This is a genomic window from Pseudoalteromonas sp. SWXJZ94C (assembly GCF_015864385.1).
Lineage (GTDB): Bacteria > Pseudomonadota > Gammaproteobacteria > Enterobacterales > Alteromonadaceae > Pseudoalteromonas.
In genome coordinates this window covers 1-57,671 of record NZ_JADYXF010000002.1, presented here as the reverse complement: position 1 = coordinate 57,671, position 57,671 = coordinate 1, and the positions used below count along the sequence as shown (strand labels likewise).

Annotated in this window: 47 protein-coding genes, 5 tRNA genes and 1 pseudogene; 19 read left to right on the top strand and 34 right to left on the bottom strand. The window is 38.5% G+C overall.

Going from position 1 to position 57,671, the window contains the following annotated elements; translation table 11 throughout:
• Window positions 1-40: 40 nt before the first annotated feature.
• The 9 genes from I6F65_RS01080 to pspA form a co-directional block, all read right to left on the bottom strand.
• Window positions 41-1,126 carry a hypothetical protein gene (locus tag I6F65_RS01080; protein WP_024612410.1) on the bottom strand — a complete coding sequence of 362 codons (1,086 nt, stop codon included), beginning with the start codon at window positions 1,124-1,126 and terminating at the stop codon, window positions 41-43.
• 253 nt (window positions 1,127-1,379) lie between these two features.
• Entirely contained in the window at window positions 1,380-1,724 is a 345-nt protein-coding gene (locus I6F65_RS01075) for a 4a-hydroxytetrahydrobiopterin dehydratase (RefSeq protein ID WP_024612411.1), read from the bottom strand.
• Between the two features lie 36 nt (window positions 1,725-1,760).
• Window positions 1,761-2,558: a phenylalanine 4-monooxygenase gene (gene phhA / locus I6F65_RS01070; protein WP_197111094.1), complete on the bottom strand. Its 798-nt coding sequence runs from the start codon at window positions 2,556-2,558 to the stop codon at window positions 1,761-1,763.
• 237 nt (window positions 2,559-2,795) lie between these two features.
• Window positions 2,796-3,977, bottom strand: a complete 1,182-nt coding sequence (gene megL, locus I6F65_RS01065; RefSeq protein WP_197111092.1) for a methionine gamma-lyase — start codon at window positions 3,975-3,977, stop codon at window positions 2,796-2,798.
• Window positions 3,978-4,171: 194 nt separating this feature from the next.
• The gene (locus I6F65_RS01060; RefSeq protein WP_197111090.1) at window positions 4,172-5,197 is read right to left on the bottom strand and encodes a TIGR01620 family protein; all 1,026 of its coding nucleotides are present in this window, start codon (window positions 5,195-5,197) and stop codon (window positions 4,172-4,174) included.
• Window positions 5,194-6,612: a YcjX family protein gene (locus I6F65_RS01055; RefSeq protein WP_197111088.1), complete on the bottom strand. Its 1,419-nt coding sequence runs from the start codon at window positions 6,610-6,612 to the stop codon at window positions 5,194-5,196. Before I6F65_RS01055 ends, I6F65_RS01060 begins: the two co-directional genes overlap by 4 nt.
• A 63-nt stretch (window positions 6,613-6,675) precedes the next feature.
• Complete coding sequence (gene pspC, locus I6F65_RS01050; RefSeq protein ID WP_024612320.1) at window positions 6,676-7,074, bottom strand: envelope stress response membrane protein PspC; 399 nt, start codon at window positions 7,072-7,074, stop codon at window positions 6,676-6,678.
• Window positions 7,071-7,304, bottom strand: coding sequence for an envelope stress response membrane protein PspB (gene pspB, locus I6F65_RS01045; RefSeq protein WP_024612319.1), 234 nt, complete (start codon window positions 7,302-7,304; stop codon window positions 7,071-7,073). The genes pspC and pspB overlap by 4 nt, the downstream gene beginning before the upstream one ends.
• Window positions 7,305-7,377: 73 nt before the next feature.
• Entirely contained in the window at window positions 7,378-8,037 is a 660-nt protein-coding gene (pspA, locus tag I6F65_RS01040) for a phage shock protein PspA (RefSeq protein WP_024612318.1), read from the bottom strand.
• Between the two features lie 186 nt (window positions 8,038-8,223).
• On the opposite strand from pspA, the gene pspF reads away from it, so the two are divergent.
• The 7 genes from pspF (at window position 8,224) to I6F65_RS01005 (ending at window position 15,221) form a co-directional block, all read left to right on the top strand.
• Window positions 8,224-9,288: a phage shock protein operon transcriptional activator gene (gene pspF / locus I6F65_RS01035; RefSeq protein ID WP_024612317.1), complete on the top strand. Its 1,065-nt coding sequence runs from the start codon at window positions 8,224-8,226 to the stop codon at window positions 9,286-9,288.
• A gap of 15 nt (window positions 9,289-9,303) precedes the next feature.
• Window positions 9,304-10,911, top strand: a complete 1,608-nt coding sequence (locus tag I6F65_RS01030) for an ABC transporter substrate-binding protein (protein WP_166109013.1) — start codon at window positions 9,304-9,306, stop codon at window positions 10,909-10,911.
• Complete coding sequence (locus tag I6F65_RS01025) at window positions 10,911-11,945, top strand: ABC transporter permease subunit (protein ID WP_024612315.1); 1,035 nt, start codon at window positions 10,911-10,913, stop codon at window positions 11,943-11,945. The genes I6F65_RS01030 and I6F65_RS01025 overlap by 1 nt, the downstream gene beginning before the upstream one ends.
• Window positions 11,932-12,825, top strand: a complete 894-nt coding sequence (locus tag I6F65_RS01020) for an ABC transporter permease subunit (protein WP_024612314.1) — start codon at window positions 11,932-11,934, stop codon at window positions 12,823-12,825. Before I6F65_RS01025 ends, I6F65_RS01020 begins: the two co-directional genes overlap by 14 nt.
• Complete coding sequence (locus I6F65_RS01015) at window positions 12,826-13,818, top strand: oligopeptide/dipeptide ABC transporter ATP-binding protein (protein ID WP_024612313.1); 993 nt, start codon at window positions 12,826-12,828, stop codon at window positions 13,816-13,818. It begins immediately after the preceding gene.
• Window positions 13,818-14,579 carry an ABC transporter ATP-binding protein gene (locus tag I6F65_RS01010; protein ID WP_024612312.1) on the top strand — a complete coding sequence of 254 codons (762 nt, stop codon included), beginning with the start codon at window positions 13,818-13,820 and terminating at the stop codon, window positions 14,577-14,579. Before I6F65_RS01015 ends, I6F65_RS01010 begins: the two co-directional genes overlap by 1 nt.
• Before the next feature lie 156 nt (window positions 14,580-14,735).
• Window positions 14,736-15,221 (top strand): VOC family protein, encoded by a 486-nt coding sequence (locus tag I6F65_RS01005; RefSeq protein WP_166109011.1) that lies wholly within the window; start codon window positions 14,736-14,738, stop codon window positions 15,219-15,221.
• A gap of 67 nt (window positions 15,222-15,288) precedes the next feature.
• On the opposite strand, the gene I6F65_RS01000 is transcribed toward I6F65_RS01005, so the two are convergent.
• From I6F65_RS01000 to I6F65_RS00950, 11 genes are all read right to left on the bottom strand, one after another.
• On the bottom strand, window positions 15,289-17,190 hold the full coding sequence (locus I6F65_RS01000; RefSeq protein WP_197111086.1) for a SurA N-terminal domain-containing protein: 1,902 nt from the start codon (window positions 17,188-17,190) through the stop codon (window positions 15,289-15,291).
• Window positions 17,191-17,361: 171 nt separating this feature from the next.
• Window positions 17,362-17,652: an HU family DNA-binding protein gene (locus I6F65_RS00995; protein ID WP_157849304.1), complete on the bottom strand. Its 291-nt coding sequence runs from the start codon at window positions 17,650-17,652 to the stop codon at window positions 17,362-17,364.
• A 192-nt stretch (window positions 17,653-17,844) separates the two neighbouring features.
• Window positions 17,845-20,205, bottom strand: a complete 2,361-nt coding sequence (lon, locus tag I6F65_RS00990) for an endopeptidase La (RefSeq protein ID WP_024612309.1) — start codon at window positions 20,203-20,205, stop codon at window positions 17,845-17,847.
• A gap of 151 nt (window positions 20,206-20,356) precedes the next feature.
• Window positions 20,357-21,640 carry an ATP-dependent protease ATP-binding subunit ClpX gene (clpX, locus tag I6F65_RS00985; RefSeq protein WP_024612308.1) on the bottom strand — a complete coding sequence of 428 codons (1,284 nt, stop codon included), beginning with the start codon at window positions 21,638-21,640 and terminating at the stop codon, window positions 20,357-20,359.
• A 132-nt stretch (window positions 21,641-21,772) separates the two neighbouring features.
• Window positions 21,773-22,390: an ATP-dependent Clp endopeptidase proteolytic subunit ClpP gene (clpP, locus tag I6F65_RS00980; protein WP_024612307.1), complete on the bottom strand. Its 618-nt coding sequence runs from the start codon at window positions 22,388-22,390 to the stop codon at window positions 21,773-21,775.
• A 164-nt stretch (window positions 22,391-22,554) separates the two neighbouring features.
• Entirely contained in the window at window positions 22,555-23,859 is a 1,305-nt protein-coding gene (gene tig / locus I6F65_RS00975) for a trigger factor (protein WP_024612306.1), read from the bottom strand.
• Window positions 23,860-24,243: 384 nt separating this feature from the next.
• Window positions 24,244-24,320 (bottom strand) — tRNA-Pro (locus I6F65_RS00970).
• 53 nt (window positions 24,321-24,373) lie between these two features.
• Window positions 24,374-24,450, bottom strand: a tRNA-Pro gene (locus I6F65_RS00965).
• Between the two features lie 18 nt (window positions 24,451-24,468).
• Window positions 24,469-24,544, bottom strand: a tRNA-His gene (locus I6F65_RS00960).
• 23 nt (window positions 24,545-24,567) lie between these two features.
• Window positions 24,568-24,644, bottom strand: a tRNA-Arg gene (locus I6F65_RS00955).
• A gap of 53 nt (window positions 24,645-24,697) precedes the next feature.
• A tRNA-Pro gene (locus I6F65_RS00950) sits at window positions 24,698-24,774 on the bottom strand.
• A gap of 354 nt (window positions 24,775-25,128) precedes the next feature.
• Between I6F65_RS00950 and folD the strand changes: the two genes are divergently transcribed.
• Entirely contained in the window at window positions 25,129-25,983 is an 855-nt protein-coding gene (folD, locus tag I6F65_RS00945) for a bifunctional methylenetetrahydrofolate dehydrogenase/methenyltetrahydrofolate cyclohydrolase FolD (protein ID WP_197111084.1), read from the top strand.
• 72 nt (window positions 25,984-26,055) lie between these two features.
• Here folD and cysS read toward each other — a convergent pair whose 3' ends face one another.
• Window positions 26,056-27,435, bottom strand: a complete 1,380-nt coding sequence (gene cysS, locus I6F65_RS00940) for a cysteine--tRNA ligase (protein ID WP_197111082.1) — start codon at window positions 27,433-27,435, stop codon at window positions 26,056-26,058.
• 155 nt (window positions 27,436-27,590) lie between these two features.
• Here cysS and I6F65_RS00935 point away from each other — a divergent pair, with 155 nt between their 5' ends.
• Both I6F65_RS00935 and I6F65_RS00930 read left to right on the top strand, forming a co-directional pair.
• On the top strand, window positions 27,591-28,082 hold the full coding sequence (locus I6F65_RS00935; protein WP_024612303.1) for a peptidylprolyl isomerase: 492 nt from the start codon (window positions 27,591-27,593) through the stop codon (window positions 28,080-28,082).
• 76 nt (window positions 28,083-28,158) lie between these two features.
• Window positions 28,159-28,896 (top strand): UDP-2,3-diacylglucosamine diphosphatase, encoded by a 738-nt coding sequence (locus I6F65_RS00930; protein ID WP_197111080.1) that lies wholly within the window; start codon window positions 28,159-28,161, stop codon window positions 28,894-28,896.
• 141 nt (window positions 28,897-29,037) lie between these two features.
• On the opposite strand, the gene miaE is transcribed toward I6F65_RS00930, so the two are convergent.
• Window positions 29,038-29,805, bottom strand: a complete 768-nt coding sequence (gene miaE, locus I6F65_RS00925; protein ID WP_024612300.1) for a tRNA isopentenyl-2-thiomethyl-A-37 hydroxylase MiaE — start codon at window positions 29,803-29,805, stop codon at window positions 29,038-29,040.
• Between the two features lie 205 nt (window positions 29,806-30,010).
• Between miaE and I6F65_RS00920 the strand changes: the two genes are divergently transcribed.
• Window positions 30,011-30,610 carry a Yip1 family protein gene (locus tag I6F65_RS00920; RefSeq protein WP_166109005.1) on the top strand — a complete coding sequence of 200 codons (600 nt, stop codon included), beginning with the start codon at window positions 30,011-30,013 and terminating at the stop codon, window positions 30,608-30,610.
• Between the two features lie 279 nt (window positions 30,611-30,889).
• On the opposite strand, the gene purF is transcribed toward I6F65_RS00920, so the two are convergent.
• The 11 genes from purF to fadI form a co-directional block, all read right to left on the bottom strand.
• Entirely contained in the window at window positions 30,890-32,416 is a 1,527-nt protein-coding gene (purF, locus tag I6F65_RS00915) for an amidophosphoribosyltransferase (RefSeq protein ID WP_166109004.1), read from the bottom strand.
• Between the two features lie 18 nt (window positions 32,417-32,434).
• Window positions 32,435-32,929: a CvpA family protein gene (locus I6F65_RS00910; RefSeq protein ID WP_007376853.1), complete on the bottom strand. Its 495-nt coding sequence runs from the start codon at window positions 32,927-32,929 to the stop codon at window positions 32,435-32,437.
• A gap of 198 nt (window positions 32,930-33,127) precedes the next feature.
• Window positions 33,128-33,769 (bottom strand): SPOR domain-containing protein, encoded by a 642-nt coding sequence (locus I6F65_RS00905; RefSeq protein WP_166109003.1) that lies wholly within the window; start codon window positions 33,767-33,769, stop codon window positions 33,128-33,130.
• A gap of 11 nt (window positions 33,770-33,780) precedes the next feature.
• Entirely contained in the window at window positions 33,781-35,046 is a 1,266-nt protein-coding gene (folC, locus tag I6F65_RS00900; RefSeq protein WP_197111078.1) for a bifunctional tetrahydrofolate synthase/dihydrofolate synthase, read from the bottom strand.
• A 25-nt stretch (window positions 35,047-35,071) separates the two neighbouring features.
• On the bottom strand, window positions 35,072-35,947 hold the full coding sequence (gene accD / locus I6F65_RS00895; RefSeq protein ID WP_024612296.1) for an acetyl-CoA carboxylase, carboxyltransferase subunit beta: 876 nt from the start codon (window positions 35,945-35,947) through the stop codon (window positions 35,072-35,074).
• A 155-nt stretch (window positions 35,948-36,102) separates the two neighbouring features.
• Window positions 36,103-36,897, bottom strand: a complete 795-nt coding sequence (truA, locus tag I6F65_RS00890) for a tRNA pseudouridine(38-40) synthase TruA (protein WP_024612295.1) — start codon at window positions 36,895-36,897, stop codon at window positions 36,103-36,105.
• A 311-nt stretch (window positions 36,898-37,208) separates the two neighbouring features.
• Window positions 37,209-41,906: a FimV/HubP family polar landmark protein gene (locus tag I6F65_RS00885; protein ID WP_197111076.1), complete on the bottom strand. Its 4,698-nt coding sequence runs from the start codon at window positions 41,904-41,906 to the stop codon at window positions 37,209-37,211.
• A 341-nt stretch (window positions 41,907-42,247) separates the two neighbouring features.
• Window positions 42,248-43,264: an aspartate-semialdehyde dehydrogenase gene (locus I6F65_RS00880; protein ID WP_024612293.1), complete on the bottom strand. Its 1,017-nt coding sequence runs from the start codon at window positions 43,262-43,264 to the stop codon at window positions 42,248-42,250.
• A 47-nt stretch (window positions 43,265-43,311) separates the two neighbouring features.
• Complete coding sequence (locus tag I6F65_RS00875) at window positions 43,312-44,433, bottom strand: 4-phosphoerythronate dehydrogenase (protein ID WP_197111191.1); 1,122 nt, start codon at window positions 44,431-44,433, stop codon at window positions 43,312-43,314.
• A 223-nt stretch (window positions 44,434-44,656) separates the two neighbouring features.
• Window positions 44,657-46,930, bottom strand: coding sequence for a fatty acid oxidation complex subunit alpha FadJ (fadJ, locus tag I6F65_RS00870; protein WP_166108999.1), 2,274 nt, complete (start codon window positions 46,928-46,930; stop codon window positions 44,657-44,659).
• Window positions 46,930-48,240, bottom strand: a complete 1,311-nt coding sequence (gene fadI / locus I6F65_RS00865; protein WP_008138643.1) for an acetyl-CoA C-acyltransferase FadI — start codon at window positions 48,238-48,240, stop codon at window positions 46,930-46,932. The genes fadJ and fadI overlap by 1 nt, the downstream gene beginning before the upstream one ends.
• Window positions 48,241-48,568: 328 nt before the next feature.
• On the opposite strand from fadI, the gene I6F65_RS00860 reads away from it, so the two are divergent.
• Genes I6F65_RS00860 through I6F65_RS00825 form a run of 8 tightly spaced genes read left to right on the top strand, consistent with a single transcriptional unit; the run spans window position 48,569 to window position 56,833 of the window.
• Window positions 48,569-49,525 (top strand): MoxR family ATPase, encoded by a 957-nt coding sequence (locus tag I6F65_RS00860; RefSeq protein WP_024612290.1) that lies wholly within the window; start codon window positions 48,569-48,571, stop codon window positions 49,523-49,525.
• A gap of 3 nt (window positions 49,526-49,528) precedes the next feature.
• Window positions 49,529-50,473, top strand: a complete 945-nt coding sequence (locus I6F65_RS00855) for a DUF58 domain-containing protein (protein ID WP_024612289.1) — start codon at window positions 49,529-49,531, stop codon at window positions 50,471-50,473.
• 2 nt (window positions 50,474-50,475) lie between these two features.
• Window positions 50,476-50,910 carry a DUF4381 family protein gene (locus I6F65_RS00850; protein ID WP_166108998.1) on the top strand — a complete coding sequence of 145 codons (435 nt, stop codon included), beginning with the start codon at window positions 50,476-50,478 and terminating at the stop codon, window positions 50,908-50,910.
• The gene (locus I6F65_RS00845; RefSeq protein WP_024612287.1) at window positions 50,903-51,889 is read left to right on the top strand and encodes a VWA domain-containing protein; all 987 of its coding nucleotides are present in this window, start codon (window positions 50,903-50,905) and stop codon (window positions 51,887-51,889) included. The genes I6F65_RS00850 and I6F65_RS00845 overlap by 8 nt, the downstream gene beginning before the upstream one ends.
• Window positions 51,889-53,811: a VWA domain-containing protein gene (locus I6F65_RS00840; protein ID WP_166108997.1), complete on the top strand. Its 1,923-nt coding sequence runs from the start codon at window positions 51,889-51,891 to the stop codon at window positions 53,809-53,811. Before I6F65_RS00845 ends, I6F65_RS00840 begins: the two co-directional genes overlap by 1 nt.
• Entirely contained in the window at window positions 53,805-55,463 is a 1,659-nt protein-coding gene (locus tag I6F65_RS00835) for a BatD family protein (protein WP_166108996.1), read from the top strand. The genes I6F65_RS00840 and I6F65_RS00835 overlap by 7 nt, the downstream gene beginning before the upstream one ends.
• A 60-nt stretch (window positions 55,464-55,523) precedes the next feature.
• A complete protein-coding gene (locus tag I6F65_RS00830; protein WP_033024481.1) occupies window positions 55,524-56,081 on the top strand; it encodes a sigma-70 family RNA polymerase sigma factor in 558 nt (185 codons plus the stop codon).
• Window positions 56,081-56,833, top strand: coding sequence for a DUF3379 family protein (locus I6F65_RS00825; RefSeq protein WP_197111074.1), 753 nt, complete (start codon window positions 56,081-56,083; stop codon window positions 56,831-56,833). The genes I6F65_RS00830 and I6F65_RS00825 overlap by 1 nt, the downstream gene beginning before the upstream one ends.
• A 62-nt stretch (window positions 56,834-56,895) precedes the next feature.
• On the opposite strand, the pseudogene I6F65_RS00820 reads toward I6F65_RS00825, so the two are convergent.
• Window positions 56,896-57,552, bottom strand: a pseudogene (locus I6F65_RS00820) (gamma-glutamyltransferase); the annotation flags it as partial.
• Window positions 57,553-57,671 lie beyond the last annotated feature (119 nt).

Here is a 57,671-nt window from a genome sequence, read left to right as displayed (position 1 = left end):
GCCTTTGGTTTAGGGCTTTTTTGTTTATGGCAATAAACTCTCAATCAAGTAGCATTATTTTTGTCTTAATAAATAACGTATTAACTGGATCTTCTATCTTAAAGTCATACATGTAGTCTGTTTCTTTATTAAATCTTTTTAAGTAATAATTAGCTAATGGATCATAGCGATTCTCATGCAGCCAACTGTAAAACTTCCCTAACTCATAACTTAGCTTTCGACTGAGATCTGACTTGGGTTCAAGAAGCCCATCATTATCCAAATCTATAATATTCATTAATTGAAGGTTTATTTTTATTTCATCAATTAATGGCTCTAGTGACTTTCTATAATTGGTAGCTTTAATTTCTAGATTTGTCTCTAAAGGTTCTGCTTCGTAAACCATAATTAAATTATCAATAACATCATTATAATAATCATTGTTTAACCTTATCTCAGACTCGTTTTTTAAAATATATAACTGTTCTAAATTGGATGATTTAGTCTCTATAGGTTGCCTAGTTAAATTCAGCTTAAAATCGTTAAATAATTTTGTTATTGCTTGAGATAAAACATCTAGATAGTCATACCTCTTAAGAAGAAAGCAAAACAGCTCGTTAGAGTTAAGAACCATAACTAAATCACTCTCACCCACTTTATTACTATATAAATTAACAGTAAGTTCACCATTCTCCATGTGGTTATCGTAAGGCCAACTAGCAAATCTTTTACAATCTGTATGATTTAAGTTTACTGGATGCGCGCCAAATGAGGCTCTTATCGATTTGAAATAACTGTTATCATCCTCGTCAAATAAACGATTTGTGAAACATTCTTTTTCACCAGAGAAAGGTAAAGTCTTTGGGTTTATAAACACTCGGTGTAGTTGGGTTATTGATTCTGAAACAAGATCTATCGCAGAAATTAAAGAAAACATCTGCATAACACGCATATCAATATTTTCCTCTAATCCTGGAGGATATTGTAAATACCTAATCGATACAGTGATCCAATCCATACAAGAACAAATTATATTCCATTGATTTTTATCATTTTTGTTATTATAAGACTTATAAACAAAACTTGAATTGGAATTTACTAGATCTCTAAAGTCAGAAATCTTGTCATCCTTGATCACCTTTATCATTAAATTTTCACTCTGAAGCTCGTTATTAACTCTAAAATATCACTAAAAATATAAACGTATAAAGAAAAAAGGAATGTTTTAATCTAGGTCGAAAGAAAGTATTGGTGGTAAAAAAAGCACCGAGGTAAATAAGTTCATTAAAGATTCGTTGGGTTTCGTTTCACTCTACCCAACCTACGCTAATAACCACTCCAAAACCAAAAAAGCACTTATAAAAATAAGTGCCTTTGTTGGTTTGCTCAATTAGGGTGGTTTACAGCGCGTTAAATACGTCGTCTGTTTTAGCTGCGCAAATAAAATCGTTTTTGTGTAGGCCTTTAATTGAATGGCTCCACCATGTAACTGTTACTTTGCCCCACTCGGTTAATAAACCAGGGTGATGACCTTCGTCCTCAGCCATGTCGCCGACTTTGTTAGTAAACGCGATAGCTTGTTTAAAGTTTTTAAATTTATAAACACGCTCAAGCTGCATAATGCCGTCGCGTACTTCTGGAACCCAGTCTGGGATTTTAGTAATTAATTGCGCTAACTCTTCGTCAGATACTTTTGGCGCATCTACGTGGCAGGCTTCGCATTTTTGTGCACTTAATGAAGTCATTCTAAATCCTTACTTTTAGCTTTTTAGCATTAATGTTTAACTGGCTAATTTTTCTTTTGGTGGAAATTTTGGGTCGTGCAAGCCAAGCTCTTTAGCTCGCTCAACCAAAGTCATAACATCCATTTGCGATATATCAAACAAGTCATGAATCGAATTTATGGTGTAGTACTGCGGTTGCATAATATCAATACGGTACGGAGTACGCAGTACATCAAGCACATTCATTGGGCTAATTTCTGGTGTATTTGAGTACACGTATTGGGTCTCCCCTGGGCTTGATAAAATACCGCCGCCGTAAATACGCAAGCCATCTTCGGTTTGCATTAAACCAAACTCAACTGTAAACCAGTAAACGCGTGCAAGGTATACACGGTCTTTCTTTTGCGCTGCGTAAGCTAACTGCCCGTATTTATGCGTAAACTCAGCAAAGTCTGGGTTACTTAACATTGCACAGTGACCAAATATTTCATGAAAAATATCTGGCTCTTGCAGGTAGTCAAATTCTTCACGGCTTCGAATAAACGTTGCAATAGGAAACTGCTTATTAGCAAGTAATCTAAAAAACTCATCAAAGTCGATAAGCGCTGGAACAGGGGTTACTTGCCAACCGGTAGTCGCTAGCAACACCTCGTTCAACTCGCTTAATTCCGGAATGCGATCGTGTGGCAGGTTAATTACTTTTAAACCTTCCATGTACTCGTTACACGCTTTACCTTCTATACATTTAAGTTGACGTGCTACGAGTTCAGACCAAATTTTATTTTCTTCATCACTCCAATGTATAACCCCATTTTCGTCTGGTGTTTTGGAGGTGTATTTACTTGCTTTAGCCATAAGTACCTTCTTGGGGTTAACCTTAAATCGGTGTAAGTGTGATACTTAAAATCAATCAAATATCGAATGACCCCATACTATGCAAAAGTGAAGAGAAGTTTAATAGGTAGGCTAACATCTATAATTGGCACGATCACAACATTCGTAAATATAAATTTACACCAGTGACCACAATAAAATACAGACCTTTAAATAAAGGTCTGCAGAAGCAAAAACACTGTACACATTTAAATACAGCTATTGAATTTGAGTGAAAGCATGGTCTAAATCATCAATAATATCGTTAACATTTTCAAGCCCAACTGATAGACGGATCAAGCCATCACTTATTCCTGCTGCAGCTCGCTCTTCGGGAGTATAAGGTGAGTGAGTCATTGAAGCTGGATGCTGAATAAGAGTTTCAGCATCACCTAAACTTACTGCTAAAGTACAAAGTTTCATACTATCAATAAACTGCGCACCATCTTGCAACGTGCCTTTTATTTCAAATGCAATAACACCACCAGCGGCTTTCATTTGATTACCAATAAACTTATGACCAGGATGCGATTTAAGCCCTGGATAATATACGGTGCTCACTTGTGGGTGCGCTTCTAGATATTCGGCAATAATTTGTGCGCTTTGACAATGGCGCTCTACTCGAACCGCAAGGGTTTTTAAACCTCGGTTAATTAACCATGCGTCATGTGGGCTAATAGTTGCGCCAATATCTTTTAATACGGTCATTTTAATAAGCGCTATATGCTCAAGCGAACCACATACAATACCCGCGACTACATCGCCATGCCCGTTCAAGTACTTAGTTGCACTGTGTACTATTATATCAATGCCGTATTTTTTAGGCGATTGCAGTAAAGGCGTTAAAAAGGTGTTGTCGACCACGCTAATTAAGTTGTACTGTTTTGCTACACTGCCAATAAGTGCTAAATCGATTACCGCCATGGTGGGGTTAATGGGTGTTTCTACAAATATCATTTTTGAATTAGGTTTAATTGCTGCGCGTAATTCGGCCTCGTTAGTCATATCAACAAAAGTGACTTCGATTCCCCAGCGCGGCAACATATGCGAGAAAAACGCGAAGGTACAACCATATAAAGCACTTGAAGCAACAAGGTGATCTCCTTGCGATAAAAAGCTTAATACCGACGCAGACACTGCCCCCATTCCGGTTGCGGTTGCAGCTGCGGCTTCACACGTTTCTAGCTGAGCAACTTTTTGCTCAAGCTCGGTAGTTGTAGGGTTTCCTAAACGCGTATAAATATAGCCAGGCTCGTCGCCTGCAAAACGCGCAGCACCTTGTGCAGCATTTTCAAAATGAAAGGTAGAGGTTTGATACAAAGGAGAAGTGAGTGCGCCGTGCGGGTCGTTTGCTTTTTGTGGTCCGTGAATACACTGGGTATTTATATGATGCTTGCTCATTGTAGGCTCATTTTTTGATTATTATGTTTTATCGATTTCATAATCAAAACGTATGGGCTTACAAACAGCAAGCATGCCGGATGCTCAGATGGCTATTTGTGCAAAGTTTATGCATTTAACTGTACACAAATATTGCCAAGTCATTGTGAGCTTTAACTTATTTAAAGTAGTTTTAAAACGCTTATTAAAAATACTTACTCTGGCGTTGCTGGCTTTTTACGACTAATAATTTTACTCGCAATGCTTTGTACCGTCTCTTTTAATAAACTGCGCTTATTTTCAAGCCTTGGTAATGGTCGGCTAAGCTCCATTGCTTTATAGCCAATTCGCGCGGTAAAAATACCTGCACTTATACCTTGAGCCGCGCGACCCGACAGTTTACCAAGTAATTCTGCACTGAGCGCTGTGGCAGCTAAATCCGACACTAACTCTGCACTGCCTACAAACATTACTTGTTTTATAAGCATGCGGTACAGCTTTATACGGCTCGCATAACCAAAACCAATGCCATAAATTTTACCTATTTGCTCAATAAGTTTTGTACCGCGCCACAGCACAGCCATCATATCGACCAGTGCAAGTGGACTAAGTGCCACCAGCAACGCAGACTCAGTTGCAAAGCGATTAATTAGCTTTTTAGCTTTAGTGTCTTGCGTTATTAATAAACTATTGGCGTATAGCGTCATTATTTCTTTGTCGCTGTGATGCGTAGCGACTTGGCTTTTAAAGGTTTCAAAGTTATCAAGTTCTTGGTGTTTATTCAGCTTCTCTAACCAAGGTAATGCACCACCTACTTGCTCACTATTTAAAAGTCTATCAGCTTCAACTCTATGTAACTGATTACGCTTTAAACTGCGCAGCATTCGATACTCTCGCCATAACAAGCGCCCTATTAGTAATACACCGCTTACAACGGCGGTTAAATAAACACTCCCTAAAATAACTGATTGCTCAAAAGCGAACACTAACGAAAACGCAAATTCTAAAAGTACCAGTATAAAAAAACTAATAGCAAAAATACCTTTAAGCGTTTGCCATTTTGATTTTTTATAGACAGGCTCTAAATCAATTTCTGGCTCAAGTGCTTCATTTTCAAGGTCTTCGTAATCACTTTGCCCGTGCTGAATAACTTTTGCACTTGATAAAACAGGCTCATCTTGTTCAATACTTTGTGCGTTAATTCGACGCCCTGCTTGAAATTGTTGGTTTAACTCACTCATGTTAATTTGTCTCCTAGCAGGTACTGCATTACATGGTCTAATCGAATATGTTTTAGTTGTTTATCAGGATTTGCCATAGGGGAGAACGATAAAAACTCAAACCCCTGTGCAGGCCACTCACTTTTATTGAGCATTCTCGCTGGTGGCTGTGGCGGTAAATAAGTAAGCCATTCAAGTTCGTTTAAAGGCTTTCCGTAAATACAGTCAAGCGTTTGACCTTTGTCGGTAATTTGGCGCGATTGTGTCGCTGCGATTGACGACATAGCCATGGTTTCTATTTTTACACCATCAAACTTTAAATGATTACTTTGCTCATGCACGAGTGAATCGAGCAGTAACGCTAAGTCTTTATGGTGTTTAGCACTTATATGGTCTGATTTGTTAGCCGCAAATAATATTTTATCAATATTGGGTTTAAACAAGCGTTTAAAAAAGCCCGACTCTCCATAACTAAAATGAGCGAGTAACTGATTTATTACACTGCTTTGCTCTTGCAGGGTTTCATGCCCTTCGTTTAATGCGCTAAGTACATCTACAAGTACTATTTGGCGATCGAAATGCTTAAAGTGCTCATTATAAAATGGTTTTACGACTTCTTTTATATAGGCATCAAAACGCTTTATTAAATGCGCTAAGTTTGAGCCCGATACAACGTCGTTATTTATATGATCCCCCGATACCGGAAAAAACAATAACAACGGCGCACCTTGTAAGTCGCCAGGCATTAACATGCGACCAGGTTGTAACATGGCTAATTTGGTGTCTTTTTTAAGCCCTACCAACATACTTTGATAAAGCTGTGCAATATGGGCAAGTGCACTTTCATCTACAGGTGCATTTAAATCGAGTTGCTCAACGGCAGCTAAAAAATCACTCGATGTATTTACACGCGACGCTTGTGTTAATAATGGATATTGTTGGGCGCACCACTGCTCGTAACTTTGCTCAAGCATAGGTAAATCAAGCAGCCACTCACCGGGGTAATCAATAATATCTAAATAAAGCGTTGATTGCGGTGAAAAGTGCCCGCGCAGCCCTGCGTTACTTTGATATTTAATTGCCAAGCGTAATGTATTAATTCGCTCAGTTGATGCAGGCCAACTCGGTTCGCCATCGCTTGGTAATAAAGCATTGAGTGCTCGAGGGTAATCAAACGTAGGTACTTTTAGCGCCTCTTGCGGCACTACTTTTGTGGCAATGTGGCGATGCTCACGCATTACATCAAAAAAAGGTAAGTTTTTATCATCAGCTTGGGTTGTTAGGTGCTTAACAAGCGCAGTAATAAACGCTGTTTTACCGCTACCACTTAAGCCTGTTACGGCCAGTTTTACATGTTGGTCTAAACTGCGATGAAGGGCTTTTTGTGCTTTGCCTTTAATGCTTTTAAAGGTCTTTTTTGCAAATGATTGGCTCATAAAGTGTCTTGCACCCTATCTGCCGTAATTTATCACGCTACAAACAAGGTGCTTATAAATCCTTTAAAGTTTATTAATTTCACGGCTTACCGTAAATTCGCTCGAAGTAACATGGCGTTCCATATCTTGTAAGCGAACATCTACACGCGTTAAGCGCTCTTTTAAATCTTGCAATGCGCGGCGTGGTGGCTCGCCTTTTTGCCAGACTTTAAATTTTACTTCTAACGGATCGTCATGTTTAGTTGAATTTGTATTCGCTGTAGCAGGTTCTTTTTTATCTAAAATAAACCACGCTACAATATACGCTACCACAAATAATGGACCACCTGTTAGCAGTACCGCACTAACAAATATAATGCGAACTAACCATAACTCCATATTAAAGTAGTCACTTAATCCCGCACATACGCCGGCAATTTTACCACGCTGTGGGTCTCTTAATAATTCGCGTTTGGTACTCATACTTTGCGTCTCCATTGTGGTGACTCTTGATCAAGCAATGCTTCTAACGTTTCTACCCTATCAGCCATTTTTTCAGCTTTGTGTGCAAGTTCAAGTAACTGGCGATGTTCGTGTTCACTTAACCCTTGGCTTACTTGTTTTTTGCTACGGTAGTGTAAAATTAACCACAGTGGGGCAACAAAAATCATAAACAAGATAAATGGTGCAACTAGTATCTCTGGGTCAAACATAATCCTCTCCTGACAATCCGTTTTGATGTTTTTAAGCTGGGGCACATGGGGCCCCATATATTTTTATATGTAATTATTTATTAGCCAGCTTCTTTTTAAGTTTGGCTAGTTCATCATCTATCTTTTCATTTTTTTGTAAATCAGCAATTTCGTCTGCTAACGTTTGTTTACCTAAATCGTAAGACTCAATTTGAGATTCTAGTCCATCAATTTTAGTTTCGTAGCGTTCAAAACGATTAAGAGCATCTTCTACCTTTGAGCTATCAAGCGCTTTTTTCACTTCAAGGCGCGACTCAGCCGAACGTTGACGCAGTATAATCGCTTTTTGACGTGATTTAGCATCAGCTAACTTATCTTGAAGTGTTGTAACTTCTTGTTGTAGCTTTTCAATATGAGAATCTACATTTTCAAGCTCACTTTGTACTGCGGCTACTGCATCTGCCGACTTTTGCTTTTCAAGTAGCGCTGAGCGCGCTAAATCGTCGCGGTCTTTACTTAAAGCCAGTTCGGCTTTATCTTGCCAATCACTTACCTGTGCTTTAAGTGTTTCTACACGGCGTACAATTTCTTTTTTCTCTGCCAATGTTTTAGCTGACGTAGAACGTACCTCAACAAGCGTATCTTCCATTTCTTGAATTATCAGACGAACCATTTTTTCTGGGTCTTCTGCTTTATCTAAAATGGCGTTGATATTAGAATTAACAATATCTGCAAAACGTGAAAAAATTCCCATAACATTTACCTCTGTAATTTAAACTTAGTTAGTCTGCTCTAACTAGTATCAATATGCTTGCCAACTTTTCAAAAGTTAAAATACACTTTATTTTCATTACGTTAAACTATATAGACAAATTACTTTAGTTATCTATGATTATGAAATACACTAACTGTTAGTAAAAATGACCAAGAGTTAGGAAATATGAGCCAATATCGCCAGCAAGATAATTTACTCGGCCAATCAGATAGCTTTTTGTCTGTATTAGATCAGGTATCGCAACTCGCTAATTTAGATAAACCGGTACTTATTATTGGTGAACGCGGCACAGGTAAAGAATTAATAGCAGCACGCTTACACTTTTTATCCAAACGTTGGGAGCAAAACTACGTAAAGCTTAACTGTGCAGCGCTTAACGAAAACCTACTCGAAAGTGAATTATTTGGTCATGAAAGTGGTGCTTTTACAGGTGCAAGTAAACGCCATGAAGGTCGTTTTGAGCGCGCTAATAGCGGTACTTTATTTTTAGATGAGCTGGCTAACACATCACCAATGGTACAAGAAAAACTGCTGCGCGTTATAGAATACGGCGAATTTGAACGTGTTGGCGGCAAACAAACAGTAAAAGTAGATACTCGTTTAGTGTGTGCTACAAACGAAGACTTACCCTATTTAGCTGAGCAAGGCGAGTTTAGAAGTGATTTACTCGACCGTTTAGCATTTGATGTAATTACCCTTCCGCCACTGCGAGAGCGCCAAGACGATATTATGCTGCTTGCTGAGCAATTTGCGATGAATATGGCACGTGATTTAGAGTGGGAATTATTTAGTGGTTTTACTCGAAGTGCTACCGAAACACTCCTTAGTTACAATTGGCCTGGTAATATACGAGAACTTAAAAACGTAGTTGAACGTAGCTTATATCGTCACGGCAGTGAACATATTCCCGTTCACCAGATTATTTTAGACCCATTCGATAGCCCATTTAGACCAAAGCCACGTGTAAAAGCCGTTGCAGCTTCACCAATAATTGCACCAGAGCCTGTAATTACAGCGACTCCTGTTGTACAACAAAACATTGAGCTTGCTGCTAATATTCAATTTCCATGCAGCTTAAAAGAACGCTCAAACGACTTTGAAATAAACATGATTAATAAAGCACTCGAACATAGCCAATTTAATCAAAAGAAAACTGCAGAAGTACTTGGTTTAACGTATCATCAATTACGTGGTTATCTAAAAAAATACAATTTGTTGGATCAACAATAGTTAGAGGTTATGCGGGTGCATAAATTATTACTTTCTTTGCTAGCAGCCACTTTAGTTGGCTGTATAGATAGCAAAGAAGAAATCATAGAAGAAAAAAATCAAGGCTTAGTTTATTGCGCTGAAGCTAACCCTGTGTCGTTTAATCCGCAAGTAACAACCACGGGTTCGACTATCGATATTATTGCCAACCAATTATACGACCGACTAATTAGTATTGACCCCGTTACGGCTGAATTTCAAAGTGAATTAGCTACCGATTGGAAAATCAGTAAAGATGGTAAATCGGTAACCTTTACCCTGCGTAAAGGTGTTAAATTTCATACAACAGCTTATTTTACTCCTTCGCGTGACTTTAACGCCGATGACGTTATTTTTACGTTTAGCCGACTATTCGATGTGTATAATCCTTATCACTTTGTAGGTGATGCAAATTATCCTTATTTTCAAAGTGTGGGAATTGATCAGCTAATCCGAAAAATTGTTCGCGTGTCTGACTATCAAGTACGCTTTGAATTATTTAGCGCAGAAAGCAGTTTTTTAGCCAACATGGCAACTGACTTTGCGGTTGTGCTTTCAGAAGAATACGCAACAAAGCTAAAAGAGAACGACCAAACTAACCTATTTGATCAGTACCCTGTTGGCACAGGACCATATATTTATAAAGAATATCGCCGCGACCACTTAGTACGCTTTTACAGAAATCCGCTGTACTGGAAGCACGATGTAGCACTTGAGCAACTCGTTTACGATATAACGCCTAATGGCACTGCTCGTATTGCTAAAATGCTGACTAAAGAATGCGATGTAACAGCCCATCCTAGCAGCGCGCAATTGAGTATTTTGGCTCAGCGTGATGATATAAATATCGAAAAAGAAACAAATTTAAATGTTGGCTATTGGGCATTTAATACAGAGCGAGCTCCATTTGACGACCTCAGAGTACGCCAAGCACTCGCGCATGCCATAGATATAGATAAAATAATGCAAGCGGTGTATTACGGTAACGGTACGCGTGCACAATCAATTTTACCACCAACATCGTGGGCTTTTGAACCACAAGAAAACATTCCAACCTTTGACCCTGAGCTTGCCAAAAAACTATTAATAGAAGCTGGGTTACCAAATGGCTTTGACATGAATATTTGGGCAATGCCAGTAAGCCGTATTTATAATCCCAATGCTCGAAAAATGGCTGAGCTAATGCAAAGTGATTTACGCAAAGTGGGTGTTAACGTAAGTATTGTAGAATACGAGTGGAATACGTTTATTCAACGTATTGGTGAGCATCGCCACGACAGCGTATTACTTGGTTGGGCTGCTGATACACCAGATCCTGATAACTTTTTTAGCCCACTGCTTAGTTGCTCAGCAACCTTTAGCGGAAAAAACCCAGCAAACTGGTGCGACCCTGAATTTGATTTACTCCTTACCCAAGCCCTCGATACGACAGATTTAAATATGCGTAAAAAATACTACGAGCAGGCGCAAAGTCTTATTATTGATAAGCTGCCATTATTACCTATTGCTCATGGTTTGCGTTTTCAGGCAAGCAGTTCTGATGTAGAAGGCATAACACTTGGACCATTTGGTGCTATTTCACTAGCTAATGCGAGGAAGAAGTAATGATCTTAGATTATATTTTTCGTCGCCTTGGTTTATTTTTTTTTATGATACTACTGCTGAGTATCTTTACTTTTTCACTTGCCTATTTATTCCCAGGTGATCCACTCAGTAATTTAAGCGGCATACCAAGTAGTAACTTTACCCAGCACAGCGAACTCGAAGATAAGTACTTATATAATAGTAATTACTTTATGCAATATATCGCCTTTTTAGGACGTATTTTTCAAGGTGATTGGGGCGTTTCTTTTGCATCAGGGCAAAACGTATTTTCTCATATTGTTGATTTATTACCTGCTACATTAGAGCTCAGTATTTATGCACTTTTTGTATCGGTTGTGGTAGGTGTACCTGTTGGTATTTTAGCTTCTGTTTATTATAAACGTTGGCCCGACAAACTAATTAACTCGACTGCTATTGTTGGTTATTCAATGCCCGTTTTTTGGTTAGCGCTATTACTTATTATGGTGTTTTCGTTAAAATTAGGTTGGTTTCCTATGTCAGGAAGAATGGGATTACTTTACGAGATTCCATCTGCTACTGGTTTTATTTTAATTGATATTGCCTTAGCCAATTTCCCCTATCAGGGTTTTGCTTTTTTAGATGCATTGCGCCATTTAACTCTGCCCACCATTGTGCTTGCTATGTATCCAACCACAGTATTAATTCGCTTTACGCGTGAATCAATGCTTAAAGTAATGGATCAAAACTTTATAAAAACAGCTAGAGCAAAAGGTCTTAATCGCAGACAGCTAATAATGCACCACGCGCTGCGAAATGCTTTACTGCCGGTAATTAAACAAATTGGTTTGCAATTTAGTACGCTCATAACACTTGCTATGATAACCGAAGTTATTTTTTCGTGGCCAGGTATTGGTCGCTGGTTAATTGACAGTATTTATCAACGCGATTTCCCCGCGATTCAAGGCGGATTAATGGCGGTTTCGCTCTTTGTTATTTTAGCCACCATCATAACTGAGCTTACTTATACTCTATTCGACCCAATTTCACGGAACCAAACCCATGGCAAAGTTTAATTTATTTTCTGAAGAGTCGAATACATCGCCACTTGCGCGATTTTGGCGTAAATTTAAAAATAATCATCCAGCATTAGTTGGTCTATGGATATTTTTAGCGTTTGCCTTACTTGCTGCAAGTGCTCCCTTTTTAGCTCCATATGGTGTAAATCAGCAGCACAGTGATGCATTACTAATTCCGCCTTCGTGGCGAGAAATGGGCGATGTACGCTTTATTTTAGGCACCGATGATTTGGGTCGAGATGTACTTTCTCGTTTAATGAATGGTGCTACATATACTTTTGGCTTATCGGTAGTGGCCGCATTGCTCACCACTATTATTGGCGTTTTAGTAGGTACTTTTGCAGGTATTAGCCGCGGGCTACGTTCAAGTTTTTTAAATCATTTACTTGATATAACGTTATCTATTCCCTCTTTGTTACTGGCTATTATTATTATTGCGGTGCTCGGTCCTGGTTTAATGAATACGGTTTGGGCTATTATTTTGGCGCTCCTTCCGCAGTTTATTCACTCAATTAAAAGCTTAATTGTTGACGAGTTAAATAAAGATTATATAACTGCATTTAAGCTCGATGGAGCGTCTAATTGGCATATAATATCGCGCGGCATATTCCCTAATATTTACGAGCATATTGTGGTTATATTTACGATGGCGCTTTCTACTGCAATTTTAGATATTTCGGCATTAGGCTTTTTAAAATTAGGCGCTCAACCACCGACTACAGAATGGGGAGCAATTTTAGCTGAAAACCTTGGTCTCATTTATTTAGCGCCTTGGACTGTTGCACTACCCGGTGTACTATTATTTTTAGCAGTGCTTTCAACCAACTTAGTGGGCGACGGGCTGCGACAAGTGTTAAAAGAACGTAAGGCTGATTAAATGCAATTACTAGATGTTCGAAACCTAACTATTGAGCTGCGCACCTCTGAAACGGTAATTAGAGCCGTAGACCGAGTGAGTTTTAGCTTAAAAGAAGGCGAAGTACACGCACTTGTAGGCGAGTCAGGTTCAGGAAAGAGCCTAATAGCAAAAGCAATTGTAGGTGTTCTTAACGAACGCTGGGATATTACCGCCGACAGAATTCACTGGCGCGGTGTTGATTTAATGCGTTTAACACCCGAGCAACGCCGTAAAACAGTAAGCCAAGACATAGCAATGATCTATCAAGATCCAAGCCGATGCCTTGACCCTACTGCTAAAATATTTGACCAAATAGCCGAAACGCTGCCTGAAATTGCAAGTAAAGGGTTTTTCTTAAAGCGTAACCGCGAACGAAAAGATCGCGTTAAGGCACTCATACATAAAGTGGGGATTAAAAACCACGAAGCCGTACTGAGCAGTTACCCGCATGAACTCTCTGAAGGTGTGTGCCAAAAAGTCATGATTGCAATGGCTATTGCACGTACTCCTAAGTTATTAATTGCCGACGAACCTACTACAGCACTTGAGAGCACAACTAAAGCACAAGTTTTTAGATTATTAAAAAGTCTGAATCAATTAAAAAACATGTCAATTTTAATGATTTCTCATGAACTCGAAGAAATTGCACATTGGTCGCATGGAATTCATGTTTTATATTGCGGACAAATGGTCGAAGCTGGACCTACGCACAAAATATTTAGCCAGCCGCGCCATCCTTATACACAAGCATTATTAAAAAGCTTGCCAGACTATGAGCAAGGTTTAGCGCATAAAGAACCTTTTTATGCGCTTAAAGGCACTATTCCTACACTACAGCATTTACCTATTGGTTGCCGATTAGGACCACGTTGCCCACAAGCGCAAAAAGCATGTGTAGTAACTCCTAAGTTTACAAAGCACAACGGACACAGTTATGCGTGTCACTTTCCGCTAATTAAGGATATGAGATAATGCAGCCTTTATTAAAAGTACAAGCTCTGTCAAAAACGTTTAATGTGCGAGCGGGGCTTTTTAGCCGTAAAAAATTTGAAGTATTAAAAAATATTTCATTTTCGGTTGGTAAAGGTGAAAGCATTGCAGTTATTGGCGAAACGGGTTCAGGAAAAAGCACCTTAGCAAAATTACTCTCTGGTGCTGATAGTGCTGATAGCGGGCAAATTTTACTCGAAAATAATATTATCGAAAATAATGGTGTTCGCGACAATCAATGTCGTCATATCCGTATGATTTTTCAAGACTCAGGTGCGTCGCTAAATCCAGGATTAACTATTGGCGATATGCTCGACGATTGTCTTTTATATAATACTGATTTTGAAAAACTAGAACGTATAGAAAAAATTAATACAACGTTATCTAAAGTGGGTCTATTAATAGATCACCAACATTACTATCCACATATGTTTAGTGTAGGGCAATTACAGCGTGTAGCGCTCGCTCGTGCATTAATTTTAGATCCGAAGGTTGTGGTGCTCGACGAAGCTGTTTCGTCATTAGACCCCTCTATACGTGCGCAAATTGTTAATTTATTACTAAAGCTTCAACGAGACACTGGGCTGACTTATGTGATGATCACTCATCATTTAAGTTTAGTGCGCCATATTAGCGACCAAGTTATTGTGCTCGATAAAGGTGAGGTAGTTGAATACGGCCCCACTGAATCTGTATTTCAAAACCCACAATCTAAAGTTACCCAACGTTTACTTAGCTGTTAATAACAGCTTTCTTACCAGCAAACCTCAACTTGTGTGCAATGTAACCTCGTTTATAAAGGTCTTTATTAAATGTATTGCATTTAATACCAATTTTATTAAAAACATAATCAATAATTTAATGTAATTGGTATAACACCTAAATTATAAAGAGGACCTATGCTTAAAAAAACATTACTCACCGGTATTTCATCGCTATTACTTTTATCAACAACGGTTATTGCCGATGTAACCCCTAAAGATCAAAACTGGGTTGGTGGAGTTGATCATCTAGGGTTAACAGTATCAAACCTTGATGCTTCTAAAACATTTTTTGCTGATGTACTTGGTTTTAAAACGCTAGGAAGTGACCCAACCTACCCTGCTTATTTTTTATCAAACAATAAAATAACCATTACATTATGGCGCGTTAAAAATGATGAAAAACGTGTGGAGTTTAATCGCGCAGAAAATGTGGGCTTACACCACTTAGCACTCAGTGTTGAGAGTATTGAAAAGTTAAGCGAGCTTCACAAACACTTAAAAATGCAAAATAATATTATTATAGAATTTGCACCAGAAAACCTAGGTAAAGGTCCAACGCAACATATGATGATTAGAGAGCCTAGCGGTAATCGTATCGAGTTTATTGCCAGACCTAGCTAATATAAACTTTATTCAAGACAATAAAAAAGGCGCTTTTAAAGCGCCTTTCTTTATGAACTAAAATTAATTACTCAACTGGTTGTGTAGTCGTTGGTAAATTAAGTTTAGCTTTCGCCTTTAACGCTTCAATAAATACCATATAGTTTTTATTAGCTTGCGCCATAGTAATGCTTTGTTTTGCTTGTGGGTCAATGTTAGCTGCAACTTGTGCATTTGTAACCGACTTAAGCGCAACAATTGCTGCATCGCCATTATTTAAATAAACAAGTTCAACTACAGGGGCACCTGCTGGGTGAGCCATTTTAAATGCCTGAGTCGCAATAGCTGGCGAAACAGTATAGCTTTGACGCGTTAACTTAGCTTCTTGGCGAACTGTTAAGTTTTGCTCGCTAGCAACGTCGTTTAAGCTCTTACCCGATTGTACTTCTGCAAATAAGGTGCGTGCTTTTTCTTTAGCAAGCTCTGATGACTTTTCGTTAACTAAGCGTGCTTTTATTTCTTCACTCACTTCACTCAATGGCTTAGTTGCAGCAGGCTTGTGCTCATTTACACGAACCACAATCGCATGCTCATTCCCAAGCTCAATAATCTCAGAATTTACTTTATCTTCAAGTAAATCAACTGAAGATAATGCAGCAATAACTGATGGAGTGTTTAACGGCTCTGGTAATTCATTAAGAGATAAAAGCGCTGTTGATTTAACTTCAACGTCTGCAACTTCAGCTGCATCGTCTAAGCGGTCTGAAATTTCAAATGCTAATGCACCCATTTCACTTTGCTTTTCGTAAAACGCATCTACTTTCTCAGCTTGCTCAAGCTCTGCACGTAAGTCAGCTTTTACGCTGTCGAACGATTTAACTTGCTCAGGTTGAATATCAGTTAATTTAATTATGTGGTAACCAAACTCTGAAGCAACAACGTCTGAAATATCACCTTTGTTTTCAAGTGCGAATGTCGCATCTTCAAAAGCAGGATCCATTACATCACGCTCAATCCATTCAAGGTCGCCACCAATTTCGCCACTAACAACATCATCAGATGATGTTTCTGCTAGCTCAGCAAAATCTGCACCTTGTTTTAATTGTGCTAATAACGCATCCGCTTTTTCTTTGGCAACATCATCATCTTCACTGTTATCAATTAAGATATGCGAAACGCGACGTTTTTCTGGCTCAATATACTGTGCTTTATTTTGCTCGTAATACGCTTTAACGTCGTCTTCAGTTACTGATTCTACCGTTATATCATCGGCTTTAAGCTCAATATAATTTACTGAAATAAGCTCAGGCGATAAAAACTGTGATGCATTTAGCTCATAGTAATCAGACACTTCTTCATCAGATACTTCTACTGTGGTAGCTAATGCTTCTTTATTTACAACTAAGTAATCAATACTACGTGTTTGTTGCTGTAGAGCAATTGCGCTTTTAAGTTCGCTATCTAGTGCAAACTCAGTACCGGCAACAGCAGATACAAGCTGACTACGTGTCATATCTTTACGTAGGTATTCACGAAATGCATCTGGTTGGAAATTCATTTGACGAATAACTTGTAGGTAACGGTCGTTATTAAACTGCTCACCTACTTGAAAATATGGTAGTTCTAAAATTGTTTTACGTACACTTGCGTCGCTAACGCGAAGACCTAAATCAGCCGCTAGTTGTGATTGCAATTCTTGTTGTACTAAGCGGTCAACTACACCTTGGCGAATTTGTGCCATGTAATTTGGATCTGCTGCAATTTGTGTAAAGTACTCACCAAATTGTTGCTCTAAACGACTACGTTCGTTTTGGTAAGCACGGTTAAAATCGGTTTGGCTAATTTTAATTCCATTTACTTCAGCAACGGGTTGTTCTGTGGTTTGACCTAAGTAACTACCGATCCCTGCTAAGGCAAAAGATAAAATCACCGCGCCTAAAATTATTTTGGCTATAGGTCCTTGCGAACCTTCTCTGATTTTCTCAAGCATTTGTTTATCTCTTTTCGATCAAGGTTTTTTGCCTTGTCACATGTAAAAAAAGCGTATCTTACCAGATACGCTTTTTCACTTGAAGTAACTGGCGGTAAAGTTACTTAATTCATCATCTGCGATTATTAAGTACTTGTACATTCGCCATAACTAATGTGTTTAAAACAGTGATTAGTTTACTGCGTCTTTAAGCGCTTTACCGGCTTTGAAAGCAGGAATGTTAGCAGCAGCAATTTGAATAGTTTCACCAGTTTGTGGGTTACGGCCTGCTCGTGCAGCACGTTCACGTACTGAGAAAGTACCAAAACCTACAAGTGCAACTGAATCGCCATCTTTTAGCGCGCCAGATACAGATTCGATGAATGAATCAAGTGCACGACCTGCAGCCGCTTTAGAAATGTCAGCATCAGCTGCGATTTGATCGATTAATTGAGATTTATTCACAATATCATCCTCTTTCATTGTTATTATCAAGAGCGATGGTTTTTTAAACTAACATCACTTTTTTGAAAATTTTAGAGCAAACTAATTATGCTCACATGATTATATTTTTCTTAAGCCTAGGCCCTATAAGGGCTAGGCTTGAAAACCAGTGCTTAACTTATCATACCGTTTAGATTTGAAAAGCCCTAAAAAGCACTTTTTTTAGGTTTTTTACTGCTTTTTTGGTGTTTCGACTGAAAAAGTCTCAACTGGGTGCACTAAAGCTAGTTTTAAAACTTCGTCAATCCAAGTAACAGGGTGAATATCTAAGCCTGCCAGTACGTTTTCTGGGATCTCTTTTAAGTCACGTTCGTTAATTTTTGGAATAATTACTGTTTTAATACCGCCACGATGCGCCGCTAATAACTTCTCTTTTAAGCCACCAATAGGAAGTACTTCACCACGTAATGTAATTTCACCAGTCATCGCTACATCAGCGCGTACAGGATTACCTGTTAAGCTCGACACTAAACCGGTTACCATTGCTGCGCCTGCACTTGGACCATCTTTAGGCGTAGCGCCTTCAGGTACGTGTACATGAATATCACGCTTTTCATAAAAGTCGCTGTTAATACGAAATGCTTCAGCTCGATTACGTACAACGGTCATTGCAGCTTGAATCGACTCTTGCATTACATCACCAAGTGAGCCGGTATAAGTAAGCTTACCTTTACCTGGTACTGCTGCGCACTCAATAGTTAATAAGTCACCACCAACCTCTGTCCATGCAAGACCGGTAACTTGGCCTATGCGGTCACCATCTTCAGCTTTACCATAGTCAAAACGTTGCACACCTAAAAACTCTTCAAGGTTGTCTTGATCAATAGTGACGGTAGTTGTGTCTTTTTCGATTAAGATATTTTTAACCGCTTTACGACACAGCTTAGAAATTTCGCGTTCTAAGTTACGAACACCCGCTTCTCGCGTGTAGTAACGAATAATGCCAATGATTGCACTGTCAGCAATCTCAATTTCATGCTCTTTTAAGCCATTACGCTTAACTTGCTTAGTAATTAAATGCTCTTTTGCAATATTTAGCTTTTCGTCTTCGGTGTAACCCGATAAACGAATAACTTCCATACGGTCTAATAGCGGACCTGGAATATTAAAGCTGTTCGATGTTGCAACAAACATAACATCTGATAAATCGTAATCTACTTCTAAGTAATGATCAGCAAAATGACTATTTTGCTCAGGGTCTAATACCTCAAGTAATGCAGATGCTGGATCGCCACGCATATCTGCAGACATTTTGTCGATTTCGTCTAACAAGAACAATGGGTTTTTAACGCCCACTTTAGTCATGTTTTGAATTAATTTACCTGGCATTGAGCCAATATAAGTTCGACGATGACCACGAATTTCAGCTTCATCACGTACACCACCAAGCGCCATACGGATGTACTTACGCCCAGTAGAACGTGCAATAGACTGACCTAATGACGTTTTACCCACACCAGGAGGTCCTACAAGGCACAATATTGGACCTTTAAGCTTATTTGTACGCTGTTGTACTGCTAAGTACTCTAAAATACGTTCTTTAACTTTTTCTAGACCGTAGTGATCACTATCAAGAATTTTTTGAGCGCCCGCTAAGTCTTTTTTCACTTTAGAGCGCTTTTTCCACGGTACATTAATTAACGTATCAATATATGAACGCACTACAGTGGCTTCAGCCGACATAGGCGACATCATTTTAAGTTTATTAAGTTCTGTGGTCGCTTTTTCTTGCGCTTCAGTTGGCATACCTGATTCTTCAATGCGCTTTTTAAGTGCTTCAAATTCGTCAGGCACATCATCAAGCTCACCAAGTTCTTTTTGGATAGCTTTCATTTGCTCATTGAGGTAATACTCGCGCTGAGATTTTTCCATCTGCTTTTTAACACGGGTACGAATTTTTTTCTCAACTTGCAATAAATCTATTTCGCCTTCCATCAATGCCATCAAATATTCAAGGCGCTCTGTAACGCTTGATATTTCTAGTACTTTTTGTTTTTCAGGTACTTTTAATGGCATATGAGCGGCCATTGTATCGGCAAGGCGCGCAGGCTCATCAATACCCGACACTGATGTTAATACTTCAGGTGGGATTTTTTTATTTAGCTTTACATAACCTTCAAATTGGCTAATTGCACTGCGAATGAAAACATCTTGCTCTTGCTCGTCTATTAAATCAGATTCAATAAATTGCGCGGTAGCAACAAAAAAGTCATCGTTATCGACAAATTCTTCAATTTTCGCACGTTGTGTACCTTCCACTAACACTTTTACAGTGCCGTCAGGTAGTTTTAGTAACTGAAGTACTGTGGCAATAGTACCAATACGATAAATATCATCTTGCTCAGGTTCATCTACAGTTGCATCTTTTTGTGCAACCAAGAAAATTTGTTTGTCTTTGTCCATTGCCGCTTCTAGGCATTTTATTGATTTTTCACGGCCTACAAAAAGCGGGATCACCATGTGTGGATATACCACTACATCGCGCAGTGCAAGGACTGGGATTTCGACTCGGTCGGTTCTCTCAAGCGTCATTATATTTTCTCTTCGCACTTTATTTATATTAAAGATTACTCAAGTATATGGGGATAACCTAATTAAAGTTCAACAATTTTTCTCTAGTCGATTAAATTAATTATAAAAAAAGGAGCCTAAGGCTCCTTTTTTCATTCAAATAGCTTAAAAACTACTCTGATGCTGCTTTTTCTTGTTTATTATTTTCATAAATCAAGATTGGGTCTGATTCACCTTTAATAACGGTTTCATCAATAACCACTTTGCTTACATCATCCATTGAAGGAAGCTCGTACATAGTATCAAGCAATACACCTTCAACGATTGAACGAAGACCACGTGCACCTGTTTTACGCTCCATTGCTTTGTGGGCAATGGCAGCTAAAGCATCTTCGCGGAACTCAAGTTCAACATCTTCCATACCAAACAAAACAGAAAACTGCTTAGTAATCGCGTTTTTAGGTTCGCTTAATATTTGTATCAATGCAGCTTCATCAAGTTCAGTTAATGTTGCAACCACTGGTAAACGACCAATAAACTCAGGAATTAAGCCGTATTTAACTAAATCTTCTGGCTCTACGTCTTTAAATGTATCACTTAAAGAACGGCTCGCCGCAGACTCTTTTACGCTAACGCCAAAACCAATACCGGTATTTTTATGGCTACGTTGCTCAATAACTTTATCTAAGCCCGAAAATGCACCACCACAAATAAACAAGATTTTAGACGTATCTACTTGTAAAAACTCTTGTTGTGGATGCTTACGACCACCTTGAGGTGGAACTGATGCAACAGTACCTTCAATCAGTTTAAGCAGTGCTTGCTGCACACCTTCACCTGATACATCACGCGTAATTGACGGGTTATCTGATTTGCGAGAAATTTTATCAATTTCATCAATGTAAACAATACCACGTTGGGCTTTTTCTACATCATAATCACATTTTTGTAAAAGTTTTTGAATGATGTTTTCAACATCTTCACCCACATAACCGGCTTCAGTCAATGTAGTTGCATCAGCCATTGTAAACGGTACGTCTAGTAGGCGTGCTAACGTTTCAGCAAGTAATGTTTTACCACTACCTGTTGGACCGATTAATAGTATATTACTTTTACTAAGTTCAATATCTTGCTTAGTCGATTGATTGCGCAGGCGTTTGTAATGGTTATATACCGCTACAGACAATACTTTTTTAGCATGGTCTTGACCAATAACGTAATCGTCTAAGTGTTTACGAATCTCTTTAGGTACAGGTAGTTTATCAGACGTATCATGCTTAGGAGCAATGTCTTTTATTTCTTCCCTGATTATATCGTTACACAGCTCTACACATTCATCACAAACGTATACTGAAGGGCCCGCAATTAATTTACGCACTTCATGCTGGCTTTTTCCACAAAAAGAACAGTATAACAATTTACTACTTTTGTCGCCGTCTGTAGGAGTGTCAGACATTCAGCTACCTCATTTTATACGTTGGCTGCCAAACTAATTGGCAGCTATTTCAATACGTTTTAACTATACCAAAATTTAATTTTTTCGCATAGTAACTCAAAGTGGTAAACAGATTACCTATTTACCAAACGCTTACTTTTTATCGCGATTTGTAAATACTGAATCTACAATGCCGTAATCTACAGCTTGCGTGGCACTCATAAAGTTATCACGGTCAGTATCTTTTGAAATCACATCTAAAGGTTGACCTGTATGATCAGCCATTAAGCGATTTAGTTTGTCTTTAATAGACAGTATTTCTCTAGCGTGTATTTCAAAGTCAGACGCTTGACCTTGGAAGCCACCTAATGGTTGGTGAATCATCACGCGAGAATTAGGTAAACAAAAACGCTTACCTTTTGCACCAGCGGTAAGTAAAAAAGCACCCATGCTAGCAGCTTGACCTACACAAATTGTACTTACATCTGGTTTGATGAAGTTCATTGTGTCGTAAATAGCCATGCCTGCAGTCACTGAGCCGCCTGGTGAATTGATATATAAAAAGATATCTTTATCAGGGTTTTCTGATTCTAAAAATAGCATTTGCGCTAAAATCAGATTTGCCATGTTGTCTTCAACTTGACCTGTTAAAAAGATAATACGCTCTTTTAATAATCTCGAATAAATATCATACGAGCGTTCGCCTTTAGGTGTTTGTTCTACAACCATAGGGACCAATGCGTTTAGGGGATCTGTAATACCAGTATTCATACTTATTTAATTCCTTATGCGCTTATACTTATCCTTATTATAAGGAAGCATAGTTATCGTTTTTCGCAAATTTAGAGCCAAAAACTAAAATGGCCCGGGCACGCTGTATAAACAGAGTAGCACGAGCCATTTAATCGTTAGCGAGAGCTTAAGTCAATGACTTATTAAGCACCTTGCTTTGGATTCATGATGTCATCAAATGCTTTTTCAACATCAGTAACAACTGCTTTAGCTAAAATAGCTTCAACAGCTTGCTCTTCCATCGCTACATTACGCATTTGTTGCATAAGTTGATCACTTGTTCTGTAGTATTCTACTACTTCAGCTGGATCTTCATATGCAGAAGCTACGTTTGCAATTAATGCATCAACTTTAGCGTCATCAATTTTAATCTCGTTAGCTTTAATCACTTCACCTAATAAAAGGCCAGTTTTTACGCGAGTTACAGCTTGTTCATGGAACAATTCAGCTGGAAGCTCAGGCATGTTTTGAGCGTCGCCGCCAAAACGTTGAGCAGCCTGTTGACGTAATGCATCAACTTCTTGATCAACAAGTGATTTAGGAACTTCGATTTCGTTGTTCGCTAAAAGACCTTTGATTGCTTGGTCTTTAACGTTAGCTTTAACCGCTTGGTCTAGCTCACGAGTCATGTTCTTTTTAATTTCAACTTTAAGCGCTTCAACACCGCCTTCGTTAACACCGAATTTAGTTGCAAATTCTTCGCTTAATTCAGGTAACTCTTGTGCTTCAACTTTTTTCACTGTGATAGTGAATTGAGCAGATTTACCTTTTAAGTTTTCAGCATGGTAATCATCAGGGAACGTTACATCAGCAACTACTTCTTCGCCTGCTTTTTTACCAACGATATTATCTTCAAAACCTGGGATCATACGACCTTGGCCAAGTTCTAATGGGAAGTCTTCAGCTTTGCCGCCTTCAAATACTTCACCGTCGATAGTACCTACGAAATCAACCGTAACACGGTCATTTTCGCCAGCTGCAGTGTCAACATCAGCCCAAGCTGCATGTTGCTTACGAAGTGTTTCTAGCATGTTAGCTAAATCTTCGTCAGTTACTGTAACTGCTGGTTTTTCAACTGTAATTTTATCTAAACCTTGAACTTCAACTTCAGGGTATACTTCAAATGTAGCCGAAAACTCTAAATCTTTACCAGCTTCAAGTGCTTTAGGAGCAAATGTTGGTGCGCCTGCTGGGTTAATTTTTTCTGAAACAACAGCTTCGTAAAAATTACGTTGCATTACTTCGCCAGCAACTTCTTGACGAACTGCAGGTCCAAAACGCTTGTTGATTACTGAAACTGGAACTTTACCAGCACGGAAACCATCTATACGCTGCGTTTTTGACAGTTGTTGTAAGCGTTTTTTTACTTCGGTCTCAACGTTCTCTGCAGGAACGGTGATGGTCAGACGGCGCTCAAGGCCTTGAGTCGTCTCAACAGAAACTTGCATGATTTACCTCAATATTCAATTTTGGCGACTGTTCGCCTTCCTTACAAACAAAGTAATCTCCATGATTATTGATGAGTTACAAGCAATTTTTCTCGCTTAAAAACATCCGTCGTTACCATGAGATACCATTGCTGCTCTGCCCTTCGGGCACTATGTTAAACAATAGACGCGGCATTATAACCTAATATCTATGATAGTCGAGTGTAGGGGGCAATTATTTGGGCTAGATCAGGTGAGATACCGACCAACTGAATAAAAAACGAACTAAAAAGGGGTTAATGCAAAATATTTATTTGATGAAGAAGATATTTATAGTGTAAAAGATAGAATTTATAAAATGAGATATGAGATTTTAAATCACTTAATCTTATTAGGATAAGAAAGTGGTCGGCGATGCAGGATTTGAACCTGCGACCCCTTGGACCCAAACCAAGTGCGCTACCAAACTGCGCTAATCGCCGACATATATATTTTGAATACTTAAATTTTGAACTTAAGACCACTTATAAGAAAGTGGTCGGCGATGCAGGATTTGAACCTGCGACCCCTTGGACCCAAACCAAGTGCGCTACCAAACTGCGCTAATCGCCGATATTCGTTTTCTGTAAATGGGGTGACTGATGGGGCTCGAACCCACGACAACCGGAATCACAATCCGGGGCTCTACCAACTGAGCTACAATCACCGCTATATTTACAAGTTTTCAAATGGTGCACCCAGAAGGATTCGAACCTTCGACCCACGCCTTAGAAGGGCGTTGCTCTATCCAGCTGAGCTATGGGCACATCGAAAACTTCATAGCTAACCAGTAAGCCATTGTTATAATAAATTATAAAAATGGTCGGCGATGCAGGATTTGAACCTGCGACCCCTTGGACCCAAACCAAGTGCGCTACCAAACTGCGCTAATCGCCGATGCTTACTATTGTTAACGAGAGACCTCGTTGACAACGGGGTGCATAATAGTGATTTGACGGGGTTAGGTCAAACGTTTTTTTAAGAAAACCAATCAACTGGTCACTTTTAGTTCATAATGGTTAAATATTGCAAAACTAGAGCGGTATTTAAGCAGCTTTCTATAATCAAACGCTTTATAACTTAAAAGCAACTTGGCGCTTTAGTCCTTTTCTGCGAAAATAGTAAATACATTATAAAAACGAGTTAAATAAAGAATACATTTTTCTTTATTCGCATTATTACCCCTATTTTATTATGCATTCGTTTTTAAAGTATCGATATCAAGTTAATTAACCCCAATTAAGGTCACCCATGACGGCAAACATCATTGATGGTAAAGCAATCGCAAAACAAGTACGTAGTGCTGTAGCAGAACGTGTAAGCGAACGTGTTGCAAACGGTTTACGCGTACCAGGTCTTGCAGTAGTACTTGTAGGACTTGATCCGGCAAGCCAAGTTTATGTTGGTTCAAAACGTAAAGCCTGTGAAGAAGTTGGTTTTATATCTAAATCATTTGATTTACCAATAGACACAAAAGAGCAAACGCTTTTAGATTTAATTGACGAGCTGAATAATGATGCACAAGTAGATGGTATTTTGGTACAACTACCATTACCAGAAGGGCTAGATGCAGAAAAGATTTTGGAGCGCATCACACCACATAAAGATGTAGATGGCTTTCACCCTTATAATATAGGTCGTTTAGCGCAACGTATGCCGGCACTTCGCCCTTGTACGCCTAAAGGTATTATAACGCTACTTGATTCAACTGGTGTGCGTTACAAAGGTATGCATGCTGTTGTTGTTGGTGCATCAAATATTGTTGGTCGCCCAATGTCGCTTGAGCTTTTACTTGCTGGTTGTACTACGACAGTTTGCCATAAATTTACACAAGATTTAGAAACGCATGTGCGTCGTGCTGATTTATTAGTTGTAGCGGTAGGTAAACCTGAATTTATACCAGGGGATTGGATAAAAGAAGGCGCTATAGTCATTGATGTAGGCATTAACCGTTTAGATACGGGTAAATTAGTAGGTGATGTTCAATACAGTGTCGCTGAACAAAAAGCGCATTTTATTACACCTGTACCAGGTGGCGTTGGCCCTATGACGGTAGCAAGCTTAATTGAAAACACATTAGAAGCGTGTGAGAAATATCACAGCTAAGCTGTTAAAAAATCAAAAAAGGGTTGCCATTTGGCAACCCTTTTTTAGTTGAACGTGAATTACTTTAAACGCTTACGCTTTACGCCACGTTGTTTTACCCGCTGAATCTTCAAGTATTACACCTAACGCATTAAGCGCATCGCGAGCTTCATCAGCAGCAGCCCAGTTTTTACTCGCACGTGCTTCATTACGTTTTACAATTAATGCTTCTATTGTCGCAACTTCGTCGTCATCTTGCCCACCTTGTAAAAAGGCTTCCGGTGATTGCTGAGCAACACCTAAAACGTTACCAATACTGCGTAATATAAACGCAAGTTGCCCAGCTTGAACAACATCACTTTCTTTTACGCGATTTAGCTCTTTAGCGAGCTCGAACAATACTGGTAATGCTTCTGGAGTATTAAAGTCGTCATCCATCGCTTTTCTAAATTTAACGACATACTCACTCCCCTCAAGATTACACTCTACAGGCTCAACATCTCGAAGCGCTGTATAAATGCGTTCAAGTGATGAACGCGCTTGGTCTAAATTTTCTTGCGAGTAATTTAGTTGGCTGCGGTAATGACCAGAAATTAAAAAGTAACGAACAGATTCGGCATCGTATGCTTTTAAAACTTCACGCACTGTAAAAAAGTTATTTAACGACTTAGACATTTTTTCTTTATTTACTTGCACCATGCCAGTATGTATCCATGTATTTACATACTTGCCGTTATTTGCACAGCACGATTGCGCAATTTCGTTTTCATGATGTGGAAACTGTAAGTCAGAACCGCCACCATGAATATCAAAATGCTCACCTAGATGCTTTGAGCTCATTGCCGAACATTCAATATGCCAACCCGGACGCCCTTCACCCCACGGTGATGACCATGATGGCTCACCTGCTTTAGCTTTTTTCCATAAAACAAAATCAAGTGGGTCGTCTTTATCTTGAGCCACTTCTACGCGAGAGCCCGATTGCAACATAGTTAAATCTTGCTGGGAAAGCGCACCGTATTGCTCAAACGTTGATACATCAAATAATACATCGCCATCAGCTGCAACATAAGCATGGCCCTTTTCAATCAGGCGCTTAACCATAACGATAATTTCATCCATATGGCTTGTAACTGTTGGTTCAATATCTGGGCGTAGCATGTTTAGACTATCAAAGTCTTCGTGCATCGCTTTAGTCATACGCACAGTTAAATCGTTTATTGACTCGCCATTTTCATTTGCGCGTTTAATAATTTTATCGTCAATATCAGTAATATTACGCACATATTTTAAATCGTAACCAATATGGCGTAAGTAGCGCACAATAACGTCAAATCCAACAAAGGTACGTGCGTGTCCAATATGGCAGTAATCATAAATGGTGATACCACACACATACATGTCGATTTTTCCTTCGACCATAGGTTTAAATTGCTCTTTTTTTCGCGTGAGTGTGTTGTATATATTTACCATTTATTTTGAGTCCTTAACTATTAACTTGAATAACTATGTTACCACTTGAAAAGCCCCTGCTCTAGCGCTTTATAACAAACCAAACATCTACTTTGTTAATCTTAGCTAACTACGATAAAATAGCGCCAATATTTAAACCAGATACAGGAAACCTCATGGTTGTTCTACACACAAACTTTGGTGATATCACCATTAAAATGCACGAAGCCGAAGCACCAAATACAGTTAAAAACTTTTTAGAGTATGCAAACTCTGGTTTTTTCAGCGGTACTATATTCCATCGTGTAATTGATGGCTTTATGGTTCAAGGCGGTGGTTTTGTTCCGGGTATGGAACAAAAAGACGTAAATGATCCAATTCAGAATGAAGCTAACAATGGTCTATCTAATAAAATAGGCACTTTAGCAATGGCACGTACGCCTGATCCTCATTCAGCTACAGCGCAATTTTTCATTAACGTTAACAACAACGATTTTTTAAACCACAGCAGCGAAACGTCGCAAGGCTGGGGTTACTGTGTTTTTGCTGAAGTAGTTGAAGGCATGGACATTGTAAATAAAATTAAAGATGTAGCAACGGGTAGTACTGGTTTTCACCAAGACGTACCACTTGAAGATGTAATCATCGAAAGCGTTACTGTTAGCTAATAGTATTTGCTTACACTTTTGTGAGCACATAAGCGGGCATTAGCCCGCTTTTATTTAATAAAAAATAGACTAATCTATGACCCGCAAAACTTACTTTATCGCCGATTTACACCTAAGTGAAAACCGCCCTGATATCAGCGCGGTATTTTTTGATTTTTTAAATACGCACGTACTTGAGCAAGATGTTGATGCGTTATACATTTTGGGTGATTTTTTTGAGGTATGGGTAGGTGATGATTATGTCACTGCACTTAGTACTGACGTAGCCAAACATTTAAAATCGGTAAAAGATGGGGGTACTCCTGTTTATTTTATTCATGGTAATCGTGATTTTATAATGCGTAAGCAATATGCAAAAATGGCTGGCATGGAATTACTAGATGAACAAACCGTTATTGATTTATATGGCACACCTACCGTTATTTTACATGGCGATGAAATGTGTACACAAGATATTGAATATCAAAAGTTTCGTAAAAAAAGCCGTGGTTGGTGGTGGCCAAAGTTAATGCTCGCAATGCCACTTTGGTATCGTAAAAAAGTTGCTCGTAATGCACGAGAGAAAAGTAAGCTTAGCCAAGCTGATAAGCCAATGGCAATTTTAGATGTTGTTGATGATGCTGTGCTTGCTACTTTTGCAAAACATAACGTTACCAATATGATTCATGGTCATACACATCGACCTAACGTGCATACTTACACTGTAAATGCACAAACGCTTACCCGCACTGTGCTCGGTGACTGGTACACACAAGGCTCGTACTTAGTTGTCACTCCAAAATCACAACGGTTAATTAGCACTCCTTTTGTATAAACTAAGGCATTGGGTTTTATTTAGTTTAAGCGCGAGCTAAAAAACGACTTTATTAGCTTGCACTTACGCGCCTCAAAACCTATCTCTTTAAGTGCATCAAATACTAAAAGCCTTTTATCTCTAAAATAGTTTAAAAACGATTTAATTTGATAGTGCAGGTACGCCACTGTGAAACTTAAAGTCGGTATCTGGAGTTGAAATAAGCTCTCGTTCTTTTTCACCAAAAAAGTTTACTCGCTCAGTAATATCAAACCCTGCAATCTCTTGAGCCAAAGTTAAATAGTCTTGGTAATGACGCGCCTCTGAGCGTAGCAACGAAATATAAAAATCACCCAAACGCTTATCAACATGTGGTGCAAGTTTGGCAAAACGCTCACACGAGCGCGCCTCGATATAGGCACCCACAATCAATTTATCAACTAATGCATCAGGCTCAAATGTTTTAACATGACGTAGCATACCTTTTGCGTAACGACATGGAGTAATACTTTGATACTCAACACCATATTCATCCATAATTTCGAGCACTTGATAAAAGTGATGTAACTCTTCTTTTATCAGTAATACCATTTTATCAATTAAACCTTGCCCATATGGCGAATTAGATTTAGGAATTATTGACTTAGTTAACTTATTTTTAGCTGCTAAATCGCGCCAATTTCCTTCGCGCTTGTAAATAAGTGTTTCGAATGGTTTTAGCCATTCAAGTAATGCGTCACTGCCTTCTTTATCTACTGCGTACTTACGTATTAAAAACATTGCACTTTGAGCCGCTTTTAATTCACAAATTAAATGATCAATTAAGATTATTGATAAGTTTTCTTTTTTAATTGCTTGCTCTACCCATTGCTCTGGCGTAGTACACAATAAAAAGTTATTAATAGGCTCTAAAAGCTTGCTGTGTGGCACGTTGGCTGCTCGTTACTTAGTAAATTTGATAGGTTGTTATTTTAACACGAAAAATTGCTCGAGATAAAATAAAGGCATATGCATTACTTAATTGTTAATAATGAGTTAACTTGACTTTGTAAAATAAGTGAACCATAACTGTACATGAACTGTATAAAAATAAACCAATAAAACAGCAATACGTTCCTTTTACGGAGTACACGCTATGTTACTAAATCACTTATGGGGCATTTATGCTCACCCGCTAGAAGAATGGCAAACAATAGATAATCAACATGAGAGCTTAACTTACAGTTTATCTCATATTTTACTCATTGCTTTATTTCCCTCAATTATGGGCTATTACTCGTCTGTATATTTAGGCTGGAGTATAGGCACTGGAGATCCCGTATTTTTAACGCACAATAGCGCATTACTTATTGCTGGCGCTATGTATGTTGCTTTAATTGGTGGTGTATTTGCCCTTGCCTATTTAGCTCACTGGATGGCAATAACATTTGGCTCAAAACCAACATTTACACAAACACTTGAACTTGCAGCATATACCGCAACACCTGTATTTATGTCTGCACTAGCTGCTTTTTGGCCTGTACTATGGTTTGTAGTATGTATTGGTATTATTGCATTAGCCTACTCGGTTTACTTGTTGTATACCGGCGTGCCAATACTTATGCACATACCTCAAGAACGTGGCTTCATTTATGCCAGCTCGGTTGTAACGTGTGGATTAATTTTGCTTGTTATTATTTTAGCTGTAACTGCAATGCTTTGGACAAGTGGAATTGTAAGTCCCATGTTCACTTAATTGTTTAAGCTTATTTAACTTAAATTCTAGCTAAGAGATTTAATAAGATACTAAACCATAATAGTATTTTAATTTAGAAAGAAATTTTTATCGGTAACAAAGCTAATTTGTGTATTAATAGCTGGTTTAGATAGGTTTACTACCCAGTAATTCAGATGGCTTAATATGCTAGTTTAATATGTTTGTTTAATAGAGATATTCCCTTCCCTTTATTTTCTTCGCAAAAAAGGAGCTAATTAGCTCCTTTTTTTATGTTTAACGATTTTTATAGATTAAGTATTAATCAGCTTCGTTTTCATCTTGGTTATGTATTTCTAAACCTGAAGACATTGCACTTTCGCGTGTACTTTTAGCCGAATCATTACGTAACTTATCAATACGATTTAAATAGTTTTGATCAATATCGCCAGTGATATATTGCCCGTCAAATACTGAGGTTTCAAATTTAGTAATTTCAGGATTTTCTTGGCTAACTGCTGCAATTAAATCTTTTAACGATTGAAAAATTAAGCCATCAGAACCAATACTTGCGTTAATATCTTCAACTTCACGACCATGAGCAATTAGCTCTGCAGCTGAAGGCATATCAATACCATACACATTAGGGAAACGTATTTCAGGAGCTGCCGATGCAAAGTAAACGTTTTTAGCACCAGACTCTCGAGCCATTTCTACAATTTGTGCTGATGTAGTACCACGAACAATTGAGTCATCAACAAGCAATACGTTTTTACCCTTAAACTCACGATCAATCGCATTAAGTTTTTGGCGTACAGACTTTTTACGCATTTCCTGACCAGGCATGATAAATGTACGACCGATATAACGGTTTTTAACAAAGCCTTGACGGTAAGGTAAATCAAGCACACGTGCAATTTCTAATGCTACGTCGCATGATGTTTCTGGGATTGGAATAACTACATCAATGTCTTTATCAGCCCATTCACGTGCTATTTTCTCACCTAATTTAGTACCCATATTTACGCGTGTTGCATACACCGACATACGGTCGATTGTAGAATCAGGACGAGCGAAATATACAAATTCAAATATACACGGTGAGTAAGATGCTTTTTCTGCACAGCTTAATGAATGAAATTCACCAGCTTCAGTTACATAAATAGCTTCACCTGGCGCTACGTCGCGAATAAATTCAAAACCATCAGGTTTTAACGCAACACTTTCTGAGGCAAACATATACTCAGTGCCAACTTCAGTCTCACGCTTACCAAATACAAGCGGACGAATACCATTAGGGTCACGAAAAGCAACAATACCATGACCAATGATCATCGCTATAGTGGCATAACCACCATTTACTTTATTATTAACTTCGGTTACCGCTGTAAAAATATCTTCAGGGTCTAAATGCAATTTATCTGACTTACTTAATTCGTGAGCAAGTACATTAAGTAAAATCTCTGAATCAGATGTTGTATTCACATGGCGACGAGCTTCTGAGAATAATTGCTCTTTTAGTGCTTCCGCATTAGTAAGATTGCCGTTATGGGCAAGTGCAATACCAAATGGAGAGTTAACATAAAAAGGCTGTGCTTCAGATGAGCTTGAAGATCCTGCTGTAGGGTAACGTACATGACCAAGACCAATTGTGCCTTGTAGTCGTTTCATATGACGGGTGTGAAAGGCATCTTTCACAAGGCCATTTGCTTTGCGTAAGCTAAACGTATTATTCTCAATGGTAATGATACCCGCGGCATCTTGACCACGGTGCTGCAAAACAGTTAAGCCATCATAAATCGCCTGATTCACAGGAGATGTTCCGACTATTCCAACGATACCACACATGTAATTTATCCTCGCCGATTAACGGTTTACTGAATTTAAAAAGCTCGAGTTGTTTTCAAGGTACGAAAAGAACCACTCAACAACAAAGCCAAATTCTGGAATCAAAATAGAATTGCCCCACCAGTGCGTGTTGGGTGCACCAGTAAAAGCATCAAGAAAGAAGAGTAACGCGCTCACGACCAACACGCCTCGTAGAGCACCAAACACTATGCCAAAAACACGGTCGGTGCCCGATAACCCTGTACGATGTACAAGCTCACCTAAAATGTAGTTTAGTAAACCGCCTAACAGTAGCGTCGCAAAGAATAATATGGCTATGGCCGCCGCATTTCTTAAAAGGGGTTCAGAAATGGTTGTTAGAAAGGAAGCTAAATATTGGTAAAACAAACTAGAGATGATGAAGGCGCCAGCCCATACAGCAAGTGACATCGCTTCTTTAACAAAGCCGCGTATTAAACCGATGATGGTAGACAGTGCAATGATGCCAATAATGGCGTAATCAACCCAGATCATAAGAACCAATTAGTCGCTAATTTGGGGCGCATTCTATACCCAAACATCGTTAATATGCAAGTTTAAACGGGAGATAACTGACGGTAAATGAATACAAAAATTTAACATCAATATTCAAAAATGTTAAACCATAAATAGTTATATAAATACACTATATTGAAATTAAATAGCCTTGCTAAACAAGGCTATTTAAAATGATTATTTTGTTACTTCGTAACGAGTAACTTTACCATTTAACTTTGTAAGTACTTTAAGTTCAGGCAACTGTTTTTGTAACTCATTTTTATCAAGCGATGGTCCAACAAATACTTTAGTTAATGTACCGTTTGGCGTTTTAACCGGTTTAGTAAACGTTTTAAAGCCTTTCGCTTTGAGTTTAGCTTGTAATGCTTTTACATTCGCAACGTGAGAAAAACTACCTAATTGAACCACATAAGCCATGCTTGTTAAGTTTTCATCACTTGTACGAGGAGCAATTGGTTTTTCTTTTACAGGAGCAACCGGTTTCGCTGTTACTTTAGGTTTAGGATCAATTGTTACTTCAACAACTTTAGCCTCTGAAGCATAATCGCTTTCAGACATTGAGCTTTGCTCTTCAAAAGCTTCATCGTCAGCTTGAATATCTTCAATTTCATCTTGCTTTAATGGCTCGGCATCAGCCATATTTTCATCAATAGGTTCTTGAAGGTCGATTGTTTTGAACTCAGGGCTATCAGGAATAGCTTTAAAGCCTTCTTTATAATGCACTTTTTCGCCATCGAGTATATTAGGAATAAACACAATAGCTGCGATTACCACAATACTTGTACCGACTAAGCGATTAATAAAACTTGAGTTCACCGACATTCTCTCTATTTTTTAAAGTAATTAATAGCGCCAGCAACTGTAAAAAATGAACCAAAAACAATTAAAACCGTATCGTTTTTTTGCTTTGGTAAAATTACACTCAGTGCTTCTGCTACGCTATTATAACCATGCATTATATTATGATCAGATATGCTCTGCAGAGCACTTTCTAAGTTGCTTGCAGTATCGCCACGCGGACCATTTAAGCTCGCTAATGACCACTCATCAACCAAGTGGCTAACCTCTTTAAGCACACCCGCTTTATCTTTATCAGCAAGCATAGCGGCTAATGCATGAATTTTAAAGCCTTTATCTTTAAAGCTTAACAACTTATTGGCTAAATAACGTGCTGACTCGGGATTATGCGCCACATCGGTAAATACTAATGGTTCACTGCTTAATTGCTGAAAACGCCCTTCTACCACTAAATCAGCTAAACAACTTTTTACTATCTGCTCACTAGGTAATAAATCTAAAACACACAAAACGGTTAAAGCAGTTGCCGCATTTTGACAAGGTATGGCTGGTTTTGCCAACTCAAAATTGTGCTCTTTATACTGCCAGTTAAAGCTTTCTGTATTTTCTTTAAAAATAAAATCGCTACCCGATAGAACCATATTAGCGTTTATTTTTTTACCGTAATCGGTCATGGTATGCGGAATATTTAAATCGCCAATAATGGCTGGTGTATTCTCGCGAAAAATCCCCGCTTTATCATAAGCAACTAATTCACGTGTATCACCAAGATACTCTTTATGATCTAAATCGATAGTTGTAATTACACTGGCAAAAGGGGTTACAATATTTGTAGCGTCAAAGCGGCCACCTAAGCCAACTTCTAAGAGTACGTAGTCAACGTTACAACGTTTAAAAATTGCCAGCGCACCCAAAGTACCGTATTCAAAATAAGTCAGTGGTGTATCTTTACGACCTTGTTCTAGTAAATTAAAAGCATCAACATGAAATTGATCAGCGAGCTCTTCGCCATTAACACGCACGCGTTCGTTATAACGAATTAAATGAGGGGAAGCATAAGTACCTACACTAAAACCTTGTGCTAATAATAGCGATTCTAGGCAACGCGCTGTAGTGCCTTTGCCGTTAGTTCCGGCAATGAGGATTATTTTACTTGAGGTATTTAAAAGACCAATGTTATTGGCAACATTATTAACGCGCTCTAATCCCATTTCAATATTAGCAGGGTGAACACTTTCTAAATAACAAAGCCAATCATCAAGGCTTGATGATTGGCTAGGAATTGTTTTTGTCATAGCATGAAATCAGTAAAACTAAAATTTATGCTACTCTATGCTCTTGTTCCGTAGAAGGCAAGTTCATAAATTTAGCTAAAATACGTGCAAGTGTATCTCGCATTTCACGACGATCTATAATCATGTCAATAGCACCGTGTTCAAGCAAAAACTCACTACGCTGGAAACCTTCTGGTAATGTTTCACGAACAGTTTGCTCAATAACACGAGGACCCGCAAAACCGATTAGCGCTTTTGGTTCAGCAACGTTAATGTCGCCTAACATAGCAAGCGATGCAGACACACCACCCATTGTCGGATCAGTCATTACTGAAATATAAGGTAAGCCTTTTTCAGTCATTTTTGCCAGCGCTGCACTTGTTTTAGCCATTTGCATAAGCGACATAAGCGCTTCTTGCATACGAGCGCCACCAGATGCCGAAAAGCAAATTAGTGGCATATTATGCTCTAAACATTGCTCTACTGCGTCTACAAAGCGTGCACCAACAACTGATGCCATTGAACCACCCATAAAAGAGAATTCAAATGCAACTGCGGCAACGGGAATGCCTTTTAAGCGACCTTTAATAGCAACAAGGGCATCTTTTTCACCACTTGACTTTTGTGCTGCGCTAATACGATCAGAGTACTTTTTAGAATCTTTAAACTTAAGAATGTCTTTAGGTTCATGTTGCACACCAAGCTCTTGACGATCGCCTTCATCTAAAAAGTTTTCAAGACGCTTACGACCACTAACGCGCATATGATGATCACACTTAGGACATACGTTTAATGACTTTTCTAATTCAGCTTTATACAAAATTGAATCACACGATGTGCACTTAGCCCAAACACCTTCTGGGATTTCTTTACGACCTGATGATTTTGTCGTTTTAGGTAAGATTTTTTCTAGCCAACTCATTTGCAACTCTCTTAATGCTGTTCTGTGTCGCGAGCCTGCCAATAGCAATTAGCAGACGGATTTTTTCAATTAAAACATGAATTACACTAACGCGGTATAAAAAACTGGTCTTAGTAGTTAGAAATGTTCATAAAAAGTACTAATAACAACCAAAATTAAACTCCAGCATCAGGTAAAAACAATGGTCCTAATGGCATTTTAGGGATATTAAATTGCTCAGGATAGTCAACATCTACTAAATATAAACCAGCAGCTTTAGCTGTCGCGCTTGCTTTTGCACGCTCTTTACAATCAAGCAGCTCTTTTAACCAAATAGGTTGCTGCTTATGTAAACCAATATCCATTAAGCTACCCGTTATATTACGGACCATATGATGTAAAAACGCATTCGCTTTAATATCAATTATAACGTAGCTACCTTGTCGGTGTACCGATAAATGATGAATAGTACGAGTGGGTGTATTCGCTTGACAATGAATCGCTCTAAAAGAGGTAAAATCGTGTTTACCAATTAAATACTGACATGCTTCCTGCATTTTCACTTCATCTAGCTGATGATGAAAGTGCGTAACCCCTTCATTTAGGACAGCTCCACGCAATGGTGAGTTATAAATAATATAGCGATAACGACGAGCTGTTGCACTAAAGCGTGCATGGAAATCATCAGCGACAGGTTGTGCAAAACGAATAGCAATATCTTTAGGCATTAGGGTATTCATACCCAATGTAAAAGCCACCATATCGCGTGGTGCTTCGGTTTCAAAATGTATTATTTGACCTGTACCATGCACACCAGCATCAGTTCGGCCTGCGCATACAACTTCAACAGGATGATTACAAATGCGTGACAACGCTTTTTCTACTTCTTGTTGTACGCTGTTTACATGTGATTGACGCTGCCAACCACTATAGCGTACGCCATTGTATTCAACTCCAAGTGCTACTCGCATAATTACTGCTTTACCTACTGTGCTAATGAACGAGACATTTTATGCTATCTATCGACGCAATAAAAGGAGGTGTAATGTAATACCAATTTTATTAAAAAAACGATTATTTTTACTGATGAGATATCTCGTTAACTAAATTTAAAATTATTAATACAAAACAAGCATATAAAATAATTTACGTTTTATTATTAAGCTACTTTTTCATCGTTATAATAGAACTCTAATTTAACACGATTGCTATAATCAAACTCGCACCTATAAAAAACCCGTAATTAGCATAACTAATTACGGGTTTTTTATGACTTTATTTATTATTTGAGTTTAGCTTTTAAGCTAAGCGCTTCCTCTTGAACCTCTTCAGGACCTTTATTAATAACCTCTTCAATTACTTTAAGTGCGGAGTCAAAGTCATCAATTTCAATGTAAGCACGTGCTAAATCTAATTTAGCTGAATAACCACCACTTTCGGCATCAACATCTGTTGGGTTGTCGCCGGCAAGTAAAGCTTCAAACTCCCCTAAGCCAACGTCCATATTTGCATCTGTGTAAGGCTCGTGTTCAAGCTCAGCCTCGTCACTTTCTTCTAATAATGAATCAATATCAACAAAGTCGTCTTCAGTAGAAGGCGTAGTAATACTTTCTTGCTCAACAGATTGTTCATTTAATATTGATTCTTCAACATCTAAATCTTCATTTAACAATGAATCAAAATCAACATCAAACTCACCACTATCATCAACATTAAACTCTTCTGGTTCTGCTAATTCATTAAGTAATGAGTCAAAATCAGTCTGTGTTAAATCAGCCATAAACTCATCATCGAGCTCATCGTCTGAAGCAATATTGTTATTTTCAGGTGTATCCGTTTTAGTAATTTCGGCTTCACGGTCTACATTTGTTTGCTCAGCTTCAAATTCCTCAGATAAACTTTCTAATAACTCGCTTGGCAATTCACTATCAGATTCAGGATGTAATTCTTCAAGATTAACATTCTCAACTGCACCATCATTTAGATCACTACTTAATGATTCTTCGCCTGATAGTTCAGGGTCTATTGTCGCTAATTCTGTATCTAATTCTGAAAAGTCATCGTCAATTAACAGTTCATCGTCAAAGTCATCTTCTAGGCTATCTAAATCATTTTCAGCGGCAAGTGCATTTGCTAAGTCTTGCTCTGTTTGGCTTGGCGATATCCCTTTGGCTTCACCATCTAAATCGTCGCCCTGTAACTCTTCTGGAATAAACGAGTCTTGCTCATCAGGAGTTAAAGTGTCGGGTTCATCTAAATCTAGAGGTTGAATCTCATCAAGCGCTGATGTTAAATCGTCAAGATCATTAACATCGGCTAAATCTTCTGATAAATCATCAAGCTCTCCATCTAATTGCTCAGATGGTATATCCACTGATTTATCATTATTTTCTAGAGAATCATCAAAATCAGCCTCTAAATCATGACCAAGCTCTGTATCTAACTCTGTTTCTAGCGTTGTATCTAGTTCAGTAAAGTCGTTATCAATTAACAACTCATCGTCAAAATCATCTTCTAAGCTATCTAATTCATTTTCAGCAGCGAGTGCATTTGCTAAGTCTTGCTCTGTTTGGCTAGGTGATATCCCTTTGGCTTCACCATCTAAATCGTCGCCCTGTAACTCTTCTGGAATAAACGAGTCTTGCTCATCAGGAGTTAATGTGTCGGGTTCATCTAAATCTAGAGGTTGAATATCATCAAGCGCTGATGTTAAATCGTCAAGATCATTAACATCGGCTAAATCTTCTGTTAAATCATCAAGCTCTCCATCTAATTGCTCAGATGGTATATCCATTGATTTATCATTATCTTCTAGAGAGTCATCAAAATCAGCCTCTAAATCATGACCAAGCTCTGTATCTAGCTCTGTTTCTAGCGTTGTATCTAGTTCAGTAAAGTCGTTATCAATTAACAACTCATCGTCAAAGTCATCTTCTAAGCTATCTAAATCATTTTCAGCAGCAAGTGCATTTGCTAAGTCTTGCTCTGTTTGGCTTGGCGAAATACCTTTGGCTTCACCATCTAAATCGTCACCTTGTAACTCTTCTGGAATAAAAGACTGCAGCTCATCAACATCTAACGGTTGATTATCATCGAGCTCTAATTCAGGGTATTCATCTAATTCCTCGCTCGGTGTTACCGTATCAGTATCTAGAGGTTCATCTTCGAGCAATAAATCTGAGTTAGTATCATCAGCTAATGGATCGTCTCCTAAATCAACTTCAACCTCTTCAATTTCGTCATCTAAATCGTTTAACGACCATTCAGGTGATTCAACATACTCTTCATCTTCTACCTGTTGTAGTTCACTTAAAAGATCGTCAATACTTTTCAATGCGTCATCGTTGTATTCTTCAAGTGCATCTTCTGGATCTAATAAAGTTTTTGAAGTGTCTGAGAAATCATCGGTAATTAGCTCATCTGTATCAAACTCTGAATCTTCTTCAAGTTCAGGCTCTTCTACAAGCTCAGGCTTTTCTTCAAGCTCTGGTTCTTCTACAAGCTCAGGCTCTTCTTCAAGCTCAGGCTCTTTTTCAAGCTCTGGCTCTTCTTCAAGTTCTGGTTCATCTACAAGTTCTGGTTCATCTACAAGTTCAGGTTCATCTACAAGTTCAGGTTCTTCTTCAAGCTCTGGCTCGTCTTCAAGCTCAGGCTCGTCTTCAAGCTCAGGCTCTTCATTTAATGTAGATGCTAAAGATTCAATATCATCCACATCTAACTCTTCTTGAGCTTCAGCTAAATCTTCTATCGAATCAGCGAGTGCAGCATCAATATCTGTATCACGTTCAATTGGTTCTTCTAGTTTTGCCGATTCGTCAATTAAGCTGTCGATATCGTCTAAATCAAAGTCATCACTTTCTTCTACTAATGATTCAACTGGCTTATCATCTGCAGCTTCATCTATTAAGCTGTCGATATCATCTAAATCAAAGTCATCACTTTCTTCTGCTAGTGATTCAACTGGCTTATCATCAATTAAGCTGTCGATATCGTCTAAATCAAAGTCATCACTTTCTTCTGCTAATGATTCATCTAACTTATCAGGCGTATTATCATCGGCTACTTCATCAATTAAGCTGTCGATATCATCTAAATCAAAGTCATCGTTTTCTTCTACTAATGATTCAATGGGCTTATCTGGCGTATTATCATCTGCTACTTCGTCAATTAAGCTGTCGATATCATCTAAATCAAAGCCATCGTTTTCTTCGACCAATAATTCATCTAACTTATCAGGCGTATTATCATCGGCTACTTCATCAATTAAGCTGTCGATATCATCTAAATCAAAATCATCGCTTTCTTCTACTAATGATTCAATGGGCTTATCTGGCGTATTATCATCTGCTACTTCATCAATTAAGCTGTCGATATCATCTAAATCAAAGTCATCGCTTTCTTCGACCAATGATTCATCTAACTTATCAGGCGTATTATCATCGGCTACTTCATCAATTAAGCTGTCGATATCGTCTAAATCAAAATCATCATTTTCAAGTGACTCAGTCTTAACTTCTGATTCAAGCTCTGATTCTAACTGAGGCTCAGCACTGGCTTGATCTAATAGATCGTCAATATCAAAATCATCGTCATCAGCAAGCTCTTCACTAAGCGAAGCCATTTCATCATGCGACTCTAAACTGTCATCACTTTCTATATCACTTGGTTTTGGCGCATCGAATTCAGATAAGCTGTCATCTTCATCAAATAAGCTATCTAGATCGTCATTACTTAAAATATCATCGTTGTTTGATGACTCTGGTGTTAAATCTAAATCTATATCTTCTAGGCTATCATCCGATGGTTCATCAAAACCTTGCTGCATAAAAATGTCGAGCTCATCGTCATCCGTATTCTCATCGTCAAAAACAATGTCGTCACTCAACAAGCTTTCTAATTCATCTTGATCGAGTAAGTTGTCTGACTCTGAAAAGTCATCGACGTTATCGTCGAGTAAGTCATCTTCCGGCAACATATCATTTTCGAGGCTATCGTCTAACTGAACACTTAAGTCATCTAATGGGTCTGGAATAATCGGGTCGTCAGTAAGATCTAAATCGTTATCTGCACTATAGCTTGGTGTTTGCGGTAAAAAATCATCATCTGACTCCGTATCTGTTGCAGCGTTAGATTTTTTACGTAAAAACATCACAACAGCAAAAATAATCAGTAAACCAGGAATAAACATTAATAACCCAAGTACTATTGGGTTAGATAATAGTGCCCAAAAGTCAAACTCAGCCTCAGGTTTAATGTCTTTAACTTTTTGCTGCTCTATTATTTCGTTTTGCTTAAGTATTAACTCTTTTAACTGCAGTTGTATTTCACTGTCTTTGCCCAGTTGCTGGCGAACATTTTCAAGTTCTTTAGAAATACCGGTTAGTTGTTTTTTTAAGTTATTATTCTCAGTTAATATGTCTTCAACACTGCTGACAGAATTTTTAAACTGCTGTTGTAATTCAACTAATCTATTACTTTGATCTGTTTTAATCTCTTTTATTTCTTTTTGTAGTTCTTTCTTTGCGTCGTCTACATCTACTTTACGGGCTTGAGTAACTTGGGTTTGAGCGGAGTTAATTTCTGTTTGTGTAAGAGTGCCGTTTTTTTTCTTTTCCCACAGTCCATCATCTTGCTCTGAGCGTTGCTTTGCTAATTGAGGATTTACACGTCTTATTTCGGCTATTGTAGGTATTTTTAAATAACTACCATTTTGAATATGATTAAGGTTTTGTTCTAGAAATGAGTCTGGATTTTTTGCATATAAAGCCTGCATAACTTGATAAATACTTACCGAATTATCTGGACGTACTTTTGCAGCTATACGCCACAAAGTATCTGTAGACTTTATAGGCCCAATAGATCGACCTTGCGCACCATAGTCAACGCCTTTAGGCCCCTTTAATTGGGTACTGTCTTGAGAGTAAACTGGCGTTACTATCAATGCAGACGCTAATATAATAAGTGTAGCTAAACCGCGCATGCTGATCCTTTACTGTTTAAATGTTGATGCAACACCAAAAAAAGTGGGTACCTAAACATTGATTATTCTTGCCGTTATCAGCCAAATGGCTGACTCACATTTGTTATTACAATCTTTTTTTGTTGCAAGCTCTATTCCAATTACAAACTATAAACCAGTTGAGAGCTAATATCCATCGCAACATATTGAAAATGAATGCCTAAAAAATCATTATGAATATAAGTTTATCGAGGGTTATATGCTTAGTAATATAAGTGGCAAAAAATTGGCAGACAATAAAAACAAAAAACGGCAAACAAATAATGTTTACCGTTTTATGGTGCATTCAAAGTTATAAAAAATTACATGTAGTTAGCAATAAGCTCTTCTGCAATTTGGATACTATTAGTTGCAGCGCCTTTACGAGTGTTATCACTTACAACCCACATATTTAAACCATGTGGATGTGAAATATCTGCACGTAAACGACCAATGTAAACAGTATCGTTACCACTTGCATCAGAAACTGCTGTTGGGTAATCGCCTTCATCATCTATTAACTCAACACCAGGAGCATCTTTTAATAACTGCTTAACGTGTTCAAAGTCATAAGGCATGCGTGTTTCTATGTTAATTGATTCAGAGTGACCAAAAAATACGGGTACACGTACACACGTTGGGTTAATAGCTATAGTAGTGTCACCCAAAATTTTATGCGTTTCGTTAACCATTTTCATTTCTTCGCGCGTGTAACCGTTATCTTCAAAGCTATCAATTTGAGGAATAACGTTAAATGCCATTTGCTTTGGAAATACTTTATTGTCTACAGGGCGAGCGTTCATTAAGTTAGCGGTTTGCTTTGCTAGTTCATCAACCGCTTCTTTACCTGCACCCGATACAGCTTGGTATGTAGATACATTAATACGATCGATCCCATATGCATCATAAATAGGTTTAAGTGCTAGCATCATTTGAATAGTTGAACAGTTAGGATTTGCAATTATATTGCGGTTTCTAAAGTCAGCTAAACTTGAAGCATTTACTTCTGGCACAACTAGCGGTATTTCAAAATCATTTCTAAATTGCGATGTATTATCAATTACTATACAACCTGCATCGGCTGCAATAGGTGCGTATTTTTCTGACACACTTCCACCAGCAGAAAAAAAGCCAATATGCGCTTGGCTAAAATCAAAGCCTTCAACGTCAAGTACTTCAATGCTATCACCACGAAAATTTATGTCTTCACCTGCACTGCGGCTGCTAGCAAGTAGAAAAAGCTGATCAACTGGAAATTTACGATCCGCTAATGTTTCAATGATTTGACGGCCAACTAAGCCGGTAGCGCCAAGTACGGCAACGTTATATTTTTGCGACATATTTCTTCCTCTATAAGCGATATTAAAACAACATCGCTAGTTAAAAATTAATTGGTTATAGTAAAACCAAGTTGTTCAAGAGCTTCAAGTTGCTGGCTTTCACCTTTTAATACTAGGGTGCTAAATTCACGTCTTACTGGGTAATTTTTACGTAAAGTGTCAAAGCCTTCTTTAGCTAAACTTCGCAGTAAAATGCCGTCATCGCGGCGTACGTCGTAAATTAAATGCACCAAACGAGCAATATCAGCTTCACTATAACTTTGCGTTAATGTGGCTTGCGTAATTGCAGGTACGGGTAAAAACTCATCAAGCGACTTTGTTGCTTCTACATTGTTTAGTTCACATAACTTTTGATACAGTATTTGCGTGCCACGGGCTTTACCCTCGAGAGTATGACCTGCAATATGCACACTTGCATAACGTACATGTTCAAGTAATTCAGTTAATATATTTGGCTCTTTTTCCCAAACATCTAAGACTAAATCTAAGTCTGCACCAGATTCCATTACTTCAAGTAATGCTTGGTTATCAATTACATCTCCACGGCTTGCATTTATTAATGTAAGCCCTGGTTTTAGTGATTTTAATCGTGCCTTATTCATCATATGCAGTGTTTTATGTTTACCACTTTTTATAAGAGGAACATGGAACGTTACAACATCTGATTTGGCTAGTAATTCATCAAGTGGCACGTGTTCATGTAATAAACCTTGCTCGTGCTTTACAGGATCGCATAAAAGTACAGTGACATTTAACGCTTTTAATTTTTGCGCCAAACACGAACCAATGTTACCAACTCCAACAATACCAATTGTTTGTCCACTTAATGGACGAGCATTTTCTTGGCTTAATGCAAATAAACTACTAATTACATATTCAGCTACAGCAATTGCATTGCAGCCTGGGGCACTGCTAAAGGCAATGTTTTTCTCATTTAAGAGTTGCGTGTCAATATGATCAACACCAATCGTGGCTGTACCAACAAAGCATAGCTTATTTGCTTGTGCTAAAAGTTCATTATTAACCTGAGTTACTGAACGAGTAAGTAATACATCTACATCTATTAATTGTTCAGCCGTTAATTTACGACCATCAAAACGCTCCACCTCACCAAAGTCCGCAAAGTACTGCTCAACTAAAGGCATATTTTGATCGGCAAGAATTTTCATCATGGTGTCCGTTTGGCATTTAGGGAGCGCCATTGTAACGAACAACCTAGGTCTTACACAAACTAAAAAGTGATACATTGCACAATGAATGCATGCAAAAGAATTATATAAAAAAACACTTATACTCGTGTTATTTTTTGTACTGTATTATTTAATTTTACCTTAAAACAAAAATGCAGCTCACCTAAGTGAACTGCATTTTAAACATCCTAGCTTTAAAAAGTTACTTTGACGTTTTGTCTTCTTTTACATCGTCAATATCCGTAGCTTTTTCAACAACGTCGTCGTTAACAAAATCACTACTTTGGGTATCTTTTTCAATAACGGTTTCAATAGCAGTTTGCACTGCTACTGCATCATTATCGTCAATCGGTGTATCTTCTGCAGGCTCTTTTTTGTAAAAAGTAGCACCAGAGGCAGCCATTGCTAACAATGTTTCACATGGTGTAAAAATAGCATCGCTATTAGCTAGTGTAGACATATCAGAGCTTATTTTACTTGCCCCTAATTTATCCATGTAGCTAAACGGTCCACCTAAAAATGGTGGAAAACCAATGCCAAATATAGCACCAATGTCGCCATCACGAGGGCTGGCTATAATCCCATCATCTAAACAACGCGCGGCTTCGTTAAGCATTTGCGATACACAACGCTTAGCAATTTCACTTTTGTTTAAACGTGGAGCCGGTGTTACACCCAACAGTTCGTAAACTGACTCATCAACTTTTTTGCCTTTTTTATCGTATTCATAAAAACCACGACCCGATTTACGACCAAGGCGTCTAGAATCAATCATACGAGTAAATGCATCTGGACCTTTAAAACGCTCACCTAATTCTTTTTCAAGAATTGGAGCAATTTTAGAGCCAATATCAATACCTACTTCATCAAGTAGAGCCAGCGGTCCTACCGGAAAACCAAACTCAACTAAGGCGGCATCAATTTTTTCAATTGGCTCACCTGCAAGCATTAAGTTAGCAGCTTCGTTTAAGTAAGGCGCTAAAATACGGTTTACATAAAAGCCAGCCATATCTTTTACAACAATTGGCGTTTTACCTTGCTTACGCGCAAAATTAACAACGCGGGCAATTGTTTCTTGAGATGTACCTTCGTGTGGAATAATTTCCACTAATGGCATTTTTTCCACTGGAGAAAAGTAATGTAAACCAATTACATTTTCAGGGCGTGCTGCCTGTGCTGCAATTTGCGAGATTGGTAATGATGATGTGTTACTTGCAAAAATTGTATTTGCTTGGCATTGCTGCTCTACATCTGCAACCATACCTTGCTTAAGTGCAAGATCTTCAAATACCGCTTCTATTACTAAATCAATGTGTTTAAAACCACTGTAATCAGTTGTACCTGTAATACGGTTCATTGTTAACTGCACATCAGCTTTAGACATAATACGGCGTTTAAGTCGCTTATCTAAAATTTTATAGGTGTAGCTCATTGCATTACTAATGCCCTGCTCTGCTACATCTTTAATACGTACCGGTACTTTAGCTTTAACCGCACTTACGTGCGCAATACCTGCGCCCATTAGTCCACCGCCTAAAACAGCCGTTTTGCTTATTGCGGGTGCGTCATCATTGCGCCACTCTTTTTTCATTTCGGTGGTTGCAAAGAAAATACTGCGAAGCGCTTTAGACTCACTACTCATTACTAAAGTGGCAAACGCTTCAGCTTCTGTTTTATACGCTTTTAGTTCATCCAACTCTACGCAAGCTCGCACTGCTTTAATAATGGCAAGTGGCGCTGGGTAGTGCCCACCCGTTTTTTTCAGTACGTTTTCTTTGGCTTTTTTAAAGATAAAGTTACGACCAAACGGATTAGATTCTAATAATTTACTAATATTGTCGAGCTTCGGCTCTTTTGCTTGTGGCTTTTTCTTCGCGGCAAATTCTTTTGCTACTTTTAGAAGTACACTGTGCGGTACACAATCATCAAGCACGCCTGCTTTTTTAGCTTGCTTAGGACGAATTTGTTTACCTGTTAGCATCCACTCTAGTGCTTTTTGAATACCGACAATTTTAGTTAAACGCTGCGTACCGCCGCCACCAGGAAGCAAACCAAGTTGCACTTCTGGTAGGCCAATTTTTGTTAAATCGCTGTCGGTACCAATACGGTAATCACACGCTAATGCAAACTCTAAACCACCACCTAATGCAGCGCCATGAATTGCACTAACTGTTGTGTATGGCAGTTTTGTCATATCAAAAAACGCTTGATGGCACAGCTCACTAATAGCTAAAGCATCTTCACGCATTTTAACGCTATCAAGCATTTTAACATCGGCACCAGCAATAAAGTTATCGCTTTTACCGCTTATAAATACCATGCCTTTTACGTTTTGCGATTTTGCGTCTTCTAGTAACGCTTTTAAATCATCGGCAAAACTACTGCGCAGGGTATTCATTTTCTCCCCTGGCACATCGATAGTTACAACGGCTATTTTATTTTCGTCTACCGCTAAATTAAATACTGAATCTGTCATTACGCGCTCTCCAATACAAAGGCTGCACCTAAACCACCAGCAGCACATGCTGTTGTTAATGCTAAACCGCCACCACGACGTTTAAGCTCGTGTAAGCTTTGCGTAATTAAGCGAGCACCTGTTGCAGCAAATGGATGACCATATGCTAAAGAGCCGCCGTTAACGTTAAACTTATCCATGTTAATTTCGCCAATTGCTTTACTGCGACCTAAATGCTCTTGTGCAAATTTGTCTGAGGCAAACATTTTCATGTTAGCGAGTGTTTGCGATGCAAACGCTTCGTGCATTTCAATTAAATCTAAATCAGCAAGCGTAATACCCGCTCTATCAAGTGCGATAGGCGTTGAATGAGCTGGGCCCATTAACATGTCTTTTTCTACACCAATTGCCGAAAATGCAAAGCTACGTACGTAACCTAATATTTCATAGCCAAGTGCTTTTGCTTTGCTTTCGCTCATCATAAGTACAGCCGCTGCACCATCTGTTAATGGTGTTGCATTTGCTGCCGTAACTGTACCGTGCTGACGGTCAAAAACAGGTTTAAGCTTTGCGTAGCCTTCAACCGTTGAGTTTTTACGAATATTATTATCTTCTTCAATAAAGCTTTTATATGGCGGTAAATGCGCCGTCATAACTTCATCTTTTAATTTTCCATCAGCCCACGCTTGCGTTGCAAGTGAGTGAGAACGATGTGCTAATGCATCTTGATCTTCACGGCTAATGTTATGTGTTTTAGCCATTTGCTCAGCAGTTTGACCCATTGAAAGACCTGTTGAGTACTCTGCTACAGCAGGTGGCACTGGTAATAAATCTTTTAAACGCAGTTTCGAAAATATTTTTAAGCGCTGACCAAGTGTTCGCGCTTTATTTAAATCAACTAAGCTGCCTGCTAGCTTTTTACTAACACCAATTGGTAATACTGATGACGAATCGGCGCCGCCTGCAATACCCACACTTACAGAGCCTGCCATAATAGACTCAGCTACATTAGCAATTGCCTGAAAGCTGGTGGCACATGCACGCGATACCGAATATGCATCAACCGATACTGGCATACCCGTACCTAATACAATTTCACGCGCAATGTTTGGCGCTTCTGGCATTTGTACTACTTGACCAAATACAAGCTGATCGATTTCTGATTTATTGAAATTTAATCGTTCAAGCATTTCGTTAACCACTAACTTACCCATATCAAGTGCAGGTACATGGTGGAACGCTGTTGCTTGTTTTGCAAAAGGTGTACGCAAGCCGCTAACTATAGCTATACGATCGCCCTTTGGTGTTTTAAGTATGTTTTGCTCAGACATTATGCTCTCCCGCTGACAGGTCTGACCTGTTTATTTTTCTCGATTCTAAACAACCCGTGTACTAAAGCCAATAGATAAACTGTAATTAATGCGAATGCATCAAATATAAATAATTTACATACTAGTTATTTAAGGTACAACCATAGGCTTTTTTAGACGCTTTTACAAAATTTTGTGATACGCTGAAAATCATTAAAAAATAACGAACTTTTTTAAAAAATACAGTCTAACCCTTGAGTTACACAACTATAAACCTTATAACTAGTTCAGTATTTAACACCTAAAGCATTCAGGTATAAACCCAGCTGACGAGGAAAGTCGAATTATTATGGCAGCTAACGCATTTTCACAATTAAAAACGTATTTAGATACACAAATTATTGGCCAGCCAGAGCTCACTCAAGCGCTACTCATTGCAATTTTAGCCGATGGTCATTTATTAGTAGAAGGTCCTCCTGGGCTTGCAAAAACTCGTGCCGTAAATGCACTTGCTAAAGGTATAGAAGGGTCTTTTCAGCGCGTGCAGTTTACACCTGACTTATTACCTGCTGATGTAACCGGTACCGATATTTATCGTCAACAAACCAGTGAGTTTGTTTTTGAAAAAGGCCCTCTTTTTCATAACCTTATTTTAGCCGATGAAATTAACCGTGCACCAGCAAAAGTACAATCAGCTCTTTTAGAAGCAATGGCTGAGCGTCAAGTTACGGTAGGTAAAAACACTTATCCACTAAGTGAACTGTTCCTTGTTATGGCAACGCAAAACCCGCTCGAACAAGAAGGGACTTACCCACTGCCTGAAGCGCAACTTGACCGATTTTTATTGCATTTAAGCATTGGTTACCCTGGCGCCGAACATGAGCTTGATATACTGCGTTTAACACGTGGCGAAGCATTAAATGAACAACAAGCAGTAATGCAAAAAATTAGTCAAAGTGATTTATTTGCAGCTCGTAAAGCTATCCTTGGTCTTTATTTGGCCGAACCACTTGAAAAATACCTAGTGCAATTAATTATTGCTACACGTGAAGGTGCTGCATTAGATGCACAACTTGGTAGTTGGATAGAGTTTGGCGCAAGTCCGCGTGCCACTATTGCACTTGATAAATGTGCCCGTGCACACGCTTGGTTACAAGGTCGTGATTTTGTAGCCCCTGATGATATTCAAGCTGTAGTGCATAACGTGTTGCGCCACCGTATTATTTTAAGTTACGAAGCCCAAGCCGACGGCATTACTAAAGATCAGGTAATAAGCCGAATTGTTGAACTTGTAGCCGTACCATAAGTTATGCAAACACAATTAGAATCCCAAGCATGGCTCAATCAGAGCCATAGCCACGGTGTAAATTTAGCCCTTAAAGAGCTAATGTACTACAAAGCCAAAGCGCAGCTGCTTGAGCTTGCCCCTAAGGTAAAAATAAAAAACGCCTTAACTGGGCAATATCTCGCACCGCACAAAGGTCGTGGAATGGAATTTGCCGAAGTGCGACATTATCAACAAGGCGATGACATTCGCTCTATTGATTGGCGAGTTACTGCGCGCACCGGTGAAACTCACACTAAACTTTTTCAAGAAGAGAAAGAACGCCCTGTTTTTATATTTACTGACTTCTCTAACTCAATGTTGTTCGGTTCAAAGTTATTGTTAAAATCAGTGCAAGCTGCGCATATTAGTGCCTTAGTTGCATGGTCTGCTAGCCAACGCGGCGATAGAATTGGTGGTATTGTTTTTAATCAGCACTCTCACTTAGAGCTAAAACCAAGCGCTCGTGATAAAGCAGTATTAAAACTTTGTCATAATTTATGCGCAAACCACCAGCAAGCTCTTAACTCTATTGATGAAAAAGCGACAAATAACTTTAGCGATAACTTAAAGCGTCTTAACCATTTAGCTAAACCTGGCAGTTTAGTTTATTTAGTTTCTGACTTTAACGCCCTAGACGATGCCAGTTTTAAGCAACTTGAGATACTCAGTCGACATTGTGAATTAATTGGTTGTCATATTAGTGACCCTTTTGAACACCAATTACCTGCATTTAAGCAAGCTGTAACAGTTAGTGCAAATGGTCAAGATTTTGCTCTGCCATTAATGGATAAAAGCTTTAGAGAACGCTTTGCCAAAAATGCTGAGCAAGCATTTAGCACACGATTTAATCGCTTAACAAAATCAGGTCTTAATTTAATATCATTCAATGCAGCAATACCGCTTGAGCTGCAATTAGTGAGAAAATAACCATGCAAACGTCTCCACTCGATGGACTGCACGATATAATAGCGCCAAGCCAAGTTAGTTGGTGGCCACTCGCTCCTGCTTGGTGGGCTATTATTGCGCTACTACTTTTGGCACTGTGTGCAGCAATTTATATTTTTTATAAAAAGCATCAATTTAATAAAGCAAAACGTTACGCAATAGAACTAAGCCTTAAATTAAATGATGCACAACAGCTTCATATTATTTTAAAGCGTTTAGTAATCGAATATTACGATAAACGTCTTGCTGCACAATCTACTGCTCAATGGTGTAATACACTTACCACCCTAACGAGTTTGACCTTTAGCGAACAAGAAATTTTAAGTCTTTATAATGTACAACAAAAAGATGCACCACTTTGTGACAAGCTTCGCCAAAGTATTAAACAATTTAAAATAAAGGAGCGAGTTAATGTTTGAATTTAGCTGGCCATGGCTTTTTATATTGCTGCCACTTCCTTTATTACTTTTGCTATTAAAACCTCTAGCTAGCAACACAAATACACGCTTACGCATACCAAGCTTTTCTAAACATAATTTAACTAACCAAAGTATTGAGCAAGGCGCGCGTCGCTTAAGTCCTTTTGAATGGGCTATTTGGTTGTTACTCGTTATTGCAGCGGCTAACCCCACTTGGTTAGATGAGCCTATATCAATGCCAAATGAAGGTCGCGATATAATGCTTGCTGTAGATTTGTCAGGCTCTATGACCGAGCAAGACATGGCTTACAATGGTCAATATGTTGACAGGCTTACTATGGTAAAAGCCGTATTAAGTGACTTTATAGAGCAGCGCCAAGGTGACAGGCTCGGTCTTATATTATTTGGGGATACTGCTTTTTTACAAACCCCGTTGACTCGCGATGTTAAAACCGTAAGTAAAATGCTCAGTGAAGCACAAATTGGTTTGGTCGGTCGTGCTACTGCTATTGGTGATGCTTTGGGGCTGTCAGTAAAGCGTTTTGCTAATAAAGATAAAAGTAATCGTATTGTTGTACTGCTTACCGATGGGCAAAACACCGCCGGTAACCTAAAACCAGAAGAAGCTTTACTACTTGCTCGCGAAGAAGGTATTAAAGTGTATACCATTGGCGTTGGCTCAGATAACCCTCGCGGCTTTAGTTTATTTAATATGAGTGGTGCTAGCGGAAGTAGTTTAGATGAAAGTCTATTAAAAAGTATTGCAGAGCAAACAGGTGGTTTGTATTTTAGAGCTAAAGATGTAGCCGGTTTACAACAAATTTATGCTGAGCTCGACAAGCTTGAACCTATTAGTGCCGACGAACAAACGTTTCGCCCACAAAGCTCTCTTTTTTACTACCCGTTACTTATCGCTATTTTACTTATTAGCTTAAACGTAATGTTAAGTACATTACGTGCGTTAAAGGAGCCAAGCTAATGGATTTTGAATTTATTCGCCCCGCTGTTTTGTGGCTTTTGATACCCGCAATAGCGTTGTTTTTTGTCGCATTAATTAAACATAAAAAAACAACAAGCGAGCATTTAATAGCACCGCACTTAGCCCAGTTTATTATGAGCGAATCAAATACTAAAACTAACCAACCACTTTGGTTAGTAGCACTATTTTGTAGCTTAGGTATTTTATTTAGTGCGGGACCTAGCTTTGAGAAAAAACAAGTTCCTGTGTTTCAGAGCAAAAGTGCCCGCGTTATTGTTATGGATATGTCGTACTCTATGTACAGCACTGATATTTTACCAAACAGACTATTACAATCGCGTTTTAAAGCGCTTGATATGATTGATTTGTTTAAAGAAGGCGATACCGCTTTAATAGCTTATGCTGGTACAGCTTATACTATTTCCCCTTTAACGAATGATGCCACCACTCTTGCAAATTTAATTCCTAGTTTAAGCCCTGAAATAATGCCTGATAAAGGCTCAAACGTTTTAGCCGGGCTTGATATGGCAAAAGAACTGTTAACACAAGCAGGCTATGTAGATGGCGATATTATTTTAGTAACCGACGGTATTGAGCAGCAAGAGTTGAGCGAAGTAACCGATTTTACTAACAAAACTCAATATCGATTAAGTATCTATGGTGTAGGTACGCCCCAAGGTGCCCCAATTAAGTTACCTGAAGGTGGTTTTTTGAAAGATACTTATGGGCAAATAGTAGTGCCTAAGTTAAACGCTTCACAATTAAAAAGCTTAGCAACAAGCAGTGGCGGTAAATTTGCCAGCTACCAACCAAGTAGTGCCGACATAGCCACATTTTCTCCTAGTAATAATAGCGAGCTTTTAAAAGATGAAAAACAAAGCCACGCCCTTTGGAGAATAGATGCAGGTATTTATGGTTTATTACTTTTATTACCACTTGGTCTTTATTTGTTTAGACGATCTGCTTTGGTAGGTGCTTTTTTAATCTTTAGTTTTTTACCACAACAAAACGCATTTGCTGTAGAGCTTCCATCACTTTTAAAAAACACCGATCAACGTGCGCTCGATGCTTATCAAAATAAAGATTACGATAGTGCAAGTGCAGCTCAATCAACCCAATTAAAAGGCTCTGCTCTGTATCAACAAGGTGATTACGAAGCCGCTATAAATCAGTTTAGTAACGATAAATCAGCAACTGGTTTTTATAATTATGCCAATGCGCTTGCCAAGGCAGGTAAATTAGAAGAGTCAGTTGAGGCATATAAACAGGCTCAAGCTTTGCAAAATGACTTTACCGAAGCTTCTGAAAATCAGGCACTTGTTGAGCAGCTACTCAATCAGCAGCAAGACAAACAAGATGAAAAAAATGATGACTCTCAAGATGATGGCGAAAAAGGCGACCAAGACCAGCAGCAAAAAGATGATCAATCTGAGCAAGATCAACAAAAAGGTGATGGTGAAAAAGGTGAGCCTAAAGAGAGTGAAAATCAACAAGGTGATAAATCTGATCAAGATGCTGAGCAATCAGAGCAGCAAGATGAATCAGGCGAGCAGTCAGAAAATCAATCTGGTGATAAATCAGATAAGCAAAATGAACCTGATATGCAAGCAGAGCAGCCAACTGACCAGGCTCAAAATGAAGATGCTAAAAACCCTGAAGACGATGCACAGCAAACAGATACTCCTCAAGCTATGAGTGAGCAACCTGCTAGTGAGGAGCAAAAGCAAAATGCTCAACAGCAGGCAATGCAAGCACAAGCTAGCGAATTGACTAACGAAGAGAAAGAAAAAGCTCAACAACTTAATCAATTACTCAGAAAAGTTCCGGATGATCCGGCTATTTTATTACGGAATAAAATGCAATTAGAAGCCCAAAAAAGACAATATAAACGTCGCCCTGCAGGAGTAGAAAAATCATGGTAATGCGATTAGTTTACTGTTTATTATTATTGAGTGTTATGCCTTCATGGGCTGCAACTAAACTAGAAGCCAGTGTTAATAAAAATCCTGTTTTAGCAGGTGAATTTTTTATGCTTAACATCTCTGTTGACGATACGGTTAGAGGTGAGCAACCAGATACATCAGCATTATTAAAAGACTTTGTTGTAGGTCCTACTAGTTTGAGTTCGCGTACTAACGTTATCAATGGCAGCATTAATAAACAAACAACGTGGTCTGTTAAATTAATGACTCGCGCTGAGGGTGAATATACCATTCCGGCTTTTAGCGTTGCAGGGCTTACATCACAACCAATTAATTTAAAAGTATCTAAACGTGACGTTGATGCGGATAAAAACAATGATATTTTTTTAAAAACCTCACTTTCTAACAATTCGTTATTTGTTCAAGAAGCTGGTGTTTACACCATTAAGCTTTATTTAGCTAAAGAGTTACTTGATGGCAGCTTAAGTACGCCAAGCATGGAAGATGCTCAACTGACGCAATTAGGTAAGCAAACCGAAAGTTATGAACTTGTGGATGGTAAACGTTATTTAGTAATTACTCGTGAATATTTAATTCAACCACAAAAAAGCGGTGTTTATACAATTGCAGGCCCTGCGTTTCAAGGTCGTGTACAACAAAATTATCGTCAATTAGAAGTATCTGCGTTAGGTGATGAGCAACAAATAGAAATCAAGCCAATTCCAAGTAATTATAAAGGTGCATGGTTACCAAGCGAATTAGTTAACTTAGATGAGCAATGGCAACCTAAAGATAATACTGTAGAAGTAGGTACTCCTATCACTCGCACAATTACTTTAACGGCACTTGGTGTGACTAAAGAGCAACTCCCTGAAATAGCAATGCCAGCTATTGATGGAATTCGCAGCTACCCTGATGAAAAAGAAAATAACAATGCAGTTCGTGATGGGCGTGTTGTATCACAGCAAACAGCATCTTATGCGTTATTACCGCAAAGAGCAGGTACTTATACACTCCCAGAAATAAAACTACCTTGGTATAACACTAAAACAAACCGCATTAGCTACGCAACTTTACCTGAGCGCACTATTACAGTAATACCAAGTAGTACCTCAGCTAATCCACCCGTTGAAAATAATCAGCAAAATATAGCTAATTCACACTCGCCGCAAAATACCAATGCGGATATAATAAATTCGCAATCAGTGCAAACTCAAAGTGAAACACCTATATGGCTAATAGTTATTGCTGTGTTAGGTTATATTTTATGGATTGCGACTGTAATTTATTTTTGGTTAACCCGTTCTACTAAAAACGATGAAAAAAATATACCCTCAAGTAATAACACGCTTAAACAGCCGAGTTTAAAAAGACTTACTGCAACAGCGAAAAAGCAAGATGCTAAAGACTTTTACAATGAACTAAATAACTATGCGGTATTACATACACACAAAGATACGGGCGCAATTGATGAGCTATGCCGTATCATAAATAATGATGAGTTAAATAACCATATAACTCAATTACAGGCACAGCTTTATAGTAATAGAGCAACAAATGCTGATCTTAATGCTATTATTAAAATACTTGAAAAATATCATGCTCAAGCATTAGAGTCGCAACAAGCTGTATTAAAAGACCTTTATCATTAATATTTGATATATGCAGGTCTTTCATGCATTAAATAATAATTTTTAACTAAAAAAGTACTTATGCTTGGAAAGAATAAATCAAATAATCAGGTCTTAATCAATATGGCAGAGAAACAAAAACGTTATGAAGCCTTGGTCCACGTTTACAATAAGGAGCTTTACCGCTTCGCTTATTGGTTATGTCGTGATCCACACATAGCAGACGATTTAGTACAAGAGACGTTTTTACGTGCTTGGCGTTCACTTGATTCTTTATTGGATCAAAAAGCAGCTAAACCATGGTTATTAACTATTTTACGCAGGGAGAATGCACGCAGATTTGAGCGTAAGCAATTTGATTACAGTGATGTAGAAAACGATACGCTTGTTGATGAAACGAGCCACTCGTTAGATGATGAAATGGAACAAACGGTTATTCAGCGCCAGATTGCACTGCTTTCAGATGAATACCGAGAGCCTTTATTACTTCAAGTTGTAATGGGCTGCTCTGGTGAAGAGATTGCAGGCATACTTAATTTAAATAAAAACACGGTAATGACTCGCTTATACCGTGCTAGAAATCAACTTAAAGAGGCTTTAAGCCGTGATGATGAACAACTTAAAGGGGCATCAAAATAATGGATGAACTTGAGTTTCGTCGCCGCACTATTGCGCAGCCAAACGACATTGACAAGGAGCTCATGGAGTTTGCAAACAATAACCAAGAGCGACAAAGTTTTATTAGTGATATGAAAGATTTTGATAAATATATTCAAGATGCTTTAGATATACCCGTACCTGAGAACCTTGCGGATCGCATTCTTTTAAATACATCGTTAAAAGAAAAAGCACTTCAAGAAGAGCAAGCTACAGGTGATAATGTGGTTGATGCCCGTTCGCGTTTTAAGTTTGATCGCGTACATTTAGCATTAGCCGCTTCTTTTGTAGTGGCAATTAGCGCTTTCTTTTTTAGCGCAGAGCAAAACATAGTGAACGAAGCTGGTGAGCATGCACTTACCCACGTTTATTACGAAATTAGCTCTCTTGATAAAAAAGAACCTATTAGCCTACAAAGTGTAAACGACAAATTAGCGATACTAGGCGGTCATATTGATGAACTTCCTGGTAAAGTTACTTATGCTATGTTTTGTGATTTTGAAGGTGAGAAAGGCCTGCATTTAGTCTTTGAATCAGACTTTGGACCCATGACTGTATTTATTGTTCCGTCTGAAAATAAATCGTTTGGGTTTGGCGATGATAGCTTTGGAGATGACCGCTTTGAAGGGCATATTAATAGAGGATCACAAGCAGATACTATTTTAGTAGCAAATGCTGGTGCACCAATTAATATGTATAACGAACGCGTTACTGGCGCTATTCGTTGGTTATAAGATATTTGCCGCTTAGTATTTACTAAGCGGCTTTTTTATAACTAATTTTTAATTCACTAAATCTAAAATACTATCGACTTGCCACGCCCAGATGCTTCAGATGCTGCATCTAATTTACCGTCGTTATTAATAATAACTTGTAGATCACCAAAGTGGCTCTCATTTATGGTGTAACCCATTTTCATAAGTTCTTTTTTTACTTTATTAGTTAATCCTTTGTGTGCTCTGATTATATTTTTAGGCCATAGCTGATGATGAAAACGAGGGCTATTAACAACCTGCTCTGCGCTCATATCAAACTCTACCGTGTTTAAAATAGACTCATAAACTGAGCTAATAATTGTTGTTCCACCTGGCGAACCAGTTACCATTTTAACGGTATTGTCTTTAAGTAATATTGTAGGTGTCATAGAGCTAAGCATACGCTTGTGTGGCTGTATTTCGTTAGCTTCACCACCAATTGCACCAAACACATTCATAACACCTGGTTTGGCGCTAAAATCGTCCATTTCATCATTTAAAATAAAGCCAGCCCCTTCAACAACCACACCACTGCCAAAACCTAAGTTTATTGTGGTCGTGTTTGCAACAGCGTTACCCATTTTATCAATAATTGAAAAGTGTGTGGTTTGCTCACTTTCTTTAAGACCTGGTTTAATATTTTCTGTCGTTGAAATAGCGGTTAGCGAAATACCATCACTACGACCTTTTAGATAGTTAATATTCATAGGTTAGACATTAAGAGATAATTGGATTCAGGCCGCATTTTAATCGTCCTTTTTCTTTATCTCTTTTTGGGTTCGCTCTTCGTGCATATTTTGACAAAAAACTGATAGTT

Coding starts and splice junctions, on each gene's coding strand:
- I6F65_RS00830 (WP_033024481.1), top strand. CDS start 55,524: ATGCTTGGAAAGAATAAATCAAATAATCAGGTCTTAATCAATATGGCA.
- I6F65_RS01020 (WP_024612314.1), top strand. CDS start 11,932: ATGGCAAAGTTTAATTTATTTTCTGAAGAGTCGAATACATCGCCACTT.
- lon (WP_024612309.1), bottom strand. CDS start 20,205: ATGACGCTTGAGAGAACCGACCGAGTCGAAATCCCAGTCCTTGCACTG.
- accD (WP_024612296.1), bottom strand. CDS start 35,947: ATGAGTTGGCTAGAAAAAATCTTACCTAAAACGACAAAATCATCAGGT.
- I6F65_RS01075 (WP_024612411.1), bottom strand. CDS start 1,724: ATGACTTCATTAAGTGCACAAAAATGCGAAGCCTGCCACGTAGATGCG.
- clpP (WP_024612307.1), bottom strand. CDS start 22,390: ATGAATACTGGTATTACAGATCCCCTAAACGCATTGGTCCCTATGGTT.
- I6F65_RS01005 (WP_166109011.1), top strand. CDS start 14,736: ATGCTTAAAAAAACATTACTCACCGGTATTTCATCGCTATTACTTTTA.
- I6F65_RS00910 (WP_007376853.1), bottom strand. CDS start 32,929: ATGATCTGGGTTGATTACGCCATTATTGGCATCATTGCACTGTCTACC.
- I6F65_RS01000 (WP_197111086.1), bottom strand. CDS start 17,190: ATGCTTGAGAAAATCAGAGAAGGTTCGCAAGGACCTATAGCCAAAATA.
- I6F65_RS00995 (WP_157849304.1), bottom strand. CDS start 17,652: ATGAAAGAGGATGATATTGTGAATAAATCTCAATTAATCGATCAAATC.
- folD (WP_197111084.1), top strand. CDS start 25,129: ATGACGGCAAACATCATTGATGGTAAAGCAATCGCAAAACAAGTACGT.
- I6F65_RS00825 (WP_197111074.1), top strand. CDS start 56,081: ATGGATGAACTTGAGTTTCGTCGCCGCACTATTGCGCAGCCAAACGAC.
- I6F65_RS01080 (WP_024612410.1), bottom strand. CDS start 1,126: ATGATAAAGGTGATCAAGGATGACAAGATTTCTGACTTTAGAGATCTA.
- pspC (WP_024612320.1), bottom strand. CDS start 7,074: ATGAGTACCAAACGCGAATTATTAAGAGACCCACAGCGTGGTAAAATT.
- phhA (WP_197111094.1), bottom strand. CDS start 2,558: ATGGCTAAAGCAAGTAAATACACCTCCAAAACACCAGACGAAAATGGG.
- I6F65_RS01025 (WP_024612315.1), top strand. CDS start 10,911: ATGATCTTAGATTATATTTTTCGTCGCCTTGGTTTATTTTTTTTTATG.
- I6F65_RS00835 (WP_166108996.1), top strand. CDS start 53,805: ATGGTAATGCGATTAGTTTACTGTTTATTATTATTGAGTGTTATGCCT.
- I6F65_RS01010 (WP_024612312.1), top strand. CDS start 13,818: ATGCAGCCTTTATTAAAAGTACAAGCTCTGTCAAAAACGTTTAATGTG.
- I6F65_RS00850 (WP_166108998.1), top strand. CDS start 50,476: ATGCAAACGTCTCCACTCGATGGACTGCACGATATAATAGCGCCAAGC.
- pspF (WP_024612317.1), top strand. CDS start 8,224: ATGAGCCAATATCGCCAGCAAGATAATTTACTCGGCCAATCAGATAGC.
- fadI (WP_008138643.1), bottom strand. CDS start 48,240: ATGTCTGAGCAAAACATACTTAAAACACCAAAGGGCGATCGTATAGCT.
- I6F65_RS00930 (WP_197111080.1), top strand. CDS start 28,159: ATGACCCGCAAAACTTACTTTATCGCCGATTTACACCTAAGTGAAAAC.
- pspB (WP_024612319.1), bottom strand. CDS start 7,304: ATGTTTGACCCAGAGATACTAGTTGCACCATTTATCTTGTTTATGATT.
- folC (WP_197111078.1), bottom strand. CDS start 35,046: ATGACAAAAACAATTCCTAGCCAATCATCAAGCCTTGATGATTGGCTT.
- I6F65_RS00880 (WP_024612293.1), bottom strand. CDS start 43,264: ATGTCGCAAAAATATAACGTTGCCGTACTTGGCGCTACCGGCTTAGTT.
- I6F65_RS00875 (WP_197111191.1), bottom strand. CDS start 44,433: ATGAAAATTCTTGCCGATCAAAATATGCCTTTAGTTGAGCAGTACTTT.
- fadJ (WP_166108999.1), bottom strand. CDS start 46,930: ATGACAGATTCAGTATTTAATTTAGCGGTAGACGAAAATAAAATAGCC.
- cysS (WP_197111082.1), bottom strand. CDS start 27,435: ATGGTAAATATATACAACACACTCACGCGAAAAAAAGAGCAATTTAAA.
- I6F65_RS00920 (WP_166109005.1), top strand. CDS start 30,011: ATGTTACTAAATCACTTATGGGGCATTTATGCTCACCCGCTAGAAGAA.
- I6F65_RS00840 (WP_166108997.1), top strand. CDS start 51,889: ATGGATTTTGAATTTATTCGCCCCGCTGTTTTGTGGCTTTTGATACCC.
- tig (WP_024612306.1), bottom strand. CDS start 23,859: ATGCAAGTTTCTGTTGAGACGACTCAAGGCCTTGAGCGCCGTCTGACC.
- clpX (WP_024612308.1), bottom strand. CDS start 21,640: ATGTCTGACACTCCTACAGACGGCGACAAAAGTAGTAAATTGTTATAC.
- I6F65_RS00855 (WP_024612289.1), top strand. CDS start 49,529: ATGCAAACACAATTAGAATCCCAAGCATGGCTCAATCAGAGCCATAGC.
- I6F65_RS01015 (WP_024612313.1), top strand. CDS start 12,826: ATGCAATTACTAGATGTTCGAAACCTAACTATTGAGCTGCGCACCTCT.
- I6F65_RS00935 (WP_024612303.1), top strand. CDS start 27,591: ATGGTTGTTCTACACACAAACTTTGGTGATATCACCATTAAAATGCAC.
- megL (WP_197111092.1), bottom strand. CDS start 3,977: ATGAGCAAGCATCATATAAATACCCAGTGTATTCACGGACCACAAAAA.
- I6F65_RS01060 (WP_197111090.1), bottom strand. CDS start 5,197: ATGAGTGAGTTAAACCAACAATTTCAAGCAGGGCGTCGAATTAACGCA.
- purF (WP_166109004.1), bottom strand. CDS start 32,416: ATGTGTGGTATCGTTGGAATAGTCGGAACATCTCCTGTGAATCAGGCG.
- pspA (WP_024612318.1), bottom strand. CDS start 8,037: ATGGGAATTTTTTCACGTTTTGCAGATATTGTTAATTCTAATATCAAC.
- I6F65_RS00845 (WP_024612287.1), top strand. CDS start 50,903: ATGTTTGAATTTAGCTGGCCATGGCTTTTTATATTGCTGCCACTTCCT.
- I6F65_RS00885 (WP_197111076.1), bottom strand. CDS start 41,906: ATGCGCGGTTTAGCTACACTTATTATATTAGCGTCTGCATTGATAGTA.
- I6F65_RS00860 (WP_024612290.1), top strand. CDS start 48,569: ATGGCAGCTAACGCATTTTCACAATTAAAAACGTATTTAGATACACAA.
- truA (WP_024612295.1), bottom strand. CDS start 36,897: ATGCGAGTAGCACTTGGAGTTGAATACAATGGCGTACGCTATAGTGGT.
- I6F65_RS01055 (WP_197111088.1), bottom strand. CDS start 6,612: ATGAGCCAATCATTTGCAAAAAAGACCTTTAAAAGCATTAAAGGCAAA.